Annotated in this window: 51 protein-coding genes and 1 pseudogene (2 of these 52 running past the window's edge); 31 read left to right on the top strand and 21 right to left on the bottom strand. The window is 65.2% G+C overall.

Features of this window, described 5'->3' with window-relative positions:
- The 9 genes from paaA to JQ603_RS26445 form a co-directional block, all read left to right on the top strand.
- Positions 1-442: the 3' end of a 1,2-phenylacetyl-CoA epoxidase subunit PaaA gene (gene paaA / locus JQ603_RS26405; protein ID WP_212343599.1), read on the top strand. 551 nt of this gene lie to the left of the window's left edge; 442 of the gene's 993 nt are visible here — the last part of the coding sequence; the start codon falls outside the window, past its left edge; the stop codon is at positions 440-442.
- 10 nt (positions 443-452) lie between these two features.
- Entirely contained in the window at positions 453-740 is a 288-nt protein-coding gene (gene paaB / locus JQ603_RS26410; RefSeq protein ID WP_212343600.1) for a 1,2-phenylacetyl-CoA epoxidase subunit PaaB, read from the top strand.
- The gene (gene paaC / locus JQ603_RS26415) at positions 740-1,516 is read left to right on the top strand and encodes a 1,2-phenylacetyl-CoA epoxidase subunit PaaC (protein WP_212343601.1); all 777 of its coding nucleotides are present in this window, start codon (positions 740-742) and stop codon (positions 1,514-1,516) included. Before paaB ends, paaC begins: the two co-directional genes overlap by 1 nt.
- Positions 1,510-2,013 (top strand): 1,2-phenylacetyl-CoA epoxidase subunit PaaD, encoded by a 504-nt coding sequence (gene paaD, locus JQ603_RS26420; protein ID WP_212343602.1) that lies wholly within the window; start codon positions 1,510-1,512, stop codon positions 2,011-2,013. Before paaC ends, paaD begins: the two co-directional genes overlap by 7 nt.
- A 2-nt stretch (positions 2,014-2,015) precedes the next feature.
- Positions 2,016-3,098 (top strand): 1,2-phenylacetyl-CoA epoxidase subunit PaaE, encoded by a 1,083-nt coding sequence (paaE, locus tag JQ603_RS26425; RefSeq protein WP_212343603.1) that lies wholly within the window; start codon positions 2,016-2,018, stop codon positions 3,096-3,098.
- Positions 3,099-3,149: 51 nt separating this feature from the next.
- Positions 3,150-3,599, top strand: a complete 450-nt coding sequence (gene paaI / locus JQ603_RS26430) for a hydroxyphenylacetyl-CoA thioesterase PaaI (RefSeq protein ID WP_212343604.1) — start codon at positions 3,150-3,152, stop codon at positions 3,597-3,599.
- A gap of 41 nt (positions 3,600-3,640) precedes the next feature.
- Positions 3,641-4,972 carry a phenylacetate--CoA ligase PaaK gene (gene paaK / locus JQ603_RS26435; RefSeq protein WP_212343605.1) on the top strand — a complete coding sequence of 444 codons (1,332 nt, stop codon included), beginning with the start codon at positions 3,641-3,643 and terminating at the stop codon, positions 4,970-4,972.
- A 65-nt stretch (positions 4,973-5,037) separates the two neighbouring features.
- Entirely contained in the window at positions 5,038-6,042 is a 1,005-nt protein-coding gene (locus JQ603_RS26440; RefSeq protein WP_212343606.1) for a quinone oxidoreductase family protein, read from the top strand.
- Between the two features lie 2 nt (positions 6,043-6,044).
- Positions 6,045-7,100, top strand: coding sequence for a YeeE/YedE family protein (locus JQ603_RS26445; RefSeq protein ID WP_212343607.1), 1,056 nt, complete (start codon positions 6,045-6,047; stop codon positions 7,098-7,100).
- Here the strand turns inward: JQ603_RS26445 and JQ603_RS26450 are convergent.
- Positions 7,079-7,993, bottom strand: coding sequence for a DMT family transporter (locus tag JQ603_RS26450; protein WP_212343608.1), 915 nt, complete (start codon positions 7,991-7,993; stop codon positions 7,079-7,081). The two genes, JQ603_RS26445 and JQ603_RS26450, sit on opposite strands and share 22 nt — an antisense overlap.
- 103 nt (positions 7,994-8,096) lie before the next feature.
- Here JQ603_RS26450 and JQ603_RS26455 point away from each other — a divergent pair, with 103 nt between their 5' ends.
- Positions 8,097-9,527 (top strand): PLP-dependent aminotransferase family protein, encoded by a 1,431-nt coding sequence (locus tag JQ603_RS26455; protein ID WP_212343877.1) that lies wholly within the window; start codon positions 8,097-8,099, stop codon positions 9,525-9,527.
- 9 nt (positions 9,528-9,536) lie between these two features.
- Here JQ603_RS26455 and JQ603_RS26460 read toward each other — a convergent pair whose 3' ends face one another.
- From JQ603_RS26460 to JQ603_RS26480, 5 genes are all read right to left on the bottom strand, one after another.
- Positions 9,537-10,760, bottom strand: coding sequence for a bifunctional alpha/beta hydrolase/OsmC family protein (locus JQ603_RS26460; RefSeq protein WP_212343609.1), 1,224 nt, complete (start codon positions 10,758-10,760; stop codon positions 9,537-9,539).
- Positions 10,761-10,786: 26 nt separating this feature from the next.
- A complete protein-coding gene (locus tag JQ603_RS26465) occupies positions 10,787-11,449 on the bottom strand; it encodes a sulfite oxidase-like oxidoreductase (protein ID WP_212343610.1) in 663 nt (220 codons plus the stop codon).
- 18 nt (positions 11,450-11,467) lie between these two features.
- Positions 11,468-12,790: an MFS transporter gene (locus JQ603_RS26470; RefSeq protein WP_212343611.1), complete on the bottom strand. Its 1,323-nt coding sequence runs from the start codon at positions 12,788-12,790 to the stop codon at positions 11,468-11,470.
- A gap of 33 nt (positions 12,791-12,823) precedes the next feature.
- Entirely contained in the window at positions 12,824-14,044 is a 1,221-nt protein-coding gene (locus JQ603_RS26475) for a cytochrome P450 (RefSeq protein ID WP_212343612.1), read from the bottom strand.
- A 64-nt stretch (positions 14,045-14,108) separates the two neighbouring features.
- Positions 14,109-14,318, bottom strand: a complete 210-nt coding sequence (locus JQ603_RS26480; protein ID WP_212343613.1) for a ferredoxin — start codon at positions 14,316-14,318, stop codon at positions 14,109-14,111.
- A 155-nt stretch (positions 14,319-14,473) separates the two neighbouring features.
- On the opposite strand from JQ603_RS26480, the gene JQ603_RS26485 reads away from it, so the two are divergent.
- The gene (locus tag JQ603_RS26485; protein ID WP_212343614.1) at positions 14,474-15,121 is read left to right on the top strand and encodes a TetR/AcrR family transcriptional regulator; all 648 of its coding nucleotides are present in this window, start codon (positions 14,474-14,476) and stop codon (positions 15,119-15,121) included.
- On the opposite strand, the gene JQ603_RS26490 is transcribed toward JQ603_RS26485, so the two are convergent.
- Genes JQ603_RS26490 through JQ603_RS26505 form a run of 4 tightly spaced genes read right to left on the bottom strand, consistent with a single transcriptional unit; the run spans position 15,118 to position 19,054 of the window.
- Entirely contained in the window at positions 15,118-15,756 is a 639-nt protein-coding gene (locus tag JQ603_RS26490; protein ID WP_212343615.1) for an aspartate/glutamate racemase family protein, read from the bottom strand. The genes JQ603_RS26485 and JQ603_RS26490 overlap by 4 nt on opposite strands.
- 49 nt (positions 15,757-15,805) lie before the next feature.
- Positions 15,806-16,816: an amino acid ABC transporter substrate-binding protein gene (locus JQ603_RS26495; RefSeq protein WP_212343616.1), complete on the bottom strand. Its 1,011-nt coding sequence runs from the start codon at positions 16,814-16,816 to the stop codon at positions 15,806-15,808.
- 12 nt (positions 16,817-16,828) lie between these two features.
- Positions 16,829-18,178, bottom strand: a complete 1,350-nt coding sequence (locus JQ603_RS26500) for an aspartate aminotransferase family protein (protein ID WP_212343617.1) — start codon at positions 18,176-18,178, stop codon at positions 16,829-16,831.
- 3 nt (positions 18,179-18,181) lie between these two features.
- On the bottom strand, positions 18,182-19,054 hold the full coding sequence (locus tag JQ603_RS26505; protein WP_212343618.1) for a MurR/RpiR family transcriptional regulator: 873 nt from the start codon (positions 19,052-19,054) through the stop codon (positions 18,182-18,184).
- An 86-nt stretch (positions 19,055-19,140) separates the two neighbouring features.
- Between JQ603_RS26505 and JQ603_RS26510 the strand changes: the two genes are divergently transcribed.
- The 5 genes from JQ603_RS26510 to JQ603_RS26530 all read left to right on the top strand — a co-directional run bounded on the left by JQ603_RS26510 (position 19,141) and on the right by JQ603_RS26530 (position 25,899).
- On the top strand, positions 19,141-20,325 hold the full coding sequence (locus JQ603_RS26510; RefSeq protein WP_212343619.1) for an amino acid ABC transporter permease: 1,185 nt from the start codon (positions 19,141-19,143) through the stop codon (positions 20,323-20,325).
- Between the two features lie 2 nt (positions 20,326-20,327).
- A complete protein-coding gene (locus JQ603_RS26515) occupies positions 20,328-21,434 on the top strand; it encodes an amino acid ABC transporter permease (protein ID WP_212343620.1) in 1,107 nt (368 codons plus the stop codon).
- A gap of 2 nt (positions 21,435-21,436) precedes the next feature.
- Positions 21,437-22,972 (top strand): extracellular catalytic domain type 2 short-chain-length polyhydroxyalkanoate depolymerase, encoded by a 1,536-nt coding sequence (locus JQ603_RS26520; protein ID WP_212343621.1) that lies wholly within the window; start codon positions 21,437-21,439, stop codon positions 22,970-22,972.
- A gap of 228 nt (positions 22,973-23,200) precedes the next feature.
- The gene (locus JQ603_RS26525; protein WP_212343622.1) at positions 23,201-23,647 is read left to right on the top strand and encodes a (2Fe-2S)-binding protein; all 447 of its coding nucleotides are present in this window, start codon (positions 23,201-23,203) and stop codon (positions 23,645-23,647) included.
- A 14-nt stretch (positions 23,648-23,661) separates the two neighbouring features.
- Positions 23,662-25,899: a xanthine dehydrogenase family protein molybdopterin-binding subunit gene (locus tag JQ603_RS26530; RefSeq protein ID WP_212343623.1), complete on the top strand. Its 2,238-nt coding sequence runs from the start codon at positions 23,662-23,664 to the stop codon at positions 25,897-25,899.
- A gap of 25 nt (positions 25,900-25,924) precedes the next feature.
- Here the strand turns inward: JQ603_RS26530 and JQ603_RS26535 are convergent, their stop codons facing one another.
- Together JQ603_RS26535 and JQ603_RS26540 are read right to left on the bottom strand one after the other, a co-directional pair.
- Positions 25,925-27,343, bottom strand: a complete 1,419-nt coding sequence (locus JQ603_RS26535; protein WP_212343624.1) for an amidase — start codon at positions 27,341-27,343, stop codon at positions 25,925-25,927.
- Positions 27,344-27,460: 117 nt separating this feature from the next.
- Complete coding sequence (locus tag JQ603_RS26540) at positions 27,461-28,237, bottom strand: SDR family oxidoreductase (RefSeq protein WP_212343625.1); 777 nt, start codon at positions 28,235-28,237, stop codon at positions 27,461-27,463.
- Positions 28,238-28,394: 157 nt separating this feature from the next.
- Here JQ603_RS26540 and JQ603_RS26545 point away from each other — a divergent pair, with 157 nt between their 5' ends.
- Complete coding sequence (locus JQ603_RS26545) at positions 28,395-29,468, top strand: tartrate dehydrogenase (protein WP_212343626.1); 1,074 nt, start codon at positions 28,395-28,397, stop codon at positions 29,466-29,468.
- A gap of 73 nt (positions 29,469-29,541) precedes the next feature.
- Here the strand turns inward: JQ603_RS26545 and JQ603_RS26550 are convergent, their stop codons facing one another.
- From JQ603_RS26550 to JQ603_RS26570, 5 genes are all read right to left on the bottom strand, one after another.
- Positions 29,542-30,183 carry a suppressor of fused domain protein gene (locus JQ603_RS26550; protein ID WP_212343627.1) on the bottom strand — a complete coding sequence of 214 codons (642 nt, stop codon included), beginning with the start codon at positions 30,181-30,183 and terminating at the stop codon, positions 29,542-29,544.
- A 153-nt stretch (positions 30,184-30,336) separates the two neighbouring features.
- Positions 30,337-31,410 (bottom strand): malate/lactate/ureidoglycolate dehydrogenase, encoded by a 1,074-nt coding sequence (locus tag JQ603_RS26555; protein WP_212343628.1) that lies wholly within the window; start codon positions 31,408-31,410, stop codon positions 30,337-30,339.
- Positions 31,411-31,421: 11 nt separating this feature from the next.
- On the bottom strand, positions 31,422-32,333 hold the full coding sequence (locus JQ603_RS26560) for an NAD(P)-dependent oxidoreductase (protein WP_212343629.1): 912 nt from the start codon (positions 32,331-32,333) through the stop codon (positions 31,422-31,424).
- A 12-nt stretch (positions 32,334-32,345) separates the two neighbouring features.
- Positions 32,346-33,596 carry a Zn-dependent hydrolase gene (locus JQ603_RS26565; RefSeq protein ID WP_212343630.1) on the bottom strand — a complete coding sequence of 417 codons (1,251 nt, stop codon included), beginning with the start codon at positions 33,594-33,596 and terminating at the stop codon, positions 32,346-32,348.
- Between the two features lie 31 nt (positions 33,597-33,627).
- Positions 33,628-34,545, bottom strand: a complete 918-nt coding sequence (locus JQ603_RS26570; RefSeq protein WP_212343631.1) for a LysR family transcriptional regulator — start codon at positions 34,543-34,545, stop codon at positions 33,628-33,630.
- A 119-nt stretch (positions 34,546-34,664) separates the two neighbouring features.
- Here JQ603_RS26570 and JQ603_RS26575 point away from each other — a divergent pair, with 119 nt between their 5' ends.
- The 6 genes from JQ603_RS26575 (at position 34,665) to JQ603_RS26600 (ending at position 40,125) form a co-directional block, all read left to right on the top strand.
- A complete protein-coding gene (locus tag JQ603_RS26575; RefSeq protein WP_212343632.1) occupies positions 34,665-35,480 on the top strand; it encodes a putative hydro-lyase in 816 nt (271 codons plus the stop codon).
- Between the two features lie 94 nt (positions 35,481-35,574).
- Positions 35,575-36,819 (top strand): ABC transporter substrate-binding protein, encoded by a 1,245-nt coding sequence (locus JQ603_RS26580; RefSeq protein WP_212343633.1) that lies wholly within the window; start codon positions 35,575-35,577, stop codon positions 36,817-36,819.
- Between the two features lie 31 nt (positions 36,820-36,850).
- A complete protein-coding gene (locus JQ603_RS26585; protein WP_018648089.1) occupies positions 36,851-37,729 on the top strand; it encodes a branched-chain amino acid ABC transporter permease in 879 nt (292 codons plus the stop codon).
- Positions 37,729-38,709: a branched-chain amino acid ABC transporter permease gene (locus JQ603_RS26590; RefSeq protein WP_212343634.1), complete on the top strand. Its 981-nt coding sequence runs from the start codon at positions 37,729-37,731 to the stop codon at positions 38,707-38,709. Before JQ603_RS26585 ends, JQ603_RS26590 begins: the two co-directional genes overlap by 1 nt.
- Complete coding sequence (locus JQ603_RS26595) at positions 38,706-39,437, top strand: ABC transporter ATP-binding protein (RefSeq protein WP_212343635.1); 732 nt, start codon at positions 38,706-38,708, stop codon at positions 39,435-39,437. Before JQ603_RS26590 ends, JQ603_RS26595 begins: the two co-directional genes overlap by 4 nt.
- A complete protein-coding gene (locus tag JQ603_RS26600; RefSeq protein ID WP_212343636.1) occupies positions 39,421-40,125 on the top strand; it encodes an ABC transporter ATP-binding protein in 705 nt (234 codons plus the stop codon). The genes JQ603_RS26595 and JQ603_RS26600 overlap by 17 nt, the downstream gene beginning before the upstream one ends.
- Before the next feature lie 16 nt (positions 40,126-40,141).
- Here the strand turns inward: JQ603_RS26600 and JQ603_RS26605 are convergent, their stop codons facing one another.
- Both JQ603_RS26605 and JQ603_RS26610 read right to left on the bottom strand, forming a co-directional pair.
- A complete protein-coding gene (locus tag JQ603_RS26605; RefSeq protein ID WP_212343637.1) occupies positions 40,142-40,540 on the bottom strand; it encodes a hypothetical protein in 399 nt (132 codons plus the stop codon).
- Positions 40,541-41,113: 573 nt separating this feature from the next.
- Positions 41,114-41,785, bottom strand: a pseudogene (locus JQ603_RS26610) (aldolase); the annotation flags it as partial.
- 37 nt (positions 41,786-41,822) lie between these two features.
- Between JQ603_RS26610 and ltnD the strand changes: the two are divergent.
- From ltnD to JQ603_RS26640, 6 genes are all read left to right on the top strand, one after another.
- The gene (gene ltnD, locus JQ603_RS26615) at positions 41,823-42,809 is read left to right on the top strand and encodes an L-threonate dehydrogenase (RefSeq protein ID WP_433996655.1); all 987 of its coding nucleotides are present in this window, start codon (positions 41,823-41,825) and stop codon (positions 42,807-42,809) included.
- A gap of 15 nt (positions 42,810-42,824) precedes the next feature.
- The gene (otnI, locus tag JQ603_RS26620) at positions 42,825-43,607 is read left to right on the top strand and encodes a 2-oxo-tetronate isomerase (protein ID WP_212343639.1); all 783 of its coding nucleotides are present in this window, start codon (positions 42,825-42,827) and stop codon (positions 43,605-43,607) included.
- Positions 43,604-44,881, top strand: a complete 1,278-nt coding sequence (gene otnK, locus JQ603_RS26625) for a 3-oxo-tetronate kinase (RefSeq protein WP_212343640.1) — start codon at positions 43,604-43,606, stop codon at positions 44,879-44,881. The genes otnI and otnK overlap by 4 nt, the downstream gene beginning before the upstream one ends.
- A 164-nt stretch (positions 44,882-45,045) precedes the next feature.
- A complete protein-coding gene (locus tag JQ603_RS26630; RefSeq protein WP_212343641.1) occupies positions 45,046-46,737 on the top strand; it encodes a methyl-accepting chemotaxis protein in 1,692 nt (563 codons plus the stop codon).
- A gap of 259 nt (positions 46,738-46,996) precedes the next feature.
- Positions 46,997-50,176: an efflux RND transporter permease subunit gene (locus JQ603_RS26635; protein ID WP_212343642.1), complete on the top strand. Its 3,180-nt coding sequence runs from the start codon at positions 46,997-46,999 to the stop codon at positions 50,174-50,176.
- Entirely contained in the window at positions 50,163-51,365 is a 1,203-nt protein-coding gene (locus JQ603_RS26640) for an efflux RND transporter periplasmic adaptor subunit (RefSeq protein ID WP_212343643.1), read from the top strand. Before JQ603_RS26635 ends, JQ603_RS26640 begins: the two co-directional genes overlap by 14 nt.
- Before the next feature lie 102 nt (positions 51,366-51,467).
- Here JQ603_RS26640 and JQ603_RS26645 read toward each other — a convergent pair whose 3' ends face one another.
- A complete protein-coding gene (locus tag JQ603_RS26645) occupies positions 51,468-52,985 on the bottom strand; it encodes an acetyl-CoA acetyltransferase (RefSeq protein WP_212343644.1) in 1,518 nt (505 codons plus the stop codon).
- A gap of 114 nt (positions 52,986-53,099) precedes the next feature.
- Positions 53,100-54,233: a nitronate monooxygenase gene (locus tag JQ603_RS26650; protein WP_212343645.1), complete on the bottom strand. Its 1,134-nt coding sequence runs from the start codon at positions 54,231-54,233 to the stop codon at positions 53,100-53,102.
- Positions 54,234-54,486: 253 nt separating this feature from the next.
- Here JQ603_RS26650 and JQ603_RS26655 point away from each other — a divergent pair, with 253 nt between their 5' ends.
- A complete protein-coding gene (locus JQ603_RS26655) occupies positions 54,487-56,145 on the top strand; it encodes a flavin-containing monooxygenase (protein WP_212343646.1) in 1,659 nt (552 codons plus the stop codon).
- A gap of 172 nt (positions 56,146-56,317) precedes the next feature.
- A protein-coding gene (locus tag JQ603_RS26660; RefSeq protein ID WP_212343647.1) for a methyl-accepting chemotaxis protein crosses the window boundary here: on the top strand, positions 56,318-57,132 show its beginning. The gene runs 862 nt beyond the window's last position; the window shows 815 of its 1,677 coding nt (coding positions 1-815); it begins with the start codon at positions 56,318-56,320; its stop codon lies beyond the right edge, outside the window.

The raw sequence follows: 57,132 nt of genomic DNA on the forward strand, positions 1-57,132 counted from the left end.
GCTGACGCTGTGCCGCGGCTCGGACGAGCAGAAGGCGATGGCGCAGGACGCGCTGAACCGCTGGTGGTGGCCGGTGCTGATGATGTTCGGCCCGCCGGATGCGACCAGCCAGCACAGCGACACCTCGACGAAATGGAAGATCAAGCGCTTCTCCAATGACGAGCTGCGCCAGAAGTTCATCGACGCCACCGTGCCGCAGGCGCAATATCTCGGCCTCACCATTCCCGATTCCGGCATGATTCAGGATGCCGACGGGCACTGGCGCTACAGCGAGATCGACTGGACCGAATTCAAGCAGGTGCTTGCCGGCAACGGCCCTTGCAACCGCGACCGCATGACCGCGCGGCGCAAAGCCCATGACGAGGGCGCCTGGGTGCGTGAAGCGGCAGCCGCCTATGCCGCCAAGCGCGCCCGGCGCCAGATCGCTCAAGCCGCGGAATAGGGAGATCGATATGGTCACGCCGAACACGCCGCTGTGGGAAGTCTTCATTCGCAGCCGCAACGGGCTCGCGCACAAGCATGTGGGATCCCTGCATGCGAGCGACGCGACGATGGCGCTGCAAGCTGCGCGCGACATCTACACCCGCCGCGGTGAGGGCCTGTCGATCTGGGTCGTGCCGTCCACCGCGATCACCGCGAGCGATCCTGCCGAGAAGGGCATGATGTTCGAGCCGGCGGAGTCGAAGATCTACCGGCACCCGACGTTCTACGAAGTGCCGGAAGAAGTGGGGCATATGTGATGGCGGTCGCCAACATCCAGGTCTCCGAAACGCCGCTGGTGCTCTACGCGGTGCGCCGCGCCGACGATGCGCTGATCCTCGGCCACAGGCTGTCGGAATGGTGCGGACATGCGCCGATGCTGGAAGAGGACATGGCCCTCTCCAACATCGCGCTCGACCTGATCGGCCAGGCGCGCGAGCTCTATTCCTTTGCCGCCAAGACCGAAGGCAAGGACAACGACGAGGATAAGCTCGCATACTTGCGCGACGTCCGGCAGTACCGCAATCTGCTGCTGGTCGAGCAGCCGAATGGCGACTTTGCGCGGACGCTGGTGCGGCAGTTCTTCTACTCCGCTTTCGCCGATCTTTACTGGCGCGCTATGATGACCTCACGTGATGCGACGCTGGCGGCGATTGCCGCCAAGTCGGAGAAGGAGAGCGCCTATCATCTGCGCCATGCCTCGGAATGGATCATCCGGCTCGGCGACGGAACGGACGAAAGCCACGCCCGCGCGCAAGAAGCGATCGATCACCTCTGGGCCTTCACGGGCGAGATGTTTGCCGTCGACGACGGCGAGCGCGCGCTGATCCATGCCGGCATTGTCGTCGATCCCGCCACCTTGCGCGGCCGCTGGCTGACGACGATCTCGGGTGTCGCCCGTGAAGCAACGCTCAAGCTGCCGCAGAACGACTGGATGCAGCAGGGCGGCCGCGTGGGCCGCCATAGCGAACATCTCGGCCATCTCCTGTCCGAGCTGCAATCGATGCAGCGAACTTTTCCGGGGCTGACATGGTGACGGTCGTCAATGACAACGCCGTGCTGCGCCAGCGCGCCTGGGATGCCGCGGCGAGCGTGGTCGATCCTGAAATCCCGGTGTTGAGCATTGCCGATCTCGGCGTGCTGCGTGATGTCGTTCTCGACGGCGATCATGTCGAAGTCGCGATCACCCCGACCTATTCGGGCTGCCCGGCCATGAACATGATTGCGCTCGAAATCGAGATCGCGCTGGAGCGCGCCGGCTTCATTCGGCCCAAAGTCCGCACCGTGCTGTCGCCGGCCTGGACGACGGACTGGATGAGCGAGGAGGGGCGCCACAAGCTGCGCGCCTACGGCATTGCGCCACCGCAAGCCTCAAGCTCGCGCCGCGCGCTGTTCGGCGAGCAGACCGTCGCGTGCCCGCAGTGCGGCTCCGACAAGACCGAGCTGCTGTCCGAATTCGGCTCGACCTCCTGCAAGGCGCTCTGGCGCTGCAAGGCCTGCCGCGAACCGTTCGACTACTTCAAGTGTCATTGATCATGTCCGCAGCCGCACCGCGCTTCCACCGCCTGATCGTCAGCGACCTCCGCCGCGAGGCCTCCGACGCTGTCTCGATGACGTTTGTCATTCCCGGTGAGCTTGCCGGCGACTACGCCTTCACGCCCGGCCAGTACCTGACGCTGCGGACCACGCTCGACGGTGAAGAGGTGCGCCGTTCCTATTCGATCTGTTCCGGCCCCGATGACGGCGAGATCCGCATTGCCGTGAAGAAGGTCGATGGCGGCGCGTTTTCGAGCTGGGCAGCCGAAGATCTCAAGTGTGGCGACGAGCTCGATGTGATGACGCCGACGGGCCGTTTCGGCGTTGTGCCGCCTGCCGACGCCGGGCGCATCCATGTCGGCTTTGCCGCGGGCTCCGGTATCACGCCGATCCTGTCGATCGTGAAGGGCGTGCTCGCGCGGGAGCCGGACAGCCGCTTCTTCCTGTTCTACGGCAACCGCACCACCGACAACATCATGTTCCTCGAAGCGCTTGAGGAGATGAAGGACCGCTTCATCGATCGTCTTTCGATCTTCCACGTCATTTCCGGCGAGGAGCAGGACATCCCGATCCTGCATGGCCGGCTCGACGGTGAGAAGGTGAGGGTTCTGCTCCGCTCGCTGGTACCGGCAGGAAGCGTCGATCACGTCTTCATCTGCGGTCCATCAGGCATGAGCGAGGAGATCGAGGCGAGCTGCCGCGCTCTCGGCATCGCGGACGAACGCATCCACGTCGAGCGCTTCGTCTCCGAATTCGGCGGCAAGCCGCGGCCGAAGAAGGCCGTCGCGCCCGACGCGCCGCCGAAGGCGATCGCCTCGCTGATCATCGACGGCAAGCGCCGCGACGTCCCGGTCGCGGAGGACGAGGCCATCCTCGATGCTGCGCTGCGCGCCGGTGTTGATCTGCCCTTCGCCTGCAAGGGCGGCATGTGCTCGACTTGCCGCGCAAAACTGGTCGAGGGCGAGGCGCCGATGGACATCAACTATTCGCTGGAGCCGTGGGAGCTCAAGGCCGGTTTTGTTCTCACCTGCCAGGCCAAGCCTTCTACGGAGCGTGTCGTCGTCGACTACGACCACGTTTGACAGTGTTGTCCAACCAGCAGAACATTGCGTGCAAACAGCCGGGAGAAGCGCGTGAACGTCAAAGCCGCCCTGTCGCCTGAGGATATCGCCCGCGCCTGCGCCGACGCAATGTGGGCCGAGGACGATGCCTCCAAAGGTCTCGGCATGGAGATCGTCGAGATCGGCCCGGGCTTCGCGACGCTGGCCATGACGGTGCGGCCGGACATGGTCAACGGCCAGCGCATCGCGCATGGCGGCTTCATCTTCACGCTCGCCGATTCAGCCTTCGCGTTCGCCTGCAACTCGCACAATGAACGCGTGGTTGCGGCGCAAGGGCAGATCACCTTCATCAAGCCCGGCAGGCTCGGCGACCGCCTCATAGCGAAGGCGCGAGAGATCACCCGCAGCGGCCGCTCCGGCATTTACGACGTGCGCGTTACCGTCGGTGATGCTGTCATCGCGGAATTCCGCGGGCACTCGCGTGTCATTCCCGGCACGTGGCTGCCGGCGCAAGATCAATAAGACGAAAGAAGAAAAGAGCAAACCAATGTGGGGAAACGAGCATGGCTCTGACGAGGCGCAAGGAAGGTGCCAGTACCTATAGTGCCGAGATGGACGCGCGTGAGCGCGCGTCGCGCGACGAGATCATGGCGCTGCAGAAGCAGCGGCTGGCCTGGTCGCTGAAGCACGCCTACGACAATGTCGCACATTACCGCAAGGCGTTCGACACGGCCGGCGTGCATCCGTCCGACTTTCGCGAGCTCTCCGATCTCGCAAAATTTCCGTTCACGGTGAAGACGGACCTGCGCGACAACTATCCCTTCAACATGTTCGCCGTGCCGCGCGAAAAACTGGTGCGCGTGCATGCCTCCTCCGGCACGACCGGCAAGCCGATCGTCGTGGGCTATACCCAGTGCGACATCGATACCTGGTCCGAGGTGATGGCGCGCTCGATCCGCGCCGCCGGCGGTCGCACCGGCATGATCATCCACAACGCCTACGGCTATGGCCTCTTCACCGGCGGTCTCGGCGTGCACTACGGCGCCGAAAAACTCGGCTGCACGGTGGTGCCGATCTCCGGCGGCATGACCGAGCGGCAGGTGCAGCTCATCAACGACTTCCGGCCCGACATCATCACGGTGACGCCGAGCTACATGCTGGCGATTCTCGACGAGTTCAAGCGCCAGAAGCTCGATCCGCGCCAGTGCTCCCTCAAGGTCGGTATCTTTGGCGCCGAGCCCTGGACCAATGCGATGCGCGGCGAGATCGAGGACGCCTTCGACATGGATGCGACCGACATCTATGGCCTCTCCGAGGTCATCGGGCCCGGCGTCGCGCAGGAGTGCATCGAGACCAAGGACGGTCTGCATATCTGGGAGGATCATTTCTATCCTGAAGTGATCGATCCCGAGACGGGTGCGGTGCTGCCTGATGGCGAGAAGGGCGAGCTGGTCTTCACCTCGCTCACCAAGGAAGCTTTTCCGGTGATCCGCTATCGCACCCGCGACCTGACGCGGCTGCTGCCGGGCACGGCGCGGCCGGGCATGCGGCGGATGGAGAAGGTGACGGGACGCTCGGACGACATGATCATCCTGCGCGGCGTCAATCTGTTCCCGACCCAGATCGAGGAGGTGTTGCTGGCGACCGACTGGTGCGGCGGCCATTTCATCCTCGAGCTGACCCGCGAGGGCCGGATGGACGAACTGACCATCATCGCCGAGGCTCGGCCCGAGAGCTGGGACGGCCGCGGGCTCGTCGATCATGCGGAGCGGATCGCGACCCACATCAAGAACACGATTGGCGTCAGTTCGAGGGTTCAGGTGGTCGCGCCGGCAACGTTGGAGCGCTCGCTCGGCAAGGCCAAGCGGCTCTACGACAAGCGGCCCAAGGAATGACTTGGCGGATTGACTTGACCGGCCCCAAAGGCGACAAGGCCCGCGAGAAATCGCGGGTCTTTCCTATGTCGCCAGCCGATGCCAAAACCGTCGAAGCGCGCTGTGTGCGCCTCAACGCCAAAGCTGAAAACGCCACGGCGCTTGCGCCAGTCGTCGAGCACCAGATCCTTGCGCGCGGGCCGAACGACCTCCTCATCGAGGTGAAGGCCGCCGCCGTCAATCCCTCCGACGTCAAGGCCGCGACCGGGCTGATGGCCTATGCCGTGTTCCCCCGGACCCCTGGCCGCGACTACGCCGGCGTGGTGATCGACGGGCCTGCGGGCACAGTGGGGCGCGAAGTGTTCGGCTCGTCCGGCGATCTCGGCATCCGCCGCGACGGCACCCACGCAACCCATCTCGTCGTCGAGGCCGATGCGGTCGTGGAGAAGCCAAAGACGGTGTCCTGGGAGGAGGCCGCCGGCATCGGCGTGCCCTTCGTCACCGCGATGGAAGGCTTTCGCCGCGCCGGCGTGCCGAAGAGCGGCGAGACCGTTCTGGTATTCGGCGTCAACGGCAAGGTCGGCCAGGCTGCAGTGCAGATCGCGACCTGGCAGGGCGCGCGCGTCATCGGCGTGGTGCGCAAGGCGGAAGCCTATGAAGGCCACGCCAACGCGCCCATCGAGGTGATCGACGCCTCCGCCACCGACGTTGCCACGCGCGTGCGCGAATTGACCGGCGGCAAAGGCGCCGACATCGTCTTCAATACGGTCGGCGATCCCTATTTCCAGGCCGCGCACAAGTCGCTTGCCTTGCGCGGCCGCCAGATCCTGATCGCCGCGATCGACCGCATCGTGCAGTTCAACATCCTCGAATTCTACCGCGGCCAGCACACCTATGTCGGCATCGACACGCTCGGCCTGTCCTCCGCCGCGACGGGTGCGGTGCTGCGCGACCTCGGCCCGGGCTTTGCGAGCGACCATCTGAAGCCGTTCCCGATCAAGGCAAACGCGATCTATCCGCTGGAGCGCGCGAAGGAGGCGTATGTCGCGGTCGCCGGCTCGTCGCGTGACCGCGTGATCCTGAAGCCGTGACGATGGAATCCGCCCAGCTCGTCATCCTCGCCGGTCTCGCCATCGGCCTCGTCTACGGCGCCGTCGGCTTGCTCAGCGGCTTCTGCCTGATGAGCAGCATGCGCGGCTTTCTGGCGGAGGGCGACGGGCGACTGGTGCGCACCTATGCGCTGGCGATCGCGGTTGCGATTGCCGCGAGCCAGTTCCTTGCGGGAAGCGGCATGGTCGATCTTGGCAAGTCGATCTATTTGCAACAGACCTTCTCGGTGCCGGTGCTGTTCCTCGGCGGGCTGCTGTTCGGCTACGGCATGGTGCTGTCGAATGGCTGCGGCTCGCGCGCGCTGGTGCTGCTCGGCCGCGGCAATCTTCGCTCCTTCGTCGTCGTGATCGTGCTGGCCATCGCTGCGCAGATGGCGCTCAAGGGCCTGATCGCACCGGCGCGCATTGCGCTGGTTCAGGCCTCGCAGACGACCGTCAACGCGAATTCGCTGCCGTCCGTGCTGGCGACGCTGGGTCTCACGGATGCGCTTTCGCGCTCGCTTGCCGCTGCCGCGATTGTCGTCGCGCTGATCCTGTTCGCATTTGCGCATCCGGCGTTCCGCCGCTCGCCCGGCCAGATCGCAGGCGGCATCATCGTGGGCCTCCTCGTCGCCGGCGGCTGGTACGTCACCGGCTATCTCGGTGCCGACGACTTCAATCCGGTCCCGGTGACCTCACTCACCTTCATCGCGCCGATCGCGGACGCCCTGCAATACGCCATGCTCTCGACCGGACTGACGCTCAACTTCGGCATTGCGACAGTTGCCGGCGTCTTCGCCGGCAGTCTGGTCACCGCACTCGCTACTGGCCGCTTCAAGCTTGAAGGCTATTCATCGCCACGCCACATGCTGCGCTCGGGCACCGGTGCCGCGCTGATGGGGATCGGCGGCGTGATGGCGTTCGGCTGCTCGATCGGGCAGGGGCTCACCGGTCTCTCGACCCTCGCGCTGGGCTCGCTCATTGCGGTCGCCGGCATCCTTCTCGGTACAGCCGCTGGTCTGCGCGGAAGCTTGCGCGTTCAGCCGCTCGCGGTGGCCTGACTGCGCAACAGCCGGTCGCCCAGCGTCGCAAGACCGATGCCGGTGACGATCAGTCCGGCCGCGATCGCAAGGCTCATGTCAATCGGCTCGCCTAGCAGGATAGCGGCGCTGGCGATGCCGACGAGCGGCGTCCCGGTGGTGCCGAGCGATGTCGTCAGCGCCGAGATGCTCTTGTTGACCATCGACATCGCCCAATAGGCCAGCGCCGTCCCGATCAGGCCGGAGTACAGAAACAGAAAGACGAGCCTCCACGACCATTCCGCGTGCGGCAGGCCGTCCGTGACCACAGCCGATCCAGTGAGCACGACCGTCGCCACCAGCACCTGCCAGATCAGGAGCTGGAGCGGCGAGGCTATCCAGCGGTGCGCGCGGATATAGATGATGTTGGCGGCCCAGGAGATCGCGGCCAGGATGACCATGCCGGCGCCGAGCACGACGTTCGCATTGGTCCAGTCGATGGAGGCGGGGTTCAGGATCACGGCAAGGCCGATCAATCCGAGCAGTGCGCCGGCGAGCTTTGGCGCGGTCAGCGTATCCTTCCCCAGCAAGGGCGCGGCGATCGCGACCCAGAGCGGCGTGGTGTAGCCGAGCACGATGGCCTTGCTCGCGGGCAGGAAGCGCACACCGGCCGCGACCAGGACCGAAAATATCGTCATGTGCAGCAGCGCCACGCTCAGGATCACGGGAATGTCGCGCCGCTCCGGGATCACGAGGTTTCTGCTCAGTCCGAGGATCACGAACAATCCAGCCAGCGCGATCCAGCTTCGGATCGCTGACGTCCATAATGGCGGAAGGAACTGGACGAGCTGTTTCGTCACCGACCAGTTCACGCCCCAGGCCAGCACGACGATGAGGAACAGGCCGACGGCGGTGCGAGGGGACAGGGAGTTCATCGCAGGATCATCCTTGAAGCAATCCAGTCCGGCGGATAGCATCCCGCCTGGCACCTGAAAAAGTGCCAGATTGGAGAAGAGCAAGGTGCCAGTTTCCGAGGGCATGCTAACCGGCCTGATCGATCTGAAGCGAGCCGACGAGGAGGGGCTGACGGCCCAGCTGACGGGTCAGCTCCGAAGCCTGATTTCGAGCGGTCGGCTCGGCAAGGGTTGGGCGCTGCCGTCGAGCCGCCAGCTCGCGAGCGACCTCGGGGTCTCGCGCAACACCGTCACTTATGCCTTCGAGCAACTCGCCGCAGAGGGATACCTCGCGGCGTCGCGCGGTCGCCGCCCGGTGGTGACGATCGACGGCGGCGAACGCATCGAAGGAGCGCGCACAGCCGCGTTGAGCCCACGCACTGCCAGACCACGGCTCTCGCCCTGGGCCTCGAAGCTCCAGCAGACGGACTGGCCGATGTCCTATCTGGCGCCGCTCAAGCCGTTGCGTCCGGGGCACGGCGATGCAAGGGAGTTTCCGAACGACATCTGGGGACGCTGCCTGCGCCGCAGCGCCATGGGGGCGGCCAGGCGCGAGCTCGGGCCGGTCAACCGGCCGCGTTTGCGCGAGGCGCTGGCGCATTACCTCGCAACCAGCAGAGGCGTTCGCGCCACGGCGGAGCAGATCCTGATCCTGCCGAGCGCGCAGGCCGCGCTCACCCTGATTGCGGCTGCCGTCATCTCGCCCGGCGATGAGGTCTGGGTCGAGGATCCCGGCTATCCCGGTGCCGCGGCGGCCTTCCGTGCTTCCGGGGCGCGCGTGACCGGCATCAAGCTGGACGAGCAGGGAATGCAGCGGATTGCGGGTCTGGCGGCGCCAACGCTGATCTTCATGACGCCCTCGCATCAGCATCCGACCGGGCGCCTGATGTCGCTGGCACGCCGCACCGGGTTTCTCAGGGCAAGCCGGCCCGGCAAGACCTGGATCGTGGAGGACGACTACGACGGCGAATTCCACTACGACAGCCGGCCGGTGCCGGCGTTGCAGGGCCTCGATGTACACGGCCGCGTGTTCTATGTCGGCACCTTCTCGAAGGCGATGACGTCGGACATCCGGCTCGGTTATCTCGTCGCACCGCCGGGGCTGGTCAGCACGCTGGAGATCGCGCAGCGGCATATCGGGCTGATCGCTTCTAGCCACGTTCAGGAGGCGCTTGCTGAATTCATTGCCGATGGCCATTTCCTGGCGCATCTGCGTCGGGTGCGCCGGCTCTATCACGGGCGCCGCGATCATCTCGCCGCGGGACTGGAGCGCCATCTCGGCGAGGTGCTCACCGCCGAAGTGCCCTCGGGCGGCATCCAGCTCGTGGCGCGCCTCAAGCGCGGTCGCGCCGATCAGGCGGCGGTGAAGCGGCTGGTCGAGGCGGGCGTTGTCACGCGAGCCTTGTCCAGCCTGGCGCTCGGCAAGCCGCGCGATCACGGCCTGCTGCTCGGCTTTGCGGCGTGGCGCGAGAACGAGATCAGCGCGGCGGTGCGGACGATGGCGTCGTGCTTCTAGCCCACCGATTCATTCCAGCGCCTTGGTCACGATGCGGATCTCCGATGTCAGCGTTCGGTGCACCGGGCATTTGTCGGCGATCTCCATCAGCTTCTTGCGCTGCTCGGCATCGAGCGCGCCGTCCATTGCGATGTCGCGCTCGATCTGGTCGAGCATGCCCTCGCGCGTTTCGCACTCCGCACAGTCCTTGGCGTAGATCTTCGAGTGCTTCAGCGTGACCGTGACGCGGTCGAGCGGCAGCGACTTGCGGTCGGCATAGAGGCGCATGGTCATGGAGGTGCACGCGCCGAGGCCGGCGAGCAGGAAGTCATACGGACCGGGCCCGGCATCCTCGCCACCGGCCGCGACCGGCTCGTCTGCCACCAGATGATGCGGTCCGACGGTGATGATCTGGTTGAACTTGCTCTTGCGGGTCTCCTGTACCACCACCCTCCGAGGTTCCTCGGGAAGATCCATCGCTTTTGCGGGCTTTGCCGTATCGATGTAGCGGCTCGCCCAGGCCACGATCACGTCGGCCGCGTAGAGTGCATCGGCCGGTTTGGTCAGGAGATGATCGGCGTGATCGAGCGAGACGAAGCTCTTGGGATGCTTTGCCGCAACGAAAATCTTGGTCGCGTTGTCGATGCCGACGGTATCGTCAACGGGCGAATGCATCACCAGCAGCGCCTTGTGCAGGCCGGTGACATCCTTCATCAGCTCGTGCTCGACGATGTCGTCGAGGAATTCGCGCTTGATCCGGAACGGGCGTCCCGCGAGTGAGACTTCGACCTCCCCCTGGGTGCGGATGTTGTCGATATGCTCCTTGAACAGGCCGGTGACGTGGGCGGGATCGGAGGGTGCGGCGATGGTGACGACCGCCTTCGCCTCAGGAATCTTCCCGACCGCGGCCAGGATCGCCGCGCCGCCGAGGCTGTGGCCGATCAGGATCGACGGCGCTTTGCGGACGCTACGCAGATGATCGGCTGCGCGCACGAGATCGGCGACGTTGGAAGAAAAGGTCGAATTGGCGAAAGCGCCCTCGCTGGAGCCGAGCCCGGTGAAGTCGAAGCGCAGCACCGCGATGTCCCTGGCTGCGAGGGCCACCGAGATGCGCTTGGCTGCCAGCGTGTCCTTGCCGCAGGTGAAGCAGTGCGCGAACAGTGCATAAGCCGAAGGCTCGCCATCAGGCAGCTCCAGCGCGGCCGCGAGCTGATGGCCGCCTTCGCCGGTGAATTGAAAGCGTTCCGTGGGCATGGGATTCCCCCGTTGTTTGTTCGAACCTAATCGCCCGAATAGCGCTGCTCGGCCCAGGGATCGCCGCGATTATGATAGCCGCGGACTTCCCAGAAACCCGGCGCGTCCTCGGTCAGGAATTCGATCGCCTGGAGCCATTTCGCGCTCTTCCAGAAATAGAGATGCGGCACCACCAGCCGCACCGGCCCGCCGTGCTCGTCCGTCAGCGGCTGTCCTGACCAGCTATGGGCGAGCAGCGCGTCCTCGGCGGCGAAGTCTTCGAGCGCGAGGTTGGTGGTGTAGCCGTCGTAGGAATGCAGCACCACGAAGCGTGCATCCTCGCGCGGCCGGCAGACTGCGAGCAGTTCGCGCGTGGCGAGGCCTTCCCACTCATTGTCGTAGCGCGACCAGGTCGTCACGCAATGGATGTCGGAAGTGAACTGGACCTGCTTCTGCGCGGCGAACTCGGGATAAGTCCAGAACACGGGACTTTCGATTGCGCCGTAGACGTCGAGCCGCCAGCGCTCGCGCGACACCGGCGGCATGACCCCGAGATCGAGCACCGGCCAGTCCTTGGTCAGGTGCTGGCCCGGCGGCAGGCGCTGGTCTTCCGGACGCGTGATCTTGCCGGTGAGAAAACGGCCCTCGCGGGCCCATTTCTCCTTGGTGCGCGTCAGCTTGCTGTCGGGCAGCGGATCGTCGTCGGCCATGGGCTACTCGTGAATGGGCTACTCGTGGCGGTGCATTGCGGAAGCGTGCTTGGTGTCGCGCATGGTGGAATAGATGATCAGCGACAGGCAGATGATGCCGGCGAGATAGTAGTAGAACCAGTCCTCGTGCCCGATGCTCTTGAAGTAGAGCGCGATCGCCGGAGCGGTGCCGCCGAAGATCGAGACCGTGATGGCGTAGGGCAGGCCGACTCCGAGCGCGCGGACGTTGGTCGGGAACAGCTCGGCCTTCACCACCGCGTTGATCGAGGTGTAGCCGGCGACGAACAGCCAGGCGCAGCAGATCAGGATGAACGCCATGAAGGGCGACTTGGTCTCCTTCAGCGTCATCAGCAGCGGCACGGTCGCGAGCGTGCCGGCGACACCGAAGAAGATCAGAAGCGGCTTGCGGCCGATCCTGTCGGAGATCGCGCCGTAGATCGGCTGCAGGATGGTGGCGAAGATCAGCGTGCCGAAGATCACGAACGTGGTCTGGTCCTCGGTCAGCCCGACGGAGAGTTTTACGAAGGTCTGCATATAGGTGGTGAAGGTGTAGAACGCCGCGGTGCCGCCGGCGGTGAGGCCGACCACCAGCAGCAGCTCGCGCGGATAGCGCAGCAGATTGGTGATCGAGCCGGTCGGCTTCACCACCTTCTTGGCTTCCTCGAAAGCCTCGGTTTCGTGCAGGCCGCGACGCATGACTGCGGCAAAGATCGCGAGCGCCGCGCCGATTGCGAACGGGATGCGCCAGCCCCAGGCCTTCAGCTCCTCCGGCGTCAGGAAGACCTTTTGCAGGAGCAGCAGCACGATGATCGCGGTGAGCTGGCCGCCGATCAGCGTGACGTACTGGAAGCTGGAATAGAAGCCGCGATGCTTGGGATCGGCAACTTCACTCAAGTAAGTGGCGCTGGCGCCGTATTCGCCGCCAAGACTTAGGCCCTCGATCACGCGCGCGACCGCCAGGATGGCCGGGGCGGCAAGACCGATCGAGGCATAGGTCGGCGTCACCGCGATGATCAGTGAGCCGAAGCACATGAAGACGACGGAGAGTGTCAGCGAGATTCGGCGCCCGAAATGATCGGCGAGATAGCCGAAGAACCAACCACCCAGGGGGCGCATCAGGAAGGTCGCCGCGAACACGACGGCGACGTTCAGTTGCTGGACGACGGGATCGTTGCCGGGGAAGAAGGCGGGGGCGAAATAGAGCGCGAACGCGGTGTAGGCGTAGAAGTCATACCATTCGACGAGATTGCCGATCGAGCCGATGAAGATCGCCTTGATGCGGCGTTCGGCGTCGGCAATGTCGAAGTGCTCGGAGGCCGGCTTGATTGCTTGGTCTGTCATCGCCGGCCTCCCAAGACATTTGCTGTCTGGAGGCTACATGGACTTTCCAAGCAGAAATGGCAACTGGCGGGGGCCGCGCACGGTCCCTTGCGACCAGGTCACGGTGCCCGCCGGGTCGAGCCGGAAGTCCGGGATTCGCTTCAACCATTCCTCAATTGCGACCTGCATCTCCATGCGCGCGAGGTTGGAACCGACGCAGCGATGGATGCCGAGGCCGAAAGCGGCGTGGCGGTTCTCCCGGCGGTCGATCACGACTTTGTCAGCGTCCGGAAACATCTTTGGGTCGCGGTTGGCGGCCGGGAAGGACAGCAGCACCATGTTGCCCGCCTTGACCGGGCAGCCCGAGATCGTGGTTTCCTTGACCACCTCGCGCGCCATGGTCACCGGCGAATAGGCGCGCAGCAGTTCCTCGACGGCGGTCGGGATCAGCGCAGGCTCGGCGATCAGCCGCTCGCGGTCGGCCGGTGTCCGGGCGAGGTGCCACAGGGAGGAGCCGATCGCGCTCCATGTGGTGTCGATGCCGGCGATCAGGAGTAGGCGCAACGATCCCAGCACGTGGGACTCTTCCAGCGGCTGGCCTTCCTTGTCCTTGGCGTTCATCAGATAGGAGATGAGATCGTCCGTCGGCCTCGATCTACGCTCCTCGATATGCGTCCTGAAATAGTCGCTCATCTCGTGCACGGCCTGGAGCAGCATATTTTCGTCCTTGATGCCGAGCTCCAGGATCATGTGGATCCAGTTGATGAAGAGATCGCTGTCGCTCTCGGGGATGCCGAGCATGTGCGCGATGGCCTGGACCGGGATGTACTTGCTGTAGCGCGCGGCGGCGTCGACCTTGCCGTCCGCGATGAACCCGTCGATCAGCTCGTTGCAGATCGCGCGCATCCGCGGTTCCAGCTTCTTCATTGCGTCCGGCGTGAATGGCGGCAGCAGCAACTGCTTGGCCGGCTTGTGCACGGGCGGATCGGACGTGATCGGCGGGGCCGCGTTCCTGGCAATCTCCGGCCGCACGTCGCGGACGATGATCCGGCGCGAGGAGAAATGCTGGGTGTCGTTGGCGATCTCGCGCACCGCCTCGTAGGTCGTCGGCATGTAGCAGCCGAGGAACCGCTCGGTGTGCACAACCGGGCTTGCGGCGCGCAGCTCATCCCAGATCGGGAAGGGATCGTCCGTCCATTGCGGATCGGTGTGGTCGAAATCGTTGACCCAGTCGGTGACGGGCGGATGGGCGACAGGCTGGCTGACGTCGGACATGTCAGTGAGATCCCTCGGGGCTCGTGTTTGCTTGAAGGCAGCGGAGCGGACAGGGGCCGCCGCGCTAGTCCTCGATCACATCGATAGCGATTTCCGGGCAGTTGGATTTGGCAAGCCAGGCCTTGTCTTCAAGTCCCGGCGGGACCGTGCCATCGCCGGCTTCATGCGCGTTGCCGTATTCGTCGAGCTCGAACAGCTCCGGCGCCAGCGCCTTGCAGCGGGCATGGCCCTGGCATTTGTCGGGATCGACGTGAACCTTCAGTCGCTCTGCCATGGCGGCTTCCTTGGTCGCTTGCGTGCGCGCGAAGAGCGGCCCGCGTTCCTCATGTCAATTTTATCGGCGGCATTTGCCGCTCGGTCGAAGTTATATACTATTACATTCGCGGTGGGCTTCCCCTGTCAAGCGCAAACTTATAGGTTTGGCGCAGGATGCGTTCACAACTCGTTCGTAAATCGGAGAAGACGTACCACCATGGCGACCTTCGCGACGCCCTGATCAAGGCCGCGTTGCGCGAGGCAGAGCAGGGCGGGGCGGAAGCGATCAGCATCAAGGCACTGGCGAAGCAGCTCGGCGTCTCGCAGCCGGCGCCGTATCGGCATTTCGCCGACCGTGATGCGCTGCTAACGGCGGTGACGGCGGAGGCGTTCCGGCAGCTCAGCGCAACCTTTCGGGCGGCGATGACGAAATCGTCAAAGCAGTCGAAGCTGTCGTTGCTGGCGCAGGCGATGCTGGACTTCGGATTGCGCCGCAACGGCATCTATCGCCTGATGTTTGCGTCCCGCACCGTGTCTTGCGCCGCCAAGGGCAGCGAGCTGCATGAGGCCACGCGCGAGACGTTTGCGCTTGTCATCGAGGCCCTGGAAGTGCCTGCCGTTGGCTTTTTACGCGAGCGACAGGCTCTCAAGATCTGGGCAGCGCTGCATGGCGTGGTGATGCTGGCCGAGCAGGGACTTTTCACCGGCGAGGCGGCGCATACCACGCGTGAGGAGCTGGTCGAGGATTTTGTCAATGAGACGAAGGCCGCGCTGACGACAGCGATCAAGGACGCGCGGCGTCGGAAAAAGGCTGGCGCTTAGGCCTTCACTTTCAGCAGCTTCATCAGCTTGTCGACTGCACTATCTGGCGTGGTGACGACTGGACGGCCGGTGGCCTCCGCGACCAGCGGCGCCGTCGCCGCGATGCTGAACTGCGCCAGCGCGATGACGTCGCAATCGCGTAAGTCGCGCGAGGCGTCCGCGATCAGCCGGTCATGCGTGGCGCGATCGCCCCGGTCGAGTGCCGCCAACGCGCCTTCGGCGAGCTTCGGCACGACCTGGACCGAGGCGGGGAATTCCGGCGGCATCGAGACCAGCGTTGGCGGGAAGGTCGAGAGCAGGCCGATCCGCTTGCCCATCGTCACCGCGCGCTCGATCATGGCTTCGTTCGGCTTCAAGACCGGCATCGGTGCATGCGCTCGTGCGACGGCCTCAATGCAAGGACCGAACGCGGAGCAGGTGAACAGGATCCCGTTGGCTCCCGTCGCCACAGCGTAGTCGCCGAGCGCAAGGAAACGCTCGGTCATGGCATCGTTGAGCTGGCCGTCACGGGCCAGGTCCGCCGACAGGCTGTCGTCGAGCAGGTTCATCAGCCGCGCCTGCGGCCACGCTTGCGCGAACGCCGCCTCGATCGGCGCAATGGAGTGCTTGAGAGCGTGGATGAGGGCGATGCGCATGGGATGTCTCTTCTCCCTCTCCCCCTAAGCGGGGGAGAGGGAGAATTCCTTACTTGAACGGCACCGCGTACATCAAGCCGCCCTTGCTCCAGAGGCCGTTGAGGCCGCGGTCGAGCTTGAGGGGGCTCGCCTTGCCGACATTGCGCTCGTAGATCTCGCCGTAATTGCCGGTGGCCTTGATCGCGGTGACCAGCCATTTGTTGTCCAGCCCGAGCCGCGAGCCGAGGTCGCCGGAGGCGCCCAGCAGGCGCTGGATCGCCGGCGTCTGCGACTTCGTCATCTCATCGACATTGGCCTGGGTGACGCCGAGCTCTTCGGCCTCGATCAGGCCGTAATGCAGCCAGGTGATGATGTCGCTCCAGACCTCGTCACCGTTGCGGGTGAAGGGACCGAGCGGCTCCTTGCTAATGGTCTGCGGCAGCACGACGTAGTCGGCCGGGTTCGGCGCCGCGGTGGTCACCGCGCCGGCGAGTGCGGAAGCGTCCTGGGTCATGGCATCGCAGCGCCCGCCGAAGAAGGTCTGGTACATGGTGTCGACGCGGTCGAACACCAGCGGCTTCCAGTCGATGCCGTTGGCGCGGCCGTAATCGCCGAGCGTGACCTCGTGCGTGGTGCCCTGCGCGACGCAGACGGTCGCACCCTTGAGGTCCTTCAGCTCCTTCACGCCGAGGTCCTTCTTCACGACGAAGCCCTGGCCGTCGTAGAAGTTGATCGGGCCCTGGCGCAGGCCCAGCGTGACGCCGCGCAGATACGTTTGCGTCGAGTTGCGGTAGAGTACGTCGATCTCGCCCGATTGCAGGGCGGTGAAGCGGTTCTGTGCGGTCAGCGAGACGTAACGCACCTTGTTGGGATCACCGAGAATGCCGGCCGCAAGCGCGCGGCAATAGTCGACGTCGAGACCCTTGTAGTTGCCTTGCGAGTCCGGTGCCGAGAAGCCGGCGAAGCCTGCGCTGACGCCGCACACCAGCGTGCCGCGGCTCTTCACCGTATCCAGCGTCGCCGCCGATGCGATCACCGTCGATGCTGCGAGCACGCTCGCTGCGATAACCACTTTCCTCATACTACTCTCCCCTCAGTGATTGACACTACGCAACACGTTGTCGACGGCCGTGCCGAGCTTGTCGACGATCTGATCGATCTCATCTGTCGAAGCGATATAGGGCGGCGCGAGCAGCACGTGGTCGCCGCGCACGCCGTCCACGGTGCCGCCGCCGGGATAGCAGCCGAGCCCGTTGGCGAAGGCTTCGGCCTTGATCTTCTGGTGCAGCTTGAGCGCCGGATCGAACGAGGCGCGCGTCGCGCGGTCGGCGACCAGCTCGATCGCCCAGAACAGGCCGCGGCCCCTGATGTCGCCGACATGACGGTGATTGCCGAAGCGCTCGGTCAGCCGCTGCTCGAGCTGCTTGCCGCGCTCCTTGACGCGGTCGAGCAACTGGTCGTCACGGATCACATCCTGAACCGCGAGCGCGGCTGCGCAGGCGAGGGGGTGAGCCAGATAGGTATGGCCATGCTGGAATGCGCCGGAGCCTGAGCGGATGGTGTCGATGATCTTGCCGCTCGCGAGCATCGCGCCGATCGGCTGGTAACCGCCGCCGAGACCCTTCGCGATCGCCTGGATGTCAGGCGCGACGCCTTCCTGCTCCCAGGCGTGCGTCGTGCCGGTGCGGCCCATGCCGCTCATGACCTCGTCGAGGATCAGCAGCGCGCCGTGCCGGTCGCAGATCTCGCGCACGGCCTTGAAGTAGCCGTCGGGCGCCGTCACGGCACCGGCGGTGGCGCCGACGACGGGCTCGGCGAGGAACGCCGCCACGGTATCGGGACCAAGCCGCTGGAACTCGGCTTCAAGCTCGGCCGCAAGCCGGGCCACGAACTGCGCGTCGGATTCCTCCTCGCGCTTCTCGTGATAGGCAAAGGCCGGCGTGACGTGGCTGAAGGCTGCGGAGAGCAGCGGCGCATAGGGCGCGCGGCGCCAGGCATTGCCGCCGGCGGCGAGCGCGCCGAGCGTGTTGCCGTGATAGCTCTGCCGCCGTGCGATGAAATGCTGCCGCTGCGGCTCGCCGCGCTCGATGAAATATTGCCGCGCCAACTTGATGCTGGCTTCGATCGCCTCCGATCCGCCGCTGACGAAATAGGCGTAGGCGAGGCCGCCGGGCTCATGCCCGACCAGCCTCTCGGCCAGCGCCTCGGCCGGCTCGGAGGAGAAGAAGGCGGTGTGGGCATAGGCCAGCGTCGAGGCCTGTTTCGCCATCGCTGCGATCACGCGCGGATGCTGGTGGCCGAGGCAGGAGACGGCCGCGCCGCCGGAGGCGTCGATGATGCGGCGCCCGTCCTCGGCAAACAGATAGACGCCTTCGCCGCCGATCGCCTTGGGCGGGGTTTCGCGTAGCGAACGATGCAGCACGCGGCTGGTGCGGGTGCTCATGGATCAACCTTTCTCCGAGACGTAAGTCGAGGTCGCGGCAAGCCGCGCCTCGGTATTTTCCAAACGCTTCTTCGCAGCGACGCCGCCGAGCGAGAACGTGACCGCCGCGAGCGACTGCGCGATCGCGATCGCGCCGGTGAGACTGGGGAAAAAGCCGGGCGAGGAGGCTGCTTCGAACAGCAGCACGTGGTCGGCGCCCTCGGCCATCGGCGCCGAGAGGCTGTCCGCAATAGCGATCAGCGTTGCGCCGCTGCGATGAGCGGCCTGCGCGACGCGGACGCTCGCATGCGTGTAAGGCAGGAAGCCGACGATGATGACGGCTTCGCCGGGACGGAACGCGCCGAGATCGAGATCGTCAGGACCAGATGCGCCGACGAGTTGCACCTGCTCGGGGCGGAAGAGTCGCAGCTCGTAGTTCAATAGCTCTGCCACGCTGCGGCAGCTGCGATAGCCTGCGATCCAGATCCGCTTGGCGTCGTGCAGCGCGCGCGCCGCTTCCGCAATGGGATGTGCCGGAATGCGCGGAAGGCCGGCGGCCTCGGCTTCGAGCTTGTCGATGACGAGCGCGACGTCGGCGTTGGGACCATGACGCCGGCTCTTCGCCCTGCCGGAGAAGGGCGAGGTCTGTGAGGGACGCCTGGCTTCGGTCAGCGCCGCGCGCAGCTCGTCCCAGCCGGAATAGCCAATCGCTTTGGCGAGCCGGGTGAAAGCAGCGGGGTCGGCGCCGGCCTCCGCCGCGAGGTCGCGCATCGAACGGGTGGTGGCGTCGTAATCATTGGCGGCGACGAAGCGGCCGACCTCCTGCAGGCGCAGGGGGAGCGATGGCAATGCGATGCGCAGTTCGCTCAGGGGCGAGGATTTCGCGGGCTCAGCCATGAAACATTTGTTGCATGAAATGAAGTTTGGTGCAACAGTTGACGTGCGCCGCCGGAAATCGTTGCATTTGAGAAGGATTTTTGTGCGTGACCGCCGATCATCCCAGACCGCCGCCGCGCCGCCGCTTCCTTGCGCTCGGGCGCAACGAATTGAAGGGCCTGTTCTGGCAGGTCCTGGTGGTCGGGATCGCCGTCGGTGTTGTCGCCTTCCTCTGGTCCAACACCGTCACCAATCTGTCGGCCCGCCGCATCACCACTGGCTTCGCCTTCCTCGGCCGTGAGGCCGGGATGCCCATTGCCGACAGCCTGCTCGCCTACAATCCGAGGGACACCTACCTCTGGGCCTTCGTCGTCGGCATCGCCAACACCCTGCGGGTCGCGGTGATCGGCATCGTGCTCGCGACCATCCTCGGCACGCTGGTCGGCATCTCCAGGCTGTCGGCCAACTGGCTGCTGTCGCGGCTTGCCGCCGTCTATGTTGAAACGCTCCGCGACATCCCGCTGCTGCTCCAGCTGCTGTTCTGGTACGTGCTGATGCAGGCGCTGCCGGCCGCGCGCGCGGCGTGGCGGCCGGTCGAGGGCGTATTCCTCTCCAATCGCGGCCTGATCCTGCCGGCGATCCCGTTCGGGCCGCCACAGCTCTGGGTGCTCGGCACAGCGGTGCTGGGTCTGGCCGTGTTCTATGTCATCCGGCGACGGCTGATCGCCCAGCAGATGCGGGACGGCAGGCCGCGGCCGGCCTGGCCGTTCGCGCTCGGCCTCGTCGTCGCGGTGCCGGCGGCCGTCTCGCTGGTGCTCGGCGTACCCTGGAAGATCGAGTGGCCAGAGCTGCGCGGCTTCAATTTCGTCGGCGGGCTGACGCTCGCGCCGGAATATTTCGCACTGCTGATCGCGCTCGTGACCTACACCTCGGCCTTCATCGCCGAGATCGTGCGCAGCGGCATCCAGTCGGTGCCGCGCGGCCAGTGGGACGCCGCCAATGCGCTCGGCCTGCGCCGGAGCTTCATGCTGCGGCAGATCATCCTGCCGCAGGCGCTCCGCGTCATCGTGCCGCCGATGACGAGCCAGTATCTCAACCTGACCAAGAACTCCTCGCTCGCGGTCGCGATCGGCTACCAGGACGTGGTCTCGGTCGCCAACACCACGCTGAACCAGACCGGGCAGGCGATCGAGGCGATCGCGCTGATCATGGCGGTGTTCCTGACCATCAGCCTTTCCATCAGCTTCTTCATGAACTGGTACAATGCGCGCATCGCGCTGGTGGAGCGCTGAGCATGACCGCGATCACCGACATCCCCGATGCACCCCGCGCCGCCCGCCGACCGCAGATCGGCAATCCGGTGCTGCGCTGGCTCCGAACCAATCTGTTCTCGTCGATCCCGAACGGCCTTCTTTCGGTCGTGCTGCTGGCCTTGCTCGCCAAGGGCATTTTCAGCTTCGTGCAATGGGGTATTGCGAATGCGGTCTGGCTGACGCCGGCGAATGATTCCAGCGCCTGCCGTGCGGTGCGCGGTCTCGGCGCCTGCTGGGCGATCATCCCCGAAAAGTACCGCTTCATCCTGTTCGGCACCTATCCGTTCGACGAGCAGTGGCGGCCGGCGCTGTCGGTCATACTGTTCGTCGCGCTGTACTATCTCTCGACCCGTCGCGCCCTCTGGCGGCGCGAACTCGTCTATCTCTGGATCGGTGCGCTGGCGCTGATCAGCGTGCTGATGTGGGGCGGCGTGTTCGGGCTGTCCTTCGTCTCGCAGGACCGTTGGGGCGGACTGCCGGTGACGCTGATCCTGGCGACGTTTGGATTGGCGTTCGGTTTCCCGCTCGGCATCCTCGTGGCGCTCGGCCGGCGCTCGAAGCTGCCGGCGATCCGCTCGCTCAGCGTGCTCTACGTCGAGCTGATCCGCGGCGTGCCGCTGGTGAGCCTGCTGTTCATGGCGAGCGTGATGTTTCCGCTGTTCATGCCGGCCGGCTTCAACATCGACAAGCTGCTGCGCGCGCAGATCGCGATCATCCTGTTCGCCGGCGCCTACCTCGCCGAAGTGATCCGCGGCGGTCTCCAGGCCGTGCCGCGCGGGCAATATGAAGCCGCCGACGCGCTGGGGCTGTCCTACTGGCGCAAGCATCGGCTGATCGTGCTGCCGCAGGCGATCCGCCACGTCATCCCGCCGCTGGTCAACACCTTCATCGCCTTCTTCAAGGATACCAGTCTCGTCCTGATCATCGGCATCTTCGACCTGCTCACCACGGCCAAGACCGCGATCATCGATCCGGCCTGGCAGCAGTTCTCGGTCGAGGTCTACATCTTCGTTGCCGCGATCTATTTCGTCTTTTGCTTCGCAATGTCGCGCTACAGCCGCAGCCTGGAGACGACAACGCCGAAGTGACGGTGCCTCGTCTGGTGCCGCTTGTTTGCGCTTGCACCGATTGCCGATCTGGAGCTGTATTTACCAGAGGTTGCTCCTGCGGTCGATTTGGCGAGGCTGTCATGCGCGTGGCCGTTTTGCGGCAATTCACCGCCGCCCTGATCTGCGTCCTGATCTTCACAACCACGCTCGGCGTGTCGTCGCGTGCCGCCGAGGGGTTACGGGGCTATCGCGCGCCGATCGGTGAGAGTTCGATTTCAGGAATTTCGTCGGGCGCGTTCATGGCCGTTCAGTTCGGCACGGCGTGGTCGTCGGTGATCAAGGGCGTCGGCGTGGTCGCAGGCGGCCCTTACTGGTGTGCGAAGGCGGACGCGCTCGATGCTGTCACCTGGTACTGGGGGCCGATCTGGCGGGCCACGGGTCAATGCATGAAAGGGCCGGCGTCGGATCTGGATCCGAAGGATTTTACGGCCAAGGCCGACGCGAAGGCGGCAGCGGGCGAGATCGACCCGCTCAGCAATGTCGGCAGGCAGAAAATCTATCTCTTTCACGGCTACAATGACGCGGTCGTCGACAAGGCCGCGACCGATGCGGCCGCCGATTTCTATCGCCATTATCTGGGGGATGCCAATCGCGGCAACTTGTTCTATCAGGCCACGCTCGGCGCGGGCCACTCGTTCGTCGTGACGAAACAGGGCGCAGCCGGGCTCAACGACTGCAAGGCCAACACGGAGCCCTATATCGACCAATGCGGCTATGACCAGGCCGGCGTCATCCTGCAGCATATTTACGGCCGCCTGAATCCGCCCAGTCCCGCGCAGCTCGCAGGCTCGGTGAAGAGCTTTGATCAATCGATCTATACCACGCCGCATCTGCCCGACGCGCTGAGCATGGGCGATACCGGCTATGTGTTCGTACCTCAGGATTGCGAGCAGGGCAGTCCGTGTCGCGTTCACGTCGCGCTCCACGGATGCAAGCAGGACGTCGCCGATATCGGACGCAAATTCGTGGATGAGGCCGGCTACAATGCGTGGGCGGATACGAACCACCTGATCATTCTCTATCCGCAGACCAAGACCAGCTCATACTGGCCGAGCAATCCGCAGGCCTGTTGGGATTGGTGGAGCTACGTCGATCATCAGGATAGCTACGTGACGAAGTCCGGATCGCAAATCAAGGCGATCAAGGCCATGCTGGATGCGCTCACGGCCGGGGCCGCGGCGCCCGCCGGCGCGACCGCGCCATCGCTATCGGCACCGCAGTCGCTCACGGTGATCGATACGTCGGATCGCGGCGCTGACCTGGCCTGGTCTCCAGTGGATGGCGTAACAACCTACCGGGTTTCGCGTGCGGGGCCAGATGGCGCGTTCCAGGCGATCGGCGACGTGACAGGAGCGAGCTTTGGGGATTCCGGCCTGACGCCGCAAACAACATATCGCTGGCGTGTCTCGGTCATTCTGAACGGAGCGGCGGGCCCCAGCTCCGACGATGCGACCGGCACCACGCGATCGACGCCTCCTCGCTGCGATACTCCCGGCTCCTGCCCGATCGCCAAATAGCGAACCGAGTAGCCGTCCCGCGTGCCGCGCGATGACCGGCAGGGTGCGACGGGAGGTCGTGCCGCGCTCGCCCGCGATTTATCAATACGGCTCATAAGTCCATGCGAAATTGAGCTGGTTATCCCAGGGAACCGCCCGCGTTAAGTGTCGTCTCTTGTCAGACGGTGTGTCTGGCATTCCCAGCGCGACCGGAGGGTCGCGGGGCGGCAATCCGAGGAGCGGCTTTCCATGGACGTCATCATCAACGGCAAGACTCATCAGGTCCAGACGGAGGACGATACGCCTTTGCTCTGGGTGATCCGCGACGAGCTCGGGATGACGGGCACCAAATATGGCTGCGGCATCGCCCAATGCGGCGCCTGCACCGTGCTGATCGACGGCCAGGCGACGCGATCCTGCATCACGCCGGTCGGCAGCGTCGCCGGCCAGGGCATCACCACCATCGAGGCCGTCACGGACGACGCCATCGGCCGTCGCGTCGTCGACGCCTGGGTGGCGAACCAGGTGCCGCAATGCGGCTATTGCCAGTCCGGTCAGGTCTTGGCCGCGACCGCGCTGCTGAAGCAGACCCCGAAGCCCAGCGAGCAGGACATCGCGGCGGCGATGGTCAATCTCTGCCGCTGCGGCACTTACAACGCGATCGCTGCGGCGGTGCGTCAGGTTGCCCAGGGCTGAGGGAGCGCACGATCATGAACAGCATGAGCCATGAATTCGCTCCGGCCGGCGAGCTGCCGGAAGACAAGCCCGTCAACCTGTCGCGCCGCGGCTTCCTGGGCGCTTCGCTCGGCGCGCTGGTGCTCGGCGTTGCATTGCCCGGCGCTGGCGCAAAGGCGCAGGGTGCAGCGGCGGCGGCAAAGTCGGCACCGCGCGTCGCCGCCTTCCTCGAAATCCGTGCAGACAGCACGGTGTTGTTGCGAAGCCCCTTCGTCGAGGGCGGGCAGGGCGTCGCCACCGCGATGGCGCAGATCGTCGGTGAAGAGCTGGACATGGACCCGGCACGCTTCACGGTGGAATGCGCGCCGCCCGGAGCCGACTATCAGGTCGTTGGCGGCCGCCGCTTCACCGGCGGCAGCTTTTCGGTGCGATCGAGCTACGAGACCATGCGCCGTGTCGGCGCATCGGCGCGGCAGATGCTGCTCCAGGCCGCGGCCTCCCGCCTGAAGGTGCCGGTGGCTAGCCTCACGACCGAGCCCGGCCGCGTGCGCCACACTGCAACGGGCCGCACGCTCGATTATGGTGCGCTCGCCGCGGACGCCGCCGCGCTGCAGGTGCCCGAGAATGTCACGCTGCGTGCGGACAAGGATTTCCGCTGGATCGGCAAGCCGGTGGCGCGTCTCGACGCGCGCGACAAGTCCACCGGCAAGGCTGCCTATGCCATCGACATGCAGGTCGACGGAATGCTGCGTGCCGCCGTTCAGCACGCGCCGCGCCTCGATCTCGAGCCCGGCGCCTTTGCCAACGAGGCGGAAGTGAAGGCGATGCCGGGCGTGCATTCGATCCATCGTCTGCCGGGCGCCGTCGCTGTCGTCGCCGACCGCTGGTGGCATGCGCGGCGCGCGGTGGAAACGTTGCAGGTGACGTGGACCGACGCGGCGCCGGGGGCGCGCCGCGCGATGCCGTCGGACTTCTCGTCGGAGGGCCGCAAAGCGCAGCTCGCGGCCACGCCGGGACCGGGGATTGCCGCGGAGACGGTTGGCGATGCTGGCGCCACGCTGAAAGGCGCGGCGAAAATCGTCACCGCGACCTATGATGCGCCCTATCTGGCGCACGGCCAGCTCGAGCCGCCTTCGGCGCTGGTGCGCTGGAACGAGGACGGCACGCTCGATCTCTGGGTGCCCAACCAGGCCCCGGAAATGTTCCAGGCGCTCGCAGCCAAGGCAGCCGGTATTCCGCCGGAGAAGGTCAGGATCCACTCGCCGATGCTCGGCGGCTTCTTCGGCCGCCACTTCATCTACGAGACCGCCAATCCGTTCCCGCAGGCGATCCTGCTGTCGAAGGCGGTCGGACGGCCGGTCAAGCTGATCTGGAGCCGTGAGGAAGAGTTTTTGCGCGATGCGCTGCGGCCGATGGGCTTTGTGCGTTTCCGCGCCGGCCTCGATGCGAAGGGGTTGCCGGTGGCGCTGGAAGCGGAGGCCGTCGGCGAGGGACCGCGTGATCGCTGGTTCGGCCGCAAGCCGGATGCGGCCGATGGCTCGGCGGTCGAAGGCATCTCCGGGAAGCCATACGCTGTCCCCAATCGCCGCGTTGCGCATGTCCTCGTCGACGATCCCGCGATCATCGGCTTCTGGCGCTCGGTCGGCCACTCCATGAACGACTTCTTCTACGAGACGTTCTTCGACGAGGTCGCCGACGCCGGCCAGCAGGATCCGTTCGATCTGCGGCTGCGTCTGCTCGCGGACAAGCCGCGCCACAAGACGCTGCTGCAGGCGGTCGGCGATCTCTCCGGAGGCTGGAAGCGCGGTCCCTACACCGCGCCCGACGGAAGCAAGCGCGCACGCGGCGTCGCGATGGCTTCACCGTTCGGCAGCGAGGTCGCGACGATCGCGGAAGTGTCGCTCAGGGGCGGCGCGGTTAACGTGCACGACGTCTGGGTGGCGATCGACCCGGGCCGCATCGTCAACCCCGGCATCATCGAAGCGCAGGTCAATTCGGCGGTTGCGCTCGGCCTGTCATCGGCGCTGCTGGAGGAGGTCGTCTATGCCAAGGGCGTGCCGCAGGCGCGCAACTTCGACGGCTATCCGATCCTGCCGCCGGACCGCATGCCGCGTGTCCACGTCCGCATCGTCGAAAGCGGCGCGCCGATGGGCGGCATCGGCGAGCCGGGGCTGCCGGGCGTGCCGCCGGCCGTGGCCAATGCGGTTGCCGCATTGACCGGTCAGCGTGTCCGCAGCCTGCCGCTGTCGAAGATGAAATTCGGGGCGACCTGAGGCGCGGGTTACCGCGCCGCTCGCCCTACTTCTTCAACTTCGGATCGATCGGCATCGTCCCGCGCAGGCTCAGAATATCCTCCAGCACCTTCGCGCCGGCAATCACCTGCGCGTCGGCGCGCGGGGCGCCGACGACCTGCACGCCGACCGGCAGGCCCGACGCAGTGAAGCCGCACGGCAGCGACAGCGACGGGCAGCAGGCGAGCGTGATGGCATACACGATGCCGAGCCATTCGATGTAGTTCTCGAACCTCTTGCCGTCGCATTCGGCAACGTAGCGATTTTCGATCGGGAAGGGCGGCACGATCGTCGTCGGTGTCAGCAACAGATCATAGGTCTTGAAGAACTCGACCGCGTGGGCGGTCATGCCGACGCGTTGCGCCTCGGCGCGCGCGAGTTGCTCGACGGTCAGCTTGAGGCCTTCCTCGATATTCCAGATCACCTCGGGCTTGAGCAGGTCGCGCTTGGTGCGCAGCAGATTGGCTTTGGTGATCGCGAAATCGAAGGCGCGCAGCACGTGGAAGCATTCATGCGCCTCGCGCCAGTCCGGATGCGCCTCCTCGACGATGGCGCCGGCTTCCGCAAAACGTTCCGCCGCCTTCCGCGTGATCGCCCTCACTTCGGGATCGACCGGGGTGATGCCGAGATCGGGCGAGTAGGCGATGCGCTTCGGCTTCTTGCCCGCCTGGGCCGCCGACAGGAACGAGGTTGTGGGGGCCGGCAGCGACAGCGGATCGTCCGCATAGTCACCGCTCATGGCATCCAGCAGCAGCGCGAGATCCTCGACGTTGCGCGCCATCGGGCCGACGACGCCGAGATTGCGATCGATACCCGATTTGGGTGTATGCGCGACGCGGCCGATGCTCGGCCGCATGCCGACGATGCCGCAGAATGCCGCCGGGCTGCGCAAAGATCCGCCCATGTCGGAGCCCTGCGCGAGCCAGGCCATGCCGGTCGCAAGTGCCACCGCCGCGCCGCCGGACGAGCCCGCTGCCGATTTCGTCGTGTCCCAGGGATTGAGCGTTGCACCGAACACCTCGTTGAAGGTGTTGGCACCGGCGCCGAATTCCGGCGTGTTGGATTTGGCGTAGACCACCGCGCCGTTGGCTTCGAGGTTCTCGACCATGAGGTCGGACTTCGCGGGAATGTTGTCCCTGAATATCGGCGAGCCCTGCGTGTTCAGCACGCCCGCGACGTCGGTCAGGTCCTTGATCGGCACCGGCAGGCCCGCGAGCAGTCCGCGCGCACCGGCCGGCTTCTGCATCATCGCTTTCGCATTGGTCCGCGCGCGATCGAAGCACAGTATCGGCAGCGCGTTCACCTTGCCGTCGACCTCACCAACGCGCTTCTCCAGCACGTCCAGTAGCTCAAGCGGTGAGACGTCGCCGGAGCGCAGCTTGTCGACGACGGTGCAGGCGGTTTCGCGGATCAGGTCTTGAGACAATTATTTTACTCCTGTGCTTATTCATTCGTCATTGCGAGCGTAGCGAAGCAATCCAGACTGCTACCCGCGGATACATTCCTGGGTTGGTTCGCTGCGCTCGCAATGACGAGGATAGAGTTAACCCCAGCCCGCGCTGATGCCGCCGTCGACTGTGTAGATCACGCCCGAGGTATAGCCGGCGCGATCCGACGCCAGGAACGCCATGAGATCGCCGATCTCGCGCGCATGTGCGGGGCGGCCGAGCGGCAGGCTCTTCTGGAATTCCTTGTAGCGGCTCTCGTCGCCGAACTGGTGCTTCGCGCGCGTCTTGAGCAGGGTGACGTGGCGATCGGTGCCGACCGGTCCGGGATTGATGCCGACGACGCGGATGTTGTCGGCAAGGCTCTTGCCGCCGAGTGCGCGGGTGAAGGCCATCAGCGCGGCATTGCCGGCGCTGCCGCAGATGTAGTTGGCGTCGAACTTCTCGCCGGCGGCGCCGATGTCGTTGACGATGACGCCGCCGCCTTTCGCCTTCATCTGGGCGTAGATGTACCGCGTGAGGTTGATGTAGCCGAACACCTTCAATTCCCAGGCGTGCCGCCAGGCCGCCTCGTCGATCTTGTCGATCGAGCCGCCGGGGATGTCGCCGGCGTTGTTGACGAGGATGTCGATGTCGGCGGCTTCTTTCGCCAGCCGTGCCACATCCTCAGGCTTGCGCAAGTCGACAATGCTCGTCGTGGCGTCGATCTGGTGCGCGGCGCGCAAGCGGTCGGCCAACGCCTTGAGCTGGTCGCCGCTGCGGGCGGCGAGCAGGAGATGCGCGCCTTCCTCGGCAAATGCCTCGGCGGCGGCCGCGCCGATGCCCTTGGACGCGCCGGTGATCAGGACGCGCTTGCCGCGCAGATGCAGATCCATGGGGAGTACTCGCAGGATGGGAACAGGATGAAATCAGTAGGCGTCCGGCTGCGCCATGGTCAACATTGCAGTGCAGCGTTGCACTGCCGCCGACTTTGGTCCATTGCAGTGCGGTCAAAAAAGACGGCGGCTGCCGGACCAACCAAGGACGTTCTCGATGAGCAAGAAACAATACCGGATCGCGGTCATTCCCGGCGACGGCATCGGCAAGGAAGTGATGCCGGAAGGCCTGCGCGTCCTGGAGGCGGCCGCGAAGAAGCATGGCGTCTCCGTGCAGTTCGACCATTTCGACTTCTCGTCCTACGACTATTACGAGAAGCACGGCCAGATGATGCCCGATGACTGGAAGGAGAAGATCGGCAAGCACGACGCGATCTATTTCGGCGCGGTCGGCTGGCCGGCCAAGATTCCGGATCACGTCTCGCTGTGGGGCTCGCTGATCAAGTTCCGCCGCGAGTTCGACCAGTACGTGAATTTGCGTCCGGTGCGGCTGATGCCCGGCGTGCCGTCGCCGCTGGCGGGTCGCAAGCCCGGCGACATCGATTTCTGGGTGGTGCGCGAGAACACCGAAGGCGAATATTCCTCGGTCGGCGGCCGCATGTTCCCGGATACCGACCGCGAGTTCGTCACCCAGCAGACGGTGATGACCCGCACCGGCGTCGATCGCATCCTGAAATTTGCCTTCGAGCTCGCCCAGTCGCGGCCGAAGAAGCACCTGACCTCGGCGACCAAGTCGAACGGCATCTCCATCACCATGCCCTATTGGGACGAGCGCGTGGAGGCGATGGCCAAGAAGTTCCCGGGCGTGAAGTGGGACAAGTACCACATCGACATCCTGACGGCGAACTTCGTGCTGCATCCGGACTGGTTCGACGTCGTGGTCGGCTCGAACCTGTTCGGTGACATACTCTCCGATCTCGGCCCCGCCTGCACCGGCACGATCGGCATCGCGCCGTCGGGCAACATCAATCCCGAGGGCGATTTCCCCTCGGTGTTCGAGCCGGTGCACGGCTCGGCGCCTGACATCGCAGGTCAGGGCATCGCCAACCCGATCGGCATGATCTGGTCGGGTGCGATGATGTTCGAGCATCTCGGCGAGAAGGAAGCCGGCAAGTCGATCGTCGAGGCGATCGAGCGCACGCTGGCAGAGCGTACGCTCCGCACCAAGGATCTCGGCGGCAACGCCGACACCACCGCCTGCGGCAAGGCGGTCGCGGATATGGTGGACTGAGGCGAATCCACCTTTTCTGTCCTCGCGGATGCGAACAGTGGTGGGTTACGCCTTCGGCTAACCCACCCTACGATTACACATACGACTTCCGCGCCGGATCGAAGATCGGTGGATAATCGTTCTCGTCGAGCAGGTCGAGAAACGGGTCGAGCCCCCTGGACACGATGAGCCCGAGCTCCTGATGCGAGATCAGGTTCACGGTCAAAATCTCCACGGGATCGCCCGCGATCTCCAGCGCCTCGGCGATCTGCTTGTCGGGGCCGATGATCGGCGTGAGAAACAGGAACGTCTGGAAGTCCGTTCCTGCAACCGGCGGCCACGGCAGCGCGACGCGATGGCCGAAGCCGAACCAGGTCGTGTCGATGAACGGCAGATTGGCCAGCCAGCGCAGATTGGCGCAAACATCCTCTGTCGGCTCGCGGACATACCACATCAGCTCGGCACGCGGTTTCGCATCCCCGTGCACCCCCGGCATCCGTTGCTCGCTCATGCCGTTGGTCAGAAGCACATAGCCTTCGTCAGATCCCTCCTGGCACACCGGCACGAAATCGCGGCCAAAGGCGTGGATGTCGATGCGGCGCTCCGTGCTGTCGGTGAAGCTATGCTCGGGCTCGCCAAGCTCGCTTTCATAGATGGCGAGCCGATGCCGGTAGAGGTCGGCTGGGCGTGACGGCTCCGCGGAGCCCGACATGAATTTTGCGAGACGGGAGAGCATGTGAACCTCGGAGGCGGTTATGAGCCGGAATATCCGCGTTGTCGCAAGGCAACGCGGGCTGGTTCAAATCCGTCCCGCAGGCGAGCCGATGTTTCGCTGTGGTCCAGCCTCCCTTGCGCAATTGTGCACTCGGCAGGAACTATTCGCTCTCGATCAACCCACGATCTTCTCGATCGCGGCCTGATCCAGCCCAAATTTCTTCCCGGCTTCCAGAATCTCCTGCCAAGTGGTCGGATCGACCGGAATGCCTTCGGCGAGCCGCTTCTTCTTGGTCTCGCGCTCGGGCTCGCCGGCGATCTTGACCTTGTCGACGCCGGGGCCGGGAGGCGAGCCGGTGTGCCAGGCGACGAAGCTCTCGACTTCGCGCGCGAGGTTTTCGCCGGTGCCGAGCTTGCCCGGGTCGATGACGATCGAGAGCATGCCGTTGAGGACGTTGTACTTGCCGTCGGAGGGCCCCTTGACCACCTGTCCGCCGGAGAGCGCCCCGCCGAGGATTTCGCACACCAGCGCGAGCCCCGAACCCTTGTGCTCGCCGAACGGCAGGATGGCGCCGTGCGGCGGGATCACGGTGTAGCGCGGGTTGGTGGTGGGCTTGCCTTCGTTGTCGATGATGGTGCCGGGCTCGAGCTCGACGCCCTTGTTGTGGGCGACGCGGGTCTTGCCCTGCGCGATCCTGCTGGTGGCGAAGTCGAGCACGATGGGGTCCTTGCCCCTGCGCGGGATGCCGACGCAGAACGGGTTGGTGCCGTGGCGGGCATCGCTGCCGCCCCAGGGCGCCACGATCGGGCGCGAGATCACGTTGACGAAGTGGATCGAGACCAGCCCGTGATCGATGCACTGCTCGGCCCAGTGGCCGATGCGGCCGATGTGGTGCGAGTTGGAGAGTCCGACCAGACACACGCCGTTGCGCTTGGCGCGCTCGGCCGCCAGCTCCATCGCTTCATGGCCGATCACCTGGCCGTAGCCGGTGAGGCCGTCGAGGGTGAGAAGCGGACCGGTGTCGAGCACGATCTTGACGTGCGCGTTCACGGCGAGGCCACCATTGGTGACGCTCTGGACATAGCGCGGGATCATGCCGACGCCGTGCGAGTCGTGTCCCTTGAGGTTGGCTTCGACGAGGTTGGTGGATACGAGCTCGGCCTCGCGGTCCGATGAGCCGCCGGCCTTGACGATGGCACGAATGGCGTTGGTGAGCGGCTCTGCCTTGATGGTGCGATAGTCGGCCATTGCTGTTGCTCTTATCCTTTCACGATCCGGCGGCAGTGGACCCACGCCGCTTCAATCAGGTTCTCGCTCGCCTCCGGCGTGCGGAAGGCCGAATGCGCCGACAGGGTCACGTTCGGAATCTTCGTCAGCGGATGATCGCCGGGCAGGGGCTCGATGTTGAAGACGTCGAGACCGGCATGGCGGATATGGCCCGACTTCAGTGCGTCGATCATCGCCTGCTCGTCGACGATTGCGGCGCGCGCGGTGTTGACGAAGATGACGCCCGATTTCATTTTTGCGATCTTCTCGCGCGTGATCATGCCGCGCGTTTCGTCGTTGAGAAGGAGATGCAGTGACACCACGTCGCTCCTCGCCAGCAGCGTGTCGAGGTCGGTGAACTCGACGCCCGGAGAGCTCTTGGGCGAGCGGTTCCAGGCGATCACCTTCATGCCGCTGCCGGATGCGATGCGCGCGACTTCCGCGGCGATGCCGCCGAAGCCGATCAGGCCCAGCGTCTTGCCGGTGAGCTGCATACCGTCCTCGCGCAGCCAGCTTCCGGCGCGCATCTCGCGGTCCATCATCGCGATGACGCGGGCCGAGGCCCACATCAGCGCGATCGCGGATTCCGCAACGGCGGTGTCGCCATAGCCCTTGATCAGATGCACGGAGATGCCGAGCTCGGCGAGCTCCTCCGGGTTCATGTAGCTGCGCGCCCCGGTGCCGAGAAACACGACGTGCTTCAGGCCGGTGCACTTCTTCGCCACCTCGGTCGGCAGCGCCGTGTGGTCGACGATCGCGATCTCGGCGCCATCAAGGATTTCAGGGTATTGCGCGGGCTTGATATCGGGGTCCCTGTGGATCCGCATCTTGGGATCACCCGGCTTCTCCAGCCGCGCCATGATCACGGCGAGGGCTTCGTTGGCGTCGACGAAAACTCCGCGCATGGCTCTCTCCGGTCAGGACGCGACGCCGGCAATCGCCAGCACGGTGTGCATGAGGACGTTGGTGCCAGCAGTGCAGTCGGGCTGCGTGGCGTCCTCCAGCTCGTTGTGGCTGATGCCGTCCTTGCAGGGCACGAACACCATCGCCGCCGGCATGACGGTGTTGAGGTTGCAGGCGTCGTGGCCGGCGCCGGAGGTGATGCGGCGGGAGGAATAGCCGAGCGTCTTCGCTGCGTTCTCGACCGCCGCGATCAGCTTCGGGTCGAAATGCGTCGGCGGCTTGCGCCAGACCAGGTCGATCTTGACCTCGACCTTGCGTCGCGCGGCGATCTCGGCAATGGCGGTGCGCAGGTCGCGGTCGAGCGCATCCATGATGGCGCCATCCGCGCTGCGGCAATCCATGGTGAAGGCGATCTCGCCGGGAATGACATTGCGCGAGGGGTTTGCGATCACGGCCTCGCCGATGGTGCCGACCGCGTTCGGCCCATTCTTCTTGGCGATCGCCTCCATCGCCAGCACGATCTCGGAGAGCGTTGCCAGCGCATCGCGCCGCAGCGGCATCGGGGTCGAGCCCGCATGGCTCTCGAAGCCGGAAATCTTGCCGTCGTACCAGAGCACGCCCTGGCCGGAATCGACCACGCCGATGGTCTTGCCTTCGGCTTCCAGGATCGGCCCCTGCTCGATGTGCAGCTCGACGAAGCAGCCGAGCTTCTGGAAACCGACCGGCTTGCCGCCGCGATAGCCGATGCTGTCGAGCGCCTGGCCGACGGTCGTGCCGTCGATGTCCTTGCGCGAGAGGATGTCGTCGGTGGTGAAATCGCCGACATAGGCGGCGGAGGCCATCATCGCCGGCGCGAAGCGCGAGCCTTCCTCGTTGGTCCAGTTGACGACGCAGATCGGCGCCTCGGTCTCGATGCCGGCGTCGTTCAGCGTGCGGATCACTTCCAGCGCGCCGAGTGTTCCCAGGATGCCGTCATACTTGCCGCCGGTCGGCTGGGTGTCGAGGTGCGAGCCGATGCCGACGGGCAGCTTCGACATGTCGCGGCCCTTGCGCAGGCCGAACTGCGAGCCGAGCGCATCGACATGCACCTCGAGGCCGGCATCCTCGCAGGCCTTGCGGAACCAGTCGCGCACCTGCTTGTCTTCGTTGCTCAGCGTCAGCCGTCGCACGCCGCCCTTGGCCGTCGCGCCGAACTGTGCGGTCTCGTGGATGGAGCCCCAGAGGCGGGCGGAATCGATTTGCAGGTTGGTGGCGGCTCGGCTCATGCGGTCGGTCTCTCGATTGTCCGGCGCTTTTTCAATGACGCGCCAGCGCGGGCGCGTCAACCGCGAGGCTGCTCTGCGCAATCTGACATGCAAGCTCGGCGACGCGCTCCACCGCCACGACGTCGGGCGAGGCGAGCCAGCTTGCCGTGAACGTCAGCGGCGCGATGGCGAGCTCGGTGTCGAGCAGTTGCAACCGCCCGTCTGCAAGCTCGTTCTCGACGATGGCGTCGGGGATCACTGCGATGCCGAGCCCCTCGACCGCCATGTGGATGACGGTCGCCAGCGAAGCGGACGCATGCAGCCGGATCGGCGGCAGCTCCGGCCGGTCGAACACCTCGCGCACGACCTCGTAGGGCTTGGTCTTGCGCGGGAAGGTGATGATCGGAAACCGAGCGAGCTCCGCCGGCGTGACCGGGCCCTTGCCGAGCCCGAGCGAAGGGCTTGCGAGGAATCCGATCGGGTAGTCGGCGAGCACGCGGTTGTGCACGCCTGAGGCCGACAGCGGTCCCACCACGAAGGCGAGCTCGATCTCCTGTGCGAGCAGACGCGCGGTGAGGTTCGGTGTGATGTCGACCTCGATCTCCAGCGACAGGTTTGGATAGAGCTCGTTCACGCTCTTCACGAGGCGCGGCAGCCAGGTGTGCACGATGGTCTCGGCGACGCCGAGCCGCATCACGCCGCGCATCGCCGACCGATCGCCGATCTCTGCCATCATCTGCGCGCGCAAGCCGATCAGCTTCTCCGCGTAGACCATCATCTGCCGGCCGCTCGGGGTCGGCGAGGCGACGCGATGGTCGCGGTTCAAAAGCTTCACGCCCATCTCGCGCTCGAGCTGGGCAATGCGCTGGGAGATCGCCGGCTGGGTCGTATTGAGCCTTTGTGCGGCGCCGCGGAAGCTGCCGAGCTTCACAACCCAAAGGAACGTCTCGATCGACCTGAAGTCCAGCATTGGAAGGATTTTCCCAGTCGATAAATTGGATTTATCGAGATTGATTAGAAACGAAGATTAGACTTTATAGCACGCTTGGTGTTGGCTGTCTTTGTCGAGTTTATAGGCAGGTCGATCACATGACTGTTTTGGTGGCAGCGCAGCAAACTGAAACAACCGACGCCCTTCCGAGCCGCCAGGCGCGGCTCGCTTATCGCGCCGGCGAGGTGGGCTCCACCGCCGGCGTCGCCCCCGGCTTCGTCCAAGGCAATCTGGCGATCCTGCCGGCCGAATATGCCAGCGCCTTCCACCGCTTCTGCCAGCTCAATCCGAAACCGTGCCCGATCATCGGCATGTCCGATGTCGGCAGCCCGCATATCCCGGCGCTGGGCGCCGATCTCGACATCCGCACCGATGTTCCGCGCTACCGCGTCTGGCGCGATGGCGAAGTCGTCGCCGAGCCGACCGACGTGAAGAGCTACTGGCGCGACGATCTCGTGACCTTCGTGCTCGGTTGCTCCTTCTCGTTCGAAGAGGCGCTGCTCGACGAGGGCATGCCGATCCGCCACATCGAGCACGATGTGCGCGTGCCGATGTACCGCACCAACATCGCCTGTGGCGAAGCCGGTCCGTTTGCCGGCCCCATGGTGGTGTCGATGCGTCCGTTCAAGCCGGCCGATGCGATTCGCGCGGTGCAGATCACCTCGCGCTATCCCGCAGTGCATGGTGCGCCCGTGCATCTCGGCCATCCGCACCTGATCGGCATCAAGGACATCGCCAAGCCCGACTATGGCGATCCCGTACCTGTCGCTGACGACGAGATTCCGGTATTCTGGGCCTGCGGCGTGACGCCGCAATCGGTGATCAACGCCGCCAAGGTACCGTTCGCGATCACGCATTCGCCCGGCCTGATGCTGGTGACGGATCTGAGAAACAGGAACATGGCCGTGATTTAGTAGGCAGCGTTTGCTGCTTCTTCGGGCTTTACGCTGTCTGCCAATCGTTTCATGCGATACGCGCAAAAATTCGGATAACAGGGGACTTTAGCCAATGACGATCACTCGCCGCGACGTACTGCTCGGAGCCACCGCCGCTGCTGCGCTGCTGCCGCTAGCTGCGCGCGCGCAAACGTCCGAAGTGGTGATTGGCGCAACCTATCCGCTGTCGGGCTCCGGCGCTCAGGTGGGTGTCGATGCGCAGCGTGCGTTCGAGACCGCGATCGACATCATCAACAACGACCAGGATTTCGAGCTTCCGCTGGCAAAGGGCGTAGGCTTGCCCGGCCTCGGCGGTGCCAAGATCCGTATCGTCTACGCCGACACCCAGGGCGACCCGCAGAAGGGGCGCGCCGAAGCCGAGCGCCTGATCACGCAGGAAAAGGTCTCTGCCATCCTCGGTTCTTACCAAAGCGCGGTGGCAGTCACGATCAGCCAGATCTGCGAACGCTACCAGATTCCGTTCATGTCGGCGGACAACTCCTCCCCGAGCCTGCATCGCCGCGGTCTGAAGTATTATTTCCGCGCCTCGCCGCATGACGAGATGTTCTCGGCCGGGATGTTCGACTTCCTCGATGCGATGAAGAAGAAGGGCGCCAAGGCCCAGACGCTGGCGCTGTTCCACGAAGACACCATCTTCGGCACCGACTCCGCCAACGCCCAGACCAAGCTCGCAACCGAGCGCGGCTACAAGATCGTCGCCGACATCAAGTACCGCGCCAACTCGCCGTCGCTGTCGGCCGAGGTGCAGCAGCTCAAGGCCGCCAATGCCGACGTGCTGATGCCCTCGAGCTACACCACGGACGGCATCCTGCTGGTCAAGACCATGGCCGAGCTCGGCTACAAGCCGAACGCCATCGTGGCCCAGGCCGCCGGCTTCTCCGAGAAGGCGCTCTACGACGCGGTCGGCGACAAGCTCGAGGGTGCGATCACCCGCGGCAGCTTCTCGCTCGATCTCGCCGCCAAGCGGCCGATGGTCGGCAAGATCAACGACCTGTTCAAGGCGAAGTCGGGCAAGGACCTCAACGACAACACGTCGCGGCAGTTCATGGCCATGATCATCATGGCGGACGCCATCAACCGCGCCAAATCGACCGACGGCGAGAAGATCCGTGACGCGCTGGCCGCGACCGAGATGTCGGGCGAGCAGACCATCATGCCCTGGAAGCGCGTCAAGTTCGACGAGTCGGGCCAGAACAACGATGCCGATCCGGTCCTGCTGCAATATGTCGGAGGCAAGTTCGTCACCGTCTTCCCGTCGCAGGCGGCGGTGGCCGAGCCGATCTGGCCGATGAAGTAAGCGATCAGGTTGCGGTGGGGGACGAAGCGACGTGACAGCTGAAACTATTATCCAGAGTCTTGCGAGCGGCCTGCTGATGGGGCTGCTTTACGGACTGATCGCCGTCGGCCTGGCGTTGATTTTTGGCCTGATGGACGTCGTCAACTTCGCCCATGGCGAATTCCTGATGCTGGCGATGTACGTGACATTCTTCCTGTTCACGTTCTTCGCGATCGATCCGCTGCTGTCGGCGCCGCTCGCCGCCGCCGCCCTGTTTGTTCTGGGGGCGGCGGTCTATCTCGTGATCGTGCGGTTTGCGATGCGTGCCAAGGCCAATGTCGGCATGGTGCAGATCTTCGCGACCTTCGGCCTCGCGATCGTGATGCGCGGCCTGGCGCAGCTGTTCTTCACGGCCGACTACCGCAGCGTCCCCAACTCATGGCTCGGCGGCAAGACGGTGTCGGTCGCCGGCATCTTCCTGCCGCAGCCGCAGCTGTTCGGCGCGCTGGTCGCGATCGCCGCGTTCGGTGGGCTCTATCTGTTCATCAACCGCACCGATTTCGGCCGTGCGCTGGAGGCGACCCGCGAGGACCCCGGCGCGGTGGCCCTCGTCGGCATCGACAAGAACCGCGTGTTCGCGCTCGGCTGGGGCCTCGGCGGCGCGCTGGTCGGGCTTGCCGGCGCCATCATGGCGACCTTCTTCTACATTTATCCCGACGTCGGCGCATCCTTCGCACTGATCGCCTATGTCACGGTGGCGCTCGGCGGCTTCGGCAGCGTGTTCGGCGCCTTCGCCGGCGGCATCGTCGTCGGTCTGGTCGAAGCCACCACTGCGTTGATCCTGCCGCCATCGTTGAAGTCGGTCGGCATCTACGCGGTCTATCTGCTCGTCGTGTTCATTCGGCCGCGTGGCCTGTTCGGGTCGATGTGATGGACAAGCAATTCGTCGAGCGGCGCCGCCGCGACCTCATCACCGCCGCCGGTCTCGCCGCCGTCGCCGCGATCGTGCCGCTGTTCGTCAAGGACGTCTACGTCCAGAACATCATGGTGCTAACGCTGATGTATGCGGCGTTGTCGCAGAGCTGGAACATCCTGTCCGGCTATTGCGGGCAGATATCACTCGGACACGCGCTGTATTTCGGGCTCGGTGCCTACACCACCGCGCTGCTGTTCACCAAGTTCGGCGTGCTGCCCTGGTTCGGCATGATCGCCGGCGGGCTGATCTCGGCCGCAATCGCGATGGCGCTGGGCTATCCCTGCTTCCGCCTCGGCGGCCATTACTTTGCGATCGCCACCATCGTGATCGCCGAGATCGGATTGCTGCTGATCCAGAACTGGGATTGGGCGGGCGCGGCCCTCGGCATCGACATTCCCGTGCGCGGCGACAGCTGGCTGAAATTCCAGTTCACGCGCTCGAAACTGCCATACTTCTACTTCGCGCTGGTACTCGCCTGCATCGCCTGGTTCGTCACCTGGTGGCTGGAAGATTCCAAATGGGGCTATTGGTGGCGCGCGGTGAAGGACAATCCGCAGGCGGCCGAGAGCCTCGGCGTCGTCGTGTTCAACTCGAAGATGGGCGCGGCGGCGGTCTCCGCCTTCCTGGTCGCGGTCGGCGGCAGCTTCTATGCGCAGTTCGTTTCCTACATCGATCCTGGAAGCGTCATGGGCTTCCAGTTCTCGCTCTTGATGGCGTTGCCGGCCGTGCTGGGCGGCATCGGCACGCTGTGGGGGCCGTTGCTCGGCGCCGTCATCCTGATCCCGATCACCGAGCTGACGCGGTCCTATATCGGCGGCTCCGGCCGCGGCGTCGACCTCATCGTCTACGGCGCGCTGATCGTCCTGATCGCGCTCGCGCGGCCGGAAGGGCTGGTCGGCCTGTTCTCGCGCCGGCGCAAGGAGGCCACGCGATGACAGCGCTCCTGGAAACCCGCGGCGTCTGGCAGCGCTTCGGCGGCCTGATCGCCAACAGCGACGTCTCGATCTCGGTTGAGCGCGGCGAGATCGTCGGCCTGATCGGCCCGAACGGCGCCGGAAAGTCGACGCTGTTCAACCTGATCGCCGGCGTGTTGCCGCCGACCCAGGGCTCGATCATCTTCGACGGCGAGGACGTCACCAATCTGCCGGCGGCCGCGCGCTGCCAGCGCGGCATCGGGCGCACCTTCCAGGTGGTCAAGAGCTTCGAGACCATGACGGTCATCGACAACGTCATCGTCGGCGCTCTCGTGCGCAATACCGTGATGCGCGAGGCCCGCCGCAAGGCGCATGAGGTGCTGGAGTTCACCGGCCTTGCCGCGCGCGCCGACGTGCTCGCGAGCGAACTCGTGCCGGCCGAGAAGCGCCGCCTCGAAGTCGCGCGTGCGCTCGCGACCGAACCGAAACTGTTGCTGCTCGACGAATGCCTCACCGGCCTCACGCCGACCGAGGCACAGACCGGCGTGGCGCTGGTGCGCAAGGTGCGCGAGACCGGCATCACCGTGCTGATGGTCGAGCATGTCATGGAAATCGTGATGCCGCTGGTCGACCGTGCCATCGTGCTCGACCTCGGCAAGGTGCTGGCCGAGGGCAAGCCTGCCGACGTCGTCCGCGATCCCAAGGTGATCAAGGCATATCTGGGAGATCGTCATGCTGTCGGTGCGTGAAGTCACGACCGCCTATCAGGGCCTGGTCGCGATCTCCGCGGTCTCGATCGAGGTCGAGAAGGGCGAGATCGTCTGCGTCGCCGGCGCCAATGGCGCGGGCAAGTCGACACTGCTGAAATCTATCGCCGGCGCCGAGCGTCCGCGCTCGGGCACGGTGACGTTCGACGGCAAGCGCCTCGACGGCATGGCGCAGCATCTCATCACCGCAACCGGCATCGCCTATGTGCCGGAGAACCGTCGCCTGTTCCCGCGCCTGTCGGTGCGGGACAATCTCCGCCTCGGCAGCTACCTCTACCGCGGTGATGCGAACCGCGAGGGGCCGCTCGACCTAGTCTTCAACCTGTTCCCGCGTCTCCAGGAACGTTTGGAGCAGCGCGCCGAGACGCTCTCCGGTGGTGAGCAGCAGATGCTTGCGATCGGCCGCGCCCTGATGACGCGCCCGCGGCTGCTGATGCTGGACGAGCCCTCGCAGGGCATCATGCCGAAGCTGGTGGACGAAATCTTCCAGGCGGTGAAGCGCATCCGCGACGCCGGCATGACCGTGCTGATCGTCGAGCAGCGCATGTCCGAGTGCCTGGAGATCGCCGACCGCGCCTACATCCTGCAGACCGGCCGCGTGCTGATGCAGGGCTCGGCCTCGGAGATGATGACCAATCCGGACGTGAGGAAGGCGTATCTCGGATTGTAGCCGCTCGCTGCGATCCCTATCCTGATTGCTTCTTGTTCCGGTTCTTGCTTGCGCCGCGCAGCGCTGACGCGGGTGCCGAGGGTTGTCCGAAGCCATTCATCTGGATGCAGGCGAGCAGGTCGACATAGCTTTCGATGCCGGCGGCGGAGGCCTCGGCGGTGCATTGGGTGCGAATTGTCTCCGGCGTTGTCGGCCAGATGGGCCCGAGCTGTTGCTGTGCGGTTTGCTCGTCGCCCATGCAGGCCTCGTAGGACTGCGGCTCGGTCAGCGACTTGTCGATCTCCTGAGTTGCCTTGCAGTTGGCCTCGACCTTGAGATCGGGGACGCCGCGCGTAGACGTCTGCGCGCTTGCGGAAATTGGCTGGGCAATAAAGCAGGCAGCGAAGAGGAGGGCGCAGGATACTCTGAAATCCATGACGGTTCTCCTAGCGATCGATAAAACAACTCCTTCAGTCAATTACAGGGGGATCATGTGCTCGCGATCCCGGTGATGCAAATCAATTCCGGCAGTGTCAGACGGTGTCGTAGCCCGGATGAGCAAAGCGATATCCGGGGCCGCTGGTCCCGCGTATCGCTCCGCTCATGCGGGGGGCCGTTACCCCATCTACGATCGTCTCGTTCCACAATCTCTGCCGTCATCCTGAGGTGCGCGCTCTTTGCGCGCCTCGAAGGATGGGCCGCAAGCGCCCGTAGCCCATCCTTCGAGGCTTCACCTTGCGATGCATGGCATCGCAAGGCTCGCACCTCAGGATGACGGCAGTGTGTGTGGCACGCGGGCGGGCCAGGATCGCTATCGAGATCGCGACTTCGATGCGGCGATCAGCATCTGTTCCACAATCCCCTCAAGCTCGCTTTTGGCGATTGGGTCGGTGTACGGTTGTACCGATTTGTCCCACCAATGATGGTGGCGTCCTGCCTTATCAAGGACACGGGCCGCTGCCTCGACCTCTGCGTCAGTCGGTTCTGTCGCTTCAGCCACCGCATGCGAGTGCTCGTGCCCATGCTCCGGCAGCGTCACCCCGAACACCTTCACGAGATCCGTCACCTGCTCCGGCGACAGATACCGCGGGTTCATCCCGCGCAGCAGCAGGTACAGCTTCGCCGTCTCCTCCAGCTCCTCTGTGGCGAACACCGCGGCTTCCAGCGTGTCGCCGGCGACGACGGGGCCGTGATTGGCGAGCAGCACGGATGAGTATTTACCGGCCAGGCCCTTGATCGCATCCGCCACCGCCGGGTCGCCCGGGCGGTAATAGGGCACGAGCGCGGTGGCGCCGCACTTCATCAGGTAATAGGCGGTCATCGGTGGCAGCGCGGCGCGCGGGTCGATCTCGGGTAGCATCGAGAGTGCCACCGAATGGGTCGAATGCAGGTGCACGATCGCGCGCGCGCTGCCGCGCGTGTCGTAGAGCGCGGTATGCAGCGGAACTTCCTTGGTCGGGGCATCGCCCGAAATCAGCCGGCCGGTTTCGTCCAGCCGCGACAGCTTTGCGGGATCGAGGAAGCCGAGCGAGGCGTTGGTCGGCGTCACCAGCCAGCCGCCGCCGTCCAGCCTGACGCTGATATTGCCGGAGGAGCCCGGCGTCAGCCCGCGCTCGAACAGGGACCGCCCGAAGCGGCAGATATCCTCACGCAGCCTTGTCTCGTTGCTCATGGCCGTCATGCCTGCTTGTCTCACGCTTTGGCAGCGCGGCCAAGCCGTGTTATGCGGTTGCCAAGCTGCCGCAAAGGGCGGCTATTCGGGAAACGTTCGCAAGGGTCAGTTGCATATGTCCGCCTCCACGTCACAAAATCAGCGTATCGCCGTCGTCGGGCTCGGCTCGATGGGATTTGGCATGGCGACCTCGCTGCAGCGCGCCGGCCATGCCGTCACCGGCTGCGATGTCTCGGCTGATGCGGTGGCGCGGTTCGTGAAGGACGGCGGCGCAGGCGCCAAGACGCCGGCCGAGGCGGCCAAGAGCGCCGACATCGTCGTCAGCGTCGTCGTCAATGCCGCCCAGACCGAGGCGATCCTGTTCGGCAAGGATGGCGCGGCCGAAACCATGCCGAAGGACAGCGTGTTCGTCTCCTCCGCCACCATGGACCCGGAGGTGGCGCGACGCCTCGCCAAGCAACTGGAGGCGACCGGCCGGCATTATCTGGATGCGCCGATCTCCGGCGGCGCGCAGCGCGCCGCGCAGGGCGAGCTGACGATTCTCGCCTCCGGCAGCCCGGCCGCCTTTGCAAAGGCCCGGCCGGCGCTCGATGCCATGGCCGCAAAGCTCTACGAGCTTGGCGATGCCGCTGGCCAAGGTGCCGCTTTCAAGATGATCAACCAATTGCTGGCCGGCGTGCACATCGCCGCCGCCAGCGAAGCGATGGCGTTCGCGGCCAAGCAGGGGCTCGACATCCGCAAGGTCTATGAGGTGATCACCGCCTCTGCCGGCAATTCCTGGATGTTCGAGAACCGCATGCCGCACGTGCTCGACGGGGACTACACGCCGCGCAGTGCCGTCGAGATCTTTGTCAAGGACCTCGGCATCATCCAGGACATGGCGCGTAGCGCCAGATTCCCGGTGCCGGTCTCGGCCGCCGCCCTCCAGATGTTCCTGATGACGGCTGCCGCCGGCATGGGCCGCGATGACGACGCGTCGGTCGCGCGCATGTATGCGCAGGTCACCGGCGTGAAGCTGCCCGGCGACAAGTAAACCAGAGGATTTGCAATGCCCCGTTTCGCCGCCAACCTCTCGATGATGTTCACCGAGGTGCCGTTCCTCGACCGCTTCGATGCCGCCGCGCAAGCGGGATTCACGGCCGTCGAATTCCTCTTTCCCTACGAGCATCCGGCCGAGGTGGTCGGCGAGCGGCTCAAGCGCAACGGCCTCACCCAGGCGCTGTTCAACCTGCCGCCGGGCGACTGGAATGCCGGCGAGAAGGGTTTTGCGGCGCTGCCGGCGCGCTTCAATGATCTCAAGGCGAGCCTGGAGACCGCGCTGCCCTACGCCAAGGCAACCGGAGTCAAGCGACTGCACCTGATGGCCGGCATCGCCAATCGCGGCGAGCGCGTCGCGATCGAGGCATTCTACAAGTCGGTGGCGTGGGCCGCCGAATTCTTCGCGCCGCACGGCATCGACATCGTGCTCGAGCCGATCAATGCCCGCAACGTGCCGGGCTACTTCCTCAACGATTTCGGCTTCGCGCGCGACCTGATCCAGGAGCTGCGGCTGCCGAACCTGAGGCTCCAGTTCGACATCTATCACTGCCAGATCATCCACGGCGACGTCACCATGCGGCTGCGCGAGATGATGCCGATCATCGGACACATCCAGATCGCCAGCATTCCCTCGCGCAACGAGCCCGACGGCGAGGAGCTGAACTATCCATTCCTGTTCGAAGAGCTCGACCGGCTCGGCTATGCCGGCTTCGTCGGCTGCGAATACAATCCGCGCGGCAAGACCACTGACGGCCTTGCCTGGTTCAAGCCCTATGCGGGAGTGAAGCCGTGACTCTTGCGCTTGGTTGCATCGCCGACGACTACACCGGCGCCTCCGATCTCGCCAACACGCTGACGCGCGCGGGCCTGCGCACGGTGCAGACCATCGGCGTGCCCTCCGACGATCTGGCGCTGCCGGAGGTCGATGCCGTCGTGGTGTCCTTGAAGAGCCGATCGATCGAGGCCGGCCTTGCCGTATCGCGCTCGCGCGCGGCGGACAAATGGCTGCGCGGCCGCGGCGCGAGCCATGTGCTGTTCAAGATCTGCTCGACCTTCGATTCCACCGACGCCGGCAATATCGGTCCCGTCATGGACGCGCTGCGCGCCGACTGCGGCGAGGCGAACGTGCTGGTGACGCCGGCCTTTCCGGAGACGGGCCGCACCGTCTACCAGGGCAACCTCTTCGTCGGCGCGGTGCCGCTGAACGAGAGCCCGCTGAAGGACCATCCGCTCAACCCGATGCACGATTCCAACCTGGTGCGCGTGCTGGCGCGCCAGAGCAGGACGCAAATCGGCCTCGTCGATCTCGCCACTGTCACGCGCGGCGCGGACGCCGTACGGGCGCGGCTGGCGGAGCTCGCGGCCAAGGGCATCGGCGCTGCGATCATCGACGCCGTCTTCGACCGTGACCTCGAGACCATCGGTCTCGTGGCCGCCGAACATCGGTTGTCGGTCGGCGCCTCCGGCATCGGCCTCGGGCTGGCGCGGGCGCTGGTCTCGACCGGCAAGGTCAAGTCGGCTGCGTCGAGCAACGAAGCCGGCGCTGCGGTCGGCGGATCGGTGGCGTGTCTTGCCGGAAGCTGCTCGCAGGCGACGCTTCAGCAGATCGCGAATGCCGAGCGTGTCATGCCGGTGTTGCATCTCGATCCCGAGCAGATCGTCGCGGGCGCCGGCGAAGCACAGCGCGCGCTCGCCTGGGCGAAACCCCGGCTTGCCGACGGTCCGGTGCTGATCGCTTCGAGCGCGACGCCGGAAGCCGTTGCCGCCGTTCAGGCACGCCACGGCCGCGATGCCGCTGGCCATGCCATCGAGCAGGCCATGGCCGATATCGCCGAGGGGCTGGTGCAGGCCGGCGTCCGGCGCTTGATCGTCGCCGGTGGCGAGACATCCGGCGCCGTGGTCGACCGGTTGAGAATTCCGGGATTTCTCGTAGGAGTAGAGATCGCTGCGGGAGTCCCGGTGCTGCGCGCGGTCGGCGCAGAGGCGGGCGACATGCTGCTCGCTCTGAAGTCCGGAAATTTCGGCGGCGCGGAGTTTTTCTCGGACGCGCTTAGGCTCATGCGCTGAGCGCAGAGCATTCTTAGCTGCCTGTTCATTTGTTTCTGGCTTCCGTACTCGTACGGAGTCGTCGTTAACATCTGCGCAGGTGCTCTGGTGTCGGATGTCGGTGCTGCTCCCTTTGGTTGATTCGTAAACTTCTGGCACCGCGCCAGCACAAAGAGACTCCGATTATGCTCGCCACCATTTCCATCCGCGCCAAGATCATCAGTGTCGTGGCGTTCCTGCTGGTCGCGATGGCCGGCATGGGTCTGCTCGCCGTCACGAAGATGCGGTCGATGAACGCCAACACGGTCGACATCACCACGAGCTGGATGCCGAGCGTGCGGGTGCTGGGCGAGCTCCGGGCCTCTGTCATCACCTATCGCAGCGTGGTCCGCGAGCACATGCTGGCCGAGACCATGGAAGAAAAGCTCGCGATGGAAAAGACCGCGGTCACCACCGGCGAGACCCTGGCCAAGGCCCGCCAGAGCTACGAGACCATGATCACCTCGCCGGAGGAGCGGGCGCTCTATACCGAATGGTCCAAGCTGTGGGACGACTACAAGAAGAGCGCGGACGAGGTCTTTGCGTTGTCGCGCAAAGAGGTCGGCAAGATCCCGCACGAGGCGCATGAGCTGAACGTCAAGACCGCCAACAGGATCGGCATCCAGTCCGACGAGGTTCTGCGCAAGGACATCGATCTCAACACCAAAGGTGGCGACCAGGCCGCCCGGGATGCAGACAACAGCTATTCCTTCGCGTTCATGCTGCTCTCGATCATCCTTGGCGTCGCCGTCATCGCCGGCATCGGTGTCGGCTTCTATCTCGTCCACGACGTCTCCAGCGGTATCAACTCCATCACCCTGCCGATGCAGGCGCTGGGCAGGGGAGACCTCTCTGCCGAGGTCCCGCACCGCGGTGAGAAGACGGAGATCGGCGCCATGGCTGACGTGCTCCAGGTCTTCAAGGAGGCGCTGATCGCCAAGAAGGCCGCCGACGAGGCCGCCGCGGCCGATGCCGAGGCCAAGATCGAGCGCGGCCGCCGCGTCGACAACATCACTCGCGAATTCGAAACGATGATCGGCGAGATCGTCCAGACCGTCTCATCGGCCTCGTCCCAGCTCGAAGCTTCCGCCTCGACGCTGACCTCGACCGCCGACCGCTCGCAGCGGCTGGCGACGACCGTTGCCGGTGCTTCGGAGGAAGCCTCGACCAACGTGCAGTCGGTGGCCTCGGCCACCGAGGAGATGGCCTCGTCCGTTGGCGAGATCAGCCGTCAGGTGCAGGAATCGGCGCGGATGGCGGGCGATGCCGTCGGCCAGGCCCGTGCCACCACCGAGCGCGTCAGCGAGCTCTCCAAGGCGGCCTCCCGCATCGGCGACGTCGTCGAGCTGATCAACACCATCGCCGGCCAGACCAACCTGCTGGCGCTGAATGCGACCATCGAGGCGGCGCGCGCGGGCGAAGCCGGCCGCGGCTTCGCCGTGGTCGCCTCCGAGGTGAAGGCGCTGGCCGAGCAGACCGCGAAGGCGACCGGCGAGATCGGCCAGCAGATCTCCGGCATCCAGGCGGCAACCAATGATTCGGTCGGCGCGATCAAGGAGATCTCCTCGACCATCGAGCGCCTGTCGGAAATCTCCTCTGCGATCGCGGCGGCCGTGGAAGAGCAGGGCGCGGCGACGCAGGAGATCGCCCGCAACGTGCAGCAGGCGGCGCAGGGGACCCAGCAGGTTTCCTCCAACATCACCGACGTGCAGCGCGGTGCCACAGAGACCGGCACGGCCTCCTCGCAGGTGCTGTCGGCGGCGCAGATGCTGTCGAACGATTCGAACCGGCTCAGGACCGAGGTCAGCAAGTTCCTGACCAACGTTCGCGCGGCGTAAGCTGCCGACGCCGGGCTCCAACTGCCTCCCCTATGTTGTCCCGGCCCCCCGTGCGCAATTGCGCACCAGGCCGGGACGACGCCGTGATGTGCTTCCCCTCGCATAGCTGCGATGTCGATTTCGCAGTGCGGTAGCAGGGAAGTGAATGCAGGATAGTGCCTGGTTATTAGCGTTTCCGGCGGTGCTCGGTTAAAGGGGAAACAGGATCCCCGTGGGGGGCGGATTCCGTATCCCTGCCTGACCTGGAATTGCCTGGCGCATGATTGCTCTGGTTCGCATTGCCCTGAGCCGGCCCTACACGTTTGTCGTGCTGGCGCTCCTGCTGCTGATCATCGGACCGCTGGCAGCGCTGCGGACGCCGACCGACATCTTCCCGGATATCCGCATCCCCGTGATCGGCGTGGTCTGGCAGTACACCGGCCTGCCGCCGGACCAGATGTCCGGCCGCATCACCACGCCGTTCCAGCGCGCGCTGACCACGACCGTCAACGACATCGAGCACATCACCGCCAATTCCTATAACGGCTTCGGCATCATCAAGATCTTCTTTCAGCCGAACGTCGACATCCGCACGGCCAACGCCCAGGTCACGGCGATCTCGCAGACGCTGCTCAAGCAGATGCCGCCGGGCGCAACGCCGCCCTTGATCCTGAACTACTCCGCCTCGACCGTGCCGATCATCCAGGTGGCGCTGTCGGGCGACGGCCTGACCGAGCAGAACCTCGCCGACATCGGCATCAACCAGCTCCGCACGCCACTGGTCACCGTGCCCGGCGCGGCGATCCCGTATCCGTTCGGCGGCAAGCAGCGCCAGGTCCAAATCGATCTCGATCCGACCGCGCTCCAGGCCCGCGGGCTATCAGGCCAGGACGTCGCCAATGCGCTTGCTGCCCAGAACCTGATCACGCCAGTCGGCACCCAGAAGATCGGCCAGTTCGAATACAACATCCAGCTCAACAACTCGCCGCTGCGGATCGACGAGCTCGGAAATCTGCCGATCAAAACCGTCAACGGCGCCATGGTCTATGTGCGCGACGTCGCGACCGTGCGCGACGGCAATCCGCCGCAAACCAACATCGTCCATGTCGACGGTAACCGTTCGGTGCTGATGATGGTGCTGAAGGCGGGCGCGACCTCGACGCTCGATATCATCGCCGGCATCAAGCAGAAGGTGATCGAGGTCAAAGACCAGCTGCCGGACGCCCTAAAGATCGGCTTCATCGGCGACCAGTCGGTGTTCGTCCGCGGGGCGATTCAAGGCGTCGCCTTCGAGGGCGTGATCGCGGCGCTGCTGACCAGCGTCATGATCCTCTTGTTCCTCGGCAGCTGGCGCTCGACCATCATCATCGCGGTGTCGATCCCGCTCTCGGTGCTGGGCGCCATCATCATGCTGTCGGCGATCGGCGAGACGCTGAACATCATGACGCTCGGCGGCCTCGCACTCGCGGTCGGCATCCTCGTCGACGATGCCACCGTGACGATCGAGAACATCAATTACCATCTGGAGCAGGGCAAGCCGGTCGAGCAGTCGATCCTCGACGGCGCCAACCAGATCGTGACGCCGGCCTTCGTCTCGCTGCTCTGCATCTGCATCGTGTTCGTGCCGATGTTCTTCCTCACCGGCGTCGCGCGCTTCCTATTCGTGCCGATGGCGGAAGCGGTGATGTTCGCGATGATCTGGTCGTTCATCCTGTCGCGCACGCTGGTGCCGACCATGGCGAACTATCTGCTCAAGGCGCATGTCCATCACGAGGGCGAGCCGCCCAAGTCGCGTAATCCGCTGGTATGGTTCCAGCGCGGTTTCGAGAAGCGGTTCGAGCGCATTCGCGGCGGCTACCATAACTTCCTCGGGCTCGCGCTGGCGCATCGCGCCGTGTTCGTGATCGGTTTTATCTGCGTGGTCGGCGCGTCCTTCGCGCTGGTGCCATTCCTCGGCCGCAACTTCTTCCCCGCGGTCGATGCCGGCAACATCCTGATGCATGTCCGCACCCAGGTCGGCACCCGCGTCGAGGAGACAGCCAACCAGCTCGCCGACGTGCAGAAGGCGGTGCGCAAGCTGATCCCGGGCGAGATCGAGACCATGACCGACAACATCGGCATGCCGATCTCCGGCATCAACATGACCTACAACAACACCGGCGTGATCGGTCCGCAGGACGGCGACATCCAGATCAAGCTGAAGGAGGGCCACAAGCCGACCGAGGAGCATGTGAAGGTGCTGCGCGAGCAGCTGCCGCGCCTGTTCCCCGGCGTCAGCTTCGCCTTCCTGCCGGCCGACATCGTCAGCCAGATCCTGAATTTCGGCGCGCCGGCGCCGATCGACCTGCAGATCCGCGGCGCCAATCTTGCCGCCAACTTTGCCTATGCCAACAATCTGCTGGCGAAGGTCCGGCGCATTCCGGGCGTGGCCGATGCGCGCATCCAGCAATCGCCGAGCAACCCGACCTTCAACATCGATGTCGACCGCACCCGCGCCCAGTATGTCGGCCTGACCGAGCGCGACGTCACCAACAGCCTCGTGGTCAATCTCGCCGGATCCTCGCAGGTCGCGCCGACCTACTATCTCAACCCCGACAACGGCGTGTCCTATTCGATCGTGATGCAGACGCCGCAATACCAGATCGACTCGCTCAGCGCGCTGCAGACCCTGCCGATCACCGCGGCAGGCAATGCGCAGTCGCCGATCCTGGGCGGCATTGCTGACATCAAGCGCTCGACCTCCAGCGCGGTGGTGTCGCAATACGACATCCAGTCGATGGTGCAGATCTTCGCCACGACCTCGGGCCGCGATCTCGGCGCGGTCGCCGCCGACATCCGCAAGGTGATCGCCGACACCGCGAAGGAGGTGCCGAAGGGCTCCTCCGTGGTGCTGCTCGGCCAGGTGCAGACCATGAACAGCGCCTTCACCGGCCTGCTGTTCGGCCTGCTGGGTGCCGTCGTGCTGATCTACTTCCTGATCGTGGTGAATTTCCAGTCCTGGTCCGATCCGTTCGTGATCATCACGGCGCTGCCGGCCGCGCTCGCCGGCATCGTCTGGATGCTGTTCATGACGGAGACGACGCTCTCGGTTCCGGCGCTCACCGGCGCCATCATGTGCATGGGCGTTGCCACCGCCAACAGCGTGCTCGTGATCTCCTTTGCGCGCGAGCGTTATGAGGAGCTCGGCGATCCCATCGCCGCGGCGCTGGAAGCCGGCTTCGTCCGGTTCCGCCCCGTCCTGATGACCGCGCTCGCCATGATCATCGGCATGGCGCCGATGGCGCTGGGGCTGGGCGAGGGCGGCGAGCAGAACGCGCCGCTCGGCCGTGCCGTGATCGGCGGCCTGATCTTTGCAACCTTCGCCACGCTGATGTTCGTTCCCGTGGTATTCAGCATGGTCCACAAGAAACAAGGCGCCAAAGCCGCCGCCTCATTGGAGACCCCGCATGTCGCCCACTGAATCCCGCTCGGCGGTGTCGCACCGGAAACTGGGCATTTTCGGCGTGGTGGCGCTGATTGCGGCAGGCCTTGTCGTCGGCACCGGCATCCGCGCCCGCGAGGAACAAGGCTCCAAGCTGAAGGAATGGACCGATGATCAGGCGGTTCCCAGTGTCGCGGTGACACTGCCGAATGCCAAGGCCCTGAACGCCACCATCGATCTGCCGGGGCGGCTCGAGGCCTATTATCGCGCGCCGATCTTCGCCCGCGTGAGCGGCTATCTCAAAAGCTGGAGCGCCGACATTGGCGCCCGCGTCAAGGCAGGGCAGGTGATCGCCGAGATCGAGGCGCCGGACCTCGACCAGCAGCTGCTTCAGGCCCGCGCCGACCTCGCGAGCCAGCAGGCCAGCGCCAGGCTGTCGGAAGCAACGCTGAACCGGCGCAAGACGCTGGTCGCCTCCAACTTCGTCTCCGCGCAGGAAATCGACGAACGCACCGCCGATCTCTCCAACAAGAACGCCGCCGTCAATTCGGGCAAGGCCAATGTCGAGCGGCTGGAAGCGCTCGCCGGCTACAAGAAGATCACCGCGCCATTCGACGGCGTGGTGACGGCGCGCGATACCGACGTCGGCGCGCTGATCAATGCCGGCGGCGGCTCGGGCCCGGCGATGTTCGTGATATCAGACATCACCAAGCTGCGCGTCTACGTCAACGTGCCCCAAAATTACGTCCCGGCGATCAAGATCGGCGCCAAGGCCACCATCGCGCTGCCGGAGTACCCGAACCGGACTTTCCAGGCGACGGTGGAGGCCTCCTCGCAGGCCGTCGACGTTGCCTCGGGCACCACGCGCATGCAGCTTGGATTGGATAACTCTTCGGGCGAGTTGATGCCCGGCGGTTATGCCAGCGTGAAGCTGAGCCTGCAGCGCGACTCCGCGCCGCTCAGCATTCCCGCCAGCGCCTTGATCTTCAACGGCAGTGGCCTGCGCGTTGCGACCGTCGGTGCGGACGACAAGGTGCTGTTCAAGACCGTGACCATCGCCCGCGATCTCGGCCGCGAGATCGAGCTCGCCTCGGGCATAGCTGCCGATGACCGCGTCATCACGGCCCCGCCGGACGGCCTGTCGGATGGCGATCAGGTCCGCGTCGTCGGCGCCGGCGCCAAGGGCAAGCCGGCGACCGCGTCGGAGAAGCAGCCGCCGAAAAGCTAGGCTCGGTCTTGTAGGGTGGGTTAGCCGAAGGCGTAACCCACCACTTCTTGCGCGGGAACAAAGTTGGTGGGTTACGCCTTCGGCTAACCCACCCTACGAGAGCTACGCCACCCGCCACTCCGGCACGCCATCGGCTGCCATGATGATTTCGCCAGTCGAGCCTACCGGCGTGCGATCCATGTTCAGCAAGTGCCCCAGCGTCGCGCTATCGCTCGCCGGAATCCGCGCCAGCGTACGGCGATCGTCCTGCGTCCGCAGCATCACCACGCCGTGCTCGACCTCGCCGCCACGGCCGTAGAGCACCGTAAAGCTCTCGACCTTGCCCTTGCCCGAGGCTTCCGTCATGAACTCCGGCACCGCGCGCTTGTTGCGATCGGCCTCGCCTTGCACGCTCGTCTCCTGCGTCAGCGCCTCGCGCGTCGGCGCCTTCGCCACGACCAGCGCGTGATGCTTGGTGACGAAGCCGCCTTGCCCGTAGAGCAGGCCGAGTTTTGCGCCATCGCGCACACGCCGCACCATCGCGCAAGCCGCATGCGTCATGTAAGTGTTGAGCGGCGCGCCGAAGAAGGTGAGGCCGCCGGTCACGGTCGGCTGCACGTCGGCCGAAAGCCCCAGCGTCCGCCGCGCCATCTTGGGCACGCAGGGGAAGCAGCTGTAGAGCTCGATCGCGTCGAATTTTCTGCCATCGCCCCCGGCGAGGTCCGTCACCGCTTTCAGCACGGCGTTCTGTGGATGGCTCTCGTAGAACTGGTCGCGCAGCAGATAGTCGCGAGGCTCCTCGGCCGAGGCGCCGCCGAGGGGATAGACCAGCTTATCCTCGGCGATGCCTGCCGCGCGCGCCTTGGCAAGGCTGGTCAGCAGCAGCGCGCCGCCCATGTTGACGCTGGGGTTGGCGACCATGAGCTTGTTGTAGGGCCACGCGATCAGCCGGTTGTCCGCCGTCGGCGTCGTGATCTCCTCAGGCGCATAGCGCCGCTTCAGCCAGGCATTGGGATTTTGTGCGGCGGCTTCCGAATAGCGCGACCACAACGTGCCCGACTCGGCCATCGCTTCGCGCGGCGTCTGGCCCCAATGCGCGGCGGAGGCGGCTTCATAGAACGGATAGACGGTGACCGGTCGGAACACGCCGAGCTTGACCGCCAGCGGCTTTTGGAACGCTGCGCCGCGTTTGGGCTCCTCGACGTCATGGGCGAACGGTGTCCATGGCAGTTTTGTCCCGGCGCGCTCCGCCTTGGTCGCTGTCGACTGCGCCTCCGCGCCGCAGATCGCGGCGACGCTGCATTCGCCGCGCGCGATGCGCTTTGCCGCTTCGTGTATGTAGCGGATCGGGCTCTCGCCACCGACCGGGCCGTAATAGCAATGCTGGGGCGAGACGCCGAGGCGCTGAGCCAAAAGCTTCTCCGGATCGCGATAGCGCCAGCTCAGGAAGTTGACGACGTCGAGCGACTGCACCTCACCGAGCAGCTTTGCGCCGGCATCCTGCTCGGCGCGTCGCAGCGCCTGCTCGAGCAGATCGAGCGGCTCGAGGCCCTCGGTGATCTCCCTGGGGCGGTCGACGATCTCGCCGATGCCGACGATGACGGGGATGCGGTCTTCGGGGATATTGGTCTTGTCTGTCATGCTTCAATTCACGATGTCAGTTGTTTCGTCATTGCGAGCGTAGCGAAGCAATCCAGAATCGTTCCGCGGCGGCAGCCTGGATTGCTTCGCTGCGCTCGCAATGACAGGAGGGGCCTACTCCGCCACCAGCGCATTCATGTGCTCGACGGCTTCGGCAAACTCTTCCTTGAACTCCTGCACCACCGCTCCCGCCGACTTCACGCTGTCGATCAGCCCGACGCCCTGGCCGACAAAATAGCTGACGAGGTCGCGCGCCTTGGCGTTGCCGCTTGCGGCCGCGCGGTCGATGGCGTTGAAGGCGTCGCGGCTGACGATGCTTTGCAGCGGCATCGGCAGCGCGCCCGGGCTGTCCGGCGCGCGGTCCCAGGCATCGGTCCAGACCGAACGTAATTGCCGCGCCGGCTTGCCGGTGCGGCCCTTCGAGCGCACCGCATCGCGCGAGGAGGCCGCGATCATCTTCTCGCGGAAGATCTCCGTGGTCTCGGCCTCGACGGTGGCGAGCCACACCGAGCCGGTCCAGGCGCCGGCCGCGCCCATCGCCATGCAGGCCGCCATCTGCCGTCCCGTCATGATGCCGCCGGCAGCCAGCACCGGCACGTCGCGGATCGGCTTGATCGCCTTGATCACCTCCGGCACCAGCACCATGGTCGAGACCTCGCCGCAATGACCGCCGGCCTCGGTGCCCTGCACCACGAGGATGTCGACGCCGGCTGCGACCTGGCGCAAAGCATGCTCCTTGGCGCCGACGAGCGCTGCGACCGGCACGCCGTGCTTCTTGCCCATCTCGATCATCGCCTTCGGCGGCACGCCCAGCGCATTGGCGATCAGGCGGATCGGATGATTGAAGGAGACCTCGAGCAATTGAAGCGCCGTCTTGCCGTCGAACGGCTGCGGCTGATTGTCTGCCACGTCGGTGGTGGTCAGCTCGATATCGTATTTCTTCAGAAGGTCGCGCGTGTAGTTGCGGTGCTCTTGCGGCACGCGCGCTTCCAGGCTCTTCCAGGTGACGTCCTTCTCGCCCGCCGTGGAGATGTTCTCGGGGATCAGCACGTCGATGCCGTAGGGCTTGCCGTCGATGTGATCGTCGATCCATTTCAGCTCGCGTTCGAGCGTATCGGGCGTGTGCACGGTGGCACCTAACACACCGAAGCCGCCGGCGCGGCTGACGGCGGCAACGACGTCGCGGCAATGGCTGAATGCGAGCAGCGGGAACTCGATGCCCAGCATGTCGCAGATCGGCGATTTCATGGTTCTCTCCCGGCGGCCCTCGCGTTGCTGTTGTTGCTTTCCCTGCGAAGGCCGTTCGACGCTAACTCATCATCGCCCGCGATGCCATGCCGGATTCGGTTGCGCATCTTGCGTGCAGGCGCCGCATGACGCGCGGCCCATTCCGCTGCACAAAATAAGCAGGCCTGGGTCCGCCGATTTGCCTCTTGCGCTTCGGCATCCCTCAGAGAATGCTGGCGCACAACAACAGAAAACAACGAGGGAGCGCCAACCGATGTCGCCAGCGCAGTCGAGTCCGGCCGAGGCCGAGGAGTCCTACGACGTTGTCGTCGTCGGCGCAGGCTTTGCCGGCATGTATATGCTGCACCGCCTGCGCGGGCTCGGCTTCTCGGCACGGGTCTACGAGCAGGGCGATGGCGTCGGCGGCACCTGGTACTGGAACCGCTATCCCGGCGCGCGCTGCGATGTCGAGAGCATGCAATATTCCTACTCCTTCTCCGACGAGCTCCAGCAGGAATGGGACTGGAGCGAGCGCTATGCGCCGCAAGCAGAGATTCTGAAATACGCCAACCATGTCGCCGACCGTTTCGATCTGCGCCGCGACATCCAGTTCAACACCAGCGTCGAGCGCGCCGTCTTCGACGAGCAAGCGAAGCGCTGGTCGGTGACTGTCTCCGACGGCAGAACGGTTCAAGCGCAGTTCGTTGTGCTCGCCACCGGCTGCCTCTCGAACGCGCGCAAGCCCGACATCGAAGGCCTCGAAAACTTTGGGGGGGCCGTCTACCACACCGGAAGCTGGCCGCACGAAGACGTCGACTTCACCGGCTTGCGCGTCGGCCTGATCGGCACGGGATCGTCAGGCATCCAGTCGGCGCCCATCATCGCCGAGCAGGCGAAACATCTCACCGTATTCCAGCGCACCGCGAACTTCTCGATTCCGGCCCGTAACGCCGCGCTCACCACGGGGGAACGCGATGCGTTCCGCAAGAGCTATCCGGAGATCCGCCGCTTCGCCCGCGAGGTCGCACGCAACGGCATCTATGCCGAGCAGCCCGACCGCGGTGCGCTCGACGACAGCGACGAGACCAGGCGCGGCAAATACGAGAAGCGTTGGGACCGTGGCGGACTCACCTTCATGTATGTCTACAACAATCTCGGCCTCGACCGAACCGCCAACGACACCGCAGCGGATTTCGTGCGTGGCAAGATCGCCGAGATCGTGAAAGACCCCGCGACCGCAAAGCTGCTCCAGCCGAACAGCCATCCGATCGGCACCAAGCGTATCTGCATCGATACCGACTACTTCAAGACCTTCAATCGGCCGAACGTCTCGCTGGTCGATATCAAGACCAATCCGATTCAAGAGATCACCGCGAATGCGGTTCGCGTCGCGGGGAGGAATCACGAAGTCGACGCGCTGGTGTTGGCGACCGGTTTCGATGCGATGACCGGATCGGTCGCGAAGATCGACATTCACGGCCCGGCCGGGCAAACGTTGAACCAGAAATGGACGGAGGGTCCGAAAACCTATCTCGGCCTGATGAGCGCGGGCTTTCCGAACCTCTTCATCATCACCGGCCCCGGCAGCCCGTCGGTTCTGTCGAACATGATCGTGTCGATCGAGCAGCATGTCGACTGGATCGCCGATTGCCTGATCCACATGCGCAAGCAGGGCCTTGCCGCGATGGAGGCGGGCAGGGATGCCGAGGAGAAATGGGTCGCGCACGTCAACGAGGTCGCCCAGGGCACGCTCTATCCGCAGGCCAATTCCTGGTACATGGGCGCCAACATCCCCGGCAAGCCGCGCATCTTCATGCCCTATATCGGCGGCGTCGGCGCCTACCGCCGGATCTGCGACGAGGTCGCGGCGAAGGGGTATGAAGGCTTCGTGATGGAGGCCGAGGCCCAGCCTCGCAGGGCAATGTCAGGCTAGTTTGCGGATGCCGCGAGAGGCGGCGCAAAGCATCCGAAGAGCGCGTCGGCAGTGATGCCGGCGCGCTCAACATTTCAGCGCATCCAGGAAGCGAAACGTAATTATTCGGTAAGTGACCTCCATTACAACGATTGCGCGTAGACGCGAATGTCTAGCTGGAATGGAGAGTGTGATGGCTTGGTTCAACAACATGTCTGTTGGGCGCAAGCTCCTGCTCACATTTTCGGCAGTCGTGCTGCTGGTCGTCGTGCTCGGCGGCTTCGCGCTGAAATCGCTGTCCGACCTGCAAGGCGCGGCGCGTGAGCTGTCCGGCAACTGGCTCCCCAGCGTCGACAAGGCGAGGGGCCTGCAATACCAGATCGCCCGCATCCGGACCAACCAGCTCTCGGTGCTGATGGCCAAGGAAAGCGATCGCGAGGAGATCCGCCAGACCCTGCGCAAGATCGAGCAGACCGTGACCGACAGCCTCAAATCCTATGAGGCGTTCGTGACCTCGCCGGAGGAGCAGGCCGCGCTCAAGCGTCTCAGCGCCCACTACACCGCCTTCCTGGAATCGGACAAGGCGCTGGATATGCTTGCCACCAATCCCGATGGCGCCAGGGAAGCCTTCTTTGCCGGCAGAAGCCAGTTTCGTGAGCTGCTCGAAGACGCCGACAAGCTCGTGAAGGTCAACACGGATGGCGCCGGCCGTTCCGTCGCCACGGCGGAATGGACCTATGACAATGCGCGCACCGTGATCGTGATCGTGCTGCTGGTGATGATGGCGCTGGCGGCCGCAGCCGGCTTCGTGCTGCGCTCGGCGATCGCCAGGCCGCTGCTCGCGCTCGACAAGGCGATGGGCCGTCTCGCCCAGAACGACACCACGACCGAAGTGCCGGCGACGGAACGGCGCGACGAGGTCGGTGCCATGGCTCGCGCGGTGCTCGTGTTTAGGGAGGGCATGATCGCGGCCGACGAGATGCGCGCGCGCCAGGAGGAGGAGCGGCA

Origin of the sequence: Bradyrhizobium liaoningense (assembly GCF_018130825.1) — a bacterium.
Classification (GTDB): Bacteria; Pseudomonadota; Alphaproteobacteria; order Rhizobiales; family Xanthobacteraceae; genus Bradyrhizobium; species Bradyrhizobium liaoningense_B.

Bases quoted from the DNA above. Each gene is read 5' to 3' on its own strand.
- paaB (WP_212343600.1), top strand. From the start codon at position 453: ATGGTCACGCCGAACACGCCGCTGTGGGAAGTCTTCATTCGCAGCCGC.
- paaC (WP_212343601.1), top strand. From the start codon at position 740: ATGGCGGTCGCCAACATCCAGGTCTCCGAAACGCCGCTGGTGCTCTAC.
- paaD (WP_212343602.1), top strand. From the start codon at position 1,510: ATGGTGACGGTCGTCAATGACAACGCCGTGCTGCGCCAGCGCGCCTGG.
- paaE (WP_212343603.1), top strand. From the start codon at position 2,016: ATGTCCGCAGCCGCACCGCGCTTCCACCGCCTGATCGTCAGCGACCTC.
- paaK (WP_212343605.1), top strand. From the start codon at position 3,641: ATGGCTCTGACGAGGCGCAAGGAAGGTGCCAGTACCTATAGTGCCGAG.
- JQ603_RS26440 (WP_212343606.1), top strand. From the start codon at position 5,038: ATGTCGCCAGCCGATGCCAAAACCGTCGAAGCGCGCTGTGTGCGCCTC.
- JQ603_RS26445 (WP_212343607.1), top strand. From the start codon at position 6,045: ATGGAATCCGCCCAGCTCGTCATCCTCGCCGGTCTCGCCATCGGCCTC.
- JQ603_RS26450 (WP_212343608.1), bottom strand. From the start codon at position 7,993: ATGAACTCCCTGTCCCCTCGCACCGCCGTCGGCCTGTTCCTCATCGTC.
- JQ603_RS26455 (WP_212343877.1), top strand. From the start codon at position 8,097: ATGCTAACCGGCCTGATCGATCTGAAGCGAGCCGACGAGGAGGGGCTG.
- JQ603_RS26460 (WP_212343609.1), bottom strand. From the start codon at position 10,760: ATGCCCACGGAACGCTTTCAATTCACCGGCGAAGGCGGCCATCAGCTC.
- JQ603_RS26465 (WP_212343610.1), bottom strand. From the start codon at position 11,449: ATGGCCGACGACGATCCGCTGCCCGACAGCAAGCTGACGCGCACCAAG.
- JQ603_RS26470 (WP_212343611.1), bottom strand. From the start codon at position 12,790: ATGACAGACCAAGCAATCAAGCCGGCCTCCGAGCACTTCGACATTGCC.
- JQ603_RS26475 (WP_212343612.1), bottom strand. From the start codon at position 14,044: ATGTCCGACGTCAGCCAGCCTGTCGCCCATCCGCCCGTCACCGACTGG.
- JQ603_RS26480 (WP_212343613.1), bottom strand. From the start codon at position 14,318: ATGGCAGAGCGACTGAAGGTTCACGTCGATCCCGACAAATGCCAGGGC.
- JQ603_RS26485 (WP_212343614.1), top strand. From the start codon at position 14,474: ATGCGTTCACAACTCGTTCGTAAATCGGAGAAGACGTACCACCATGGC.
- JQ603_RS26490 (WP_212343615.1), bottom strand. From the start codon at position 15,756: ATGCGCATCGCCCTCATCCACGCTCTCAAGCACTCCATTGCGCCGATC.
- JQ603_RS26495 (WP_212343616.1), bottom strand. From the start codon at position 16,816: ATGAGGAAAGTGGTTATCGCAGCGAGCGTGCTCGCAGCATCGACGGTG.
- JQ603_RS26500 (WP_212343617.1), bottom strand. From the start codon at position 18,178: ATGAGCACCCGCACCAGCCGCGTGCTGCATCGTTCGCTACGCGAAACC.
- JQ603_RS26505 (WP_212343618.1), bottom strand. From the start codon at position 19,054: ATGGCTGAGCCCGCGAAATCCTCGCCCCTGAGCGAACTGCGCATCGCA.
- JQ603_RS26515 (WP_212343620.1), top strand. From the start codon at position 20,328: ATGACCGCGATCACCGACATCCCCGATGCACCCCGCGCCGCCCGCCGA.
- JQ603_RS26525 (WP_212343622.1), top strand. From the start codon at position 23,201: ATGGACGTCATCATCAACGGCAAGACTCATCAGGTCCAGACGGAGGAC.
- JQ603_RS26530 (WP_212343623.1), top strand. From the start codon at position 23,662: ATGAACAGCATGAGCCATGAATTCGCTCCGGCCGGCGAGCTGCCGGAA.
- JQ603_RS26540 (WP_212343625.1), bottom strand. From the start codon at position 28,237: ATGGATCTGCATCTGCGCGGCAAGCGCGTCCTGATCACCGGCGCGTCC.
- JQ603_RS26545 (WP_212343626.1), top strand. From the start codon at position 28,395: ATGAGCAAGAAACAATACCGGATCGCGGTCATTCCCGGCGACGGCATC.
- JQ603_RS26550 (WP_212343627.1), bottom strand. From the start codon at position 30,183: ATGCTCTCCCGTCTCGCAAAATTCATGTCGGGCTCCGCGGAGCCGTCA.
- JQ603_RS26555 (WP_212343628.1), bottom strand. From the start codon at position 31,410: ATGGCCGACTATCGCACCATCAAGGCAGAGCCGCTCACCAACGCCATT.
- JQ603_RS26560 (WP_212343629.1), bottom strand. From the start codon at position 32,333: ATGCGCGGAGTTTTCGTCGACGCCAACGAAGCCCTCGCCGTGATCATG.
- JQ603_RS26565 (WP_212343630.1), bottom strand. From the start codon at position 33,596: ATGAGCCGAGCCGCCACCAACCTGCAAATCGATTCCGCCCGCCTCTGG.
- JQ603_RS26570 (WP_212343631.1), bottom strand. From the start codon at position 34,545: ATGCTGGACTTCAGGTCGATCGAGACGTTCCTTTGGGTTGTGAAGCTC.
- JQ603_RS26575 (WP_212343632.1), top strand. From the start codon at position 34,665: ATGACTGTTTTGGTGGCAGCGCAGCAAACTGAAACAACCGACGCCCTT.
- JQ603_RS26580 (WP_212343633.1), top strand. From the start codon at position 35,575: ATGACGATCACTCGCCGCGACGTACTGCTCGGAGCCACCGCCGCTGCT.
- JQ603_RS26590 (WP_212343634.1), top strand. From the start codon at position 37,729: ATGGACAAGCAATTCGTCGAGCGGCGCCGCCGCGACCTCATCACCGCC.
- JQ603_RS26595 (WP_212343635.1), top strand. From the start codon at position 38,706: ATGACAGCGCTCCTGGAAACCCGCGGCGTCTGGCAGCGCTTCGGCGGC.
- JQ603_RS26600 (WP_212343636.1), top strand. From the start codon at position 39,421: ATGCTGTCGGTGCGTGAAGTCACGACCGCCTATCAGGGCCTGGTCGCG.
- JQ603_RS26605 (WP_212343637.1), bottom strand. From the start codon at position 40,540: ATGGATTTCAGAGTATCCTGCGCCCTCCTCTTCGCTGCCTGCTTTATT.
- otnI (WP_212343639.1), top strand. From the start codon at position 42,825: ATGCCCCGTTTCGCCGCCAACCTCTCGATGATGTTCACCGAGGTGCCG.
- JQ603_RS26630 (WP_212343641.1), top strand. From the start codon at position 45,046: ATGCTCGCCACCATTTCCATCCGCGCCAAGATCATCAGTGTCGTGGCG.
- JQ603_RS26635 (WP_212343642.1), top strand. From the start codon at position 46,997: ATGATTGCTCTGGTTCGCATTGCCCTGAGCCGGCCCTACACGTTTGTC.
- JQ603_RS26640 (WP_212343643.1), top strand. From the start codon at position 50,163: ATGTCGCCCACTGAATCCCGCTCGGCGGTGTCGCACCGGAAACTGGGC.
- JQ603_RS26645 (WP_212343644.1), bottom strand. From the start codon at position 52,985: ATGACAGACAAGACCAATATCCCCGAAGACCGCATCCCCGTCATCGTC.
- JQ603_RS26650 (WP_212343645.1), bottom strand. From the start codon at position 54,233: ATGAAATCGCCGATCTGCGACATGCTGGGCATCGAGTTCCCGCTGCTC.
- JQ603_RS26655 (WP_212343646.1), top strand. From the start codon at position 54,487: ATGTCGCCAGCGCAGTCGAGTCCGGCCGAGGCCGAGGAGTCCTACGAC.